The following is a 42,856-nucleotide window of genomic DNA, read 5'->3' on the forward strand; positions in this document are numbered from 1 at the left end:
AGAAATTATTGATAAATCCCCCTAAAAACAGGAAATTTTCACCATTTCAGGCTAAACCTATAAAAGAGCTAATTGATTGCAAAGGAAACCCTATGGATGCTATTACCAGCCGCCTGAGCTATAAAATGAATTTCGCCATATCAGTTGAAGATTTTATTCGGTTAATTCTTCAGTCACCGTTTAGAGAAACGGTTTCAACCGATAATCTAACTCAATTAGATGCAATGCTGAATAACGCGGATTTATTGATTAGTGCATGGGACGATGAGCAAGTGGTGGGGTTTGTCCGCGCAGTCACGGATTTTAGTTCTTGCTGTTATATCTGCGAACTTGCCATTGACGCACATTATCAAAAACACGGCATCGACCGTCAATTAATGCGCATTGCCGCCGAAGAACTTCCCCCCGACTGCCAAATTTTATTTTTCTCCACCGACAGCAATCTCACCGAATATCTGAAATTGGGCTTCACCCAATCACCAAGAGCTTGGCACACCACCGCGGAGACCTATTTAGCCAAATCCGCCGATAGGGATTGAGGCACTCACTCACAATAAATTCAAGAAAATACTTTTTAATTCAACAATGATGCCCTAACCAATTCACACATAATAAACTCAAAAAATTCTTTCAACTCCGTTGCGATGCTCTAAATAATTCGGATTGTGGGTAGAAGACTAGAAAAGATACTTCGAGAAAGGCACTCATGTTTAGAAATCAGCGAGGGAAACCATTTCAATCTTATTATTCCCCTGCTCCAGATGCTCTAAATAATTCGGATTGTGGGTAGAGGACTAGAAAAGATACTTCGAGAAAGGCACACATGTTTAGAAATCGGCGAGGGAAACCATTTCAATCTGATTATTCCCTCGATGCAAATGCTCTAAATAATTCGGATTGTGGGTAGAGGACTAGAAAAGATACTTCGAGAAAGGCACACATGTTTAGAAATCGGCGAGGGAAACCATTTCAATCTTATTATTCCCTCGATGCAAATGCTCTAAATAATTCGTGCTACAGCTAGGCGGCGAGTGAGTTTAGCCCTAGGAGCATACATAAGTATGTGACTAGGGTGAACTCATGAAGCCAACAACGCTGTGGTGCGAAGTATGACGAGCATCATCGCAACTTACCGCGCAAGCGCTTAATAGCCTGACTATGAAGCTGACTCACCCTCGACTCCCCCACCTCCAGCACCGCACCAATCTCCTTCAGGTTCAGCTCCTCTTGGTAGTACAACGTCAGCACCATTTTTTCACGCTCTGGTAGCTGGTCTATCGCCGCCATCACTTGCGACTTTAAGCTCGACTCCATCAGCAAGCTTAGCGGGTTACCACCGTCGCTCTCATCCATTTGCGGCTCACAGCTTTCCCCGTGAACTTCATGCCACTCATCGTAGGAAAATAGCTGGCTGTTATTGGTATCTAGCAGTGCTTGGCGATACTCTGCAAGGTCAATATCCAGCGCTTTAGCGATTTCTGGCTCCGTCGCGCTGCGCCCCAGTGATTGTTCCAGCGCGCCAATGGCCTTGGTCATTTCCCTTGCTTGGCGGCGCACGCTGCGCGGTACCCAGTCACGGCTGCGCAGTTCATCAAGCATTGAGCCACGAATACGCTGCACCGCATAGGTGGCGAACGATGCCCCTTGGGTAACATCGAAACGTTCCAATGCATGCAATAAACCAATGCCCCCCGCTTGAATTAGGTCGTCGATATCAACACTGGCGGGTAGTCTAACTTGCAGTTTCAGGGCTTCATGGCGTATTAGAGGGTAATAACGCTCCCATAGGCTATTTTTATTAATCACACCTTCGGCAGTATACAAATCACTCACAACCTGAATCACCCTTCAAGCTTTATAAAAGGTACCCATTATCTGTGTTGGTTTTGATTTCAATCCGTAGAGTAAGGCACTAAATGTGGCTTTATTTCCCTTATCCTAAATAGGCAAAATTTGAATATTCACGAGGTTAATGGTTGTTTTAACACAACTTTCAAGAGATTTGATGGGTAATACAAGTGGGAGTGGTTATTTTGTTAAAAGGTAGCTTTTTCATTAAATTGCAGGTTTTGGCTTTAGACTTTGCTATTAGCTGTAAGCTGGGTTAACCCCTTTAAAACAAATGAAGCTATTGGTAAACAACAAGCGCGCTTGGCGCTATGCATCATAACCAAGGTAAACATAGCATTTGCTATGGGAAGTAATGACAATGAAAATAATCGGACTAATAGATTATATAAAAAATATAATTCTTAAATCTATTTAATTAAACATTGAAATTATTCAGGCTAACAAGGTAAAAAATTACTATTTGACAGATTTAATTTACATAATGTATTTTTACATTCACCAATGCAACGGCAGATGAGTTTAATTAAAAAATCAAGTATGACCTTTATGAAATAATTAACTTTAAATTTTAACTTAAACTGTTAAGAATAAAAATGGCATACAAAATATATTTCTTTTATTTTTTCTTTCTTTTCCCAATGTGGATATCCAAAACATTGCAGCCCATCTATTGGGAACAGCAGGCGCAATTGAAGTTATTTTCAATTTCATACGTAATGATGGCGGTTGCGGGGCGTGCTCACTATTTTATGCCAAAGGGCTATCCCGATTTGGTACTAAGACTGGTTTAATTGTGGGCTTTTTCCTGTATGGGTGTGGCTTTGTTCTTAGAGCCTATCCCACAGGGATGGCTATCGCCGTGACTTCAGGTTTGATGGCAGGGATGGGTGCGAGTATTATCGCTATTGCGCTAAAATCACTAATTTTTAATATTGATAAACAGGAACAAAATAAAGTCCTGCTACACACCGATAATTTAAGCACAGTTGCACAAAGCCTTGGGGCTTTTATTGCAGGAGGGCTAGTGACGATTTTATCAATTATCGATCAAACTCCATATCGTTCCGCCTTATTGATTAGCGGGGTCATGGTATTAATCGCCATAGTAGCCATTCCTTCATTAAAAATACCAAAAACTGAGAAACCATTAGTGAAAAAAGGTTCCCCAAAAGGCATTTCATTTTTTCCTTTTCTCAGTAAAGCAGATTTAATTTTATTTATTGCATTTATTATCAGTGGCGCCAGTTGGGCACTGATCTTTCCCATTATTCCTGTGTATTTAAAAAACATGCATTTTTCAGATGCGAATGTTGGCCTTGTGATGTCATTAGGCGTTATTTCTGGGTTAGTACTCAAGAACCTTTTTATGTTTATTTTTTCTGACAAAGATAAACCTATCTCATTACTCGTTTTTTCTGGTTTATGCATGCTGATGCTCTATGGCATGTTTTGGTCGATAAAATTTAGCTCCCCGATTGTTTTCGCCATCTCGGTTATTGCCATGTATATGTTTAGAACCGTTTGCTCACTATTAATTAATTTGGTTGAGATGGAGATTGCCCGCAAAGGGAATGCCGAACATATTTTTGGTTTAATACAAACCGCATTTTTAACAGGGGATATATTTGGCGGAATCGCCCTACCCTATGTTTATGAGTCTGGTTTTCTGGTTAACACCCCTCTCGTTATTATTATTTTTATTCTGTTATCAAATATATTAATTTACGCCTGTGCCAAAATTAACACTAAAACGTATGCGGAGTTTAACTGAAATACTACAGCGAGCCCTAAATAACTCGTGTTGCGGCTAGGCGACGAAGGCGGTTATCCCGATGAGCGTACATAAGTACGTGATTCGGGTGACTGACTGACGGCAACACCCTTGTAGTGCAAAATATGACAGGCAAAGAAAAGGCCAGCAATGCTGGCCTTCAGTATCATTAACCAATTACGAATTAACGTAACAGGCTCAGAACACCTTGTGGAACTTGGTTAGCTTGCGCCAACACAGCAGTACCTGCTTGTTGCAGAATCTGGCCACGGCTCATGTTAGAAACTTCAGTTGCGAAGTCAGCATCTTGAATACGGCTACGTGCTGCGCTCAGGTTGTTAACAGAGTTGTTCAGGTTGTTGATGGTAGATTGGAAACGGTTTTGGATCGCACCCAATTTAGAACGGCTTTCATCAACTTTGTTGATAGCATCATCTAAAGTTTTCAGCGCATCGCCTTTAACGTCTAAAGTTTTTACATCTTTACCTGCATCAGCTGTAAATTCATTAGCAGTAACCGCTGCACTAGCTTTTAAATTAACTTGAGTTGCTGTTGTACCATCAGCTTCAAAATCAGAGCCAGAAACTAAATAGTCTTTACCACCTTCAGTAGCAACATATTTATCTGCAACAACTTTACCATCGACTTCATAAGCTTTTACAGTTAGTCCACCTTTATACGTTGTACCACCTGCGACACCTACTTTATCAGCAGTAACTGCAGCACCCGCAGCAGTAACACCTTTCTTAGCGGTAGTTTCAGTAAACAATTTATCGCTTGCAACACCTAACTCAGTAGTATCAACTTTATCTAAATTAAATTTGATAACTTCGTTATCATTAGTACCCACTTGGATACTCATTTCAGCTTTTTCACCGCTAAGAACTTTAACGCCGTTAAACTGGGTTTCTTTAGAAATACGGTCAATTTCAGCTAAACGCTCTGTAACTTCATTTTGGATTGAAGTTAAGTCAGAGTTAGAGTTAGTACCGTTTTTCGCTTGAACTGTTAATTCACGAATACGTTGTAAGTTATCATTGATTTCGTTCAATGCACCTTCAGTGGTTTGCGCAATAGAAATACCGTCATTCGCATTACGAGAAGCTTGGGTTAAACCTTTAACGTTTGCAGTAAAACGGTTAGCAATCGCTTGACCTGCCGCATCATCTTTTGCGCTGTTGATACGTGAACCAGAAGATAAACGTTCAATTGCAGAACCTAATACGCCTTGTGAACGGTTTAAATTGTTCTGAGTAGTCAGAGACAGAATGTTAGTGTTAATAACTTGTGCCATGGTAATGTCCTTGTTATTCAAATTAATAAGCTAAGCCTATGTGCTTAACTGAGTGATTTTCGTCAGCAATATGTTTATCGGCTGTAACCAAAACCCCTTTAGGCTTTTTGCATAAAAATTTCATCAATGACGGCAAAACCTGCACGGGAAGCCGCTTTTTACTTTATTATTTTGTTGGGAATTATTTTATTTTTATCAATTTTCGAGTTATTTACCCCTGATAAGGATAAATACCTAGATTTACCTCGTTACTTCCCGCCATCGTTGTTTTTCAGAATAGTCTAAAATTTTGCTCCGTTTTGCCGATAAGACTCTAAATAGACTCTATTTCAGAGTTAATAACACAGGCATAGACTCTAAATCATTCGGGTTGCAGGTAGGCGACAAGTGAAGAGAGGCCGATGAGCATACACAAGTATGTGATTCGGCTAGCTGAACGAAGTCAACCCCCTGCAACTTGAAGGATGACGAGAATAGCGTAGGAGAAAACATGGCAGGAATATCCACACTCGGTATCGGGGCAAACTTAGATTTAAACGTACAAATGGACCAAATAGAGGCGATGGAACGTCGTCGCCTTGACCCATTAACCACCCAAAAAGCCAGCTATGATGCGCAAATTAGCGCCTATGGCAAAATGCAGTCGTCTTTAGAGAAACTGAAAAAAGCCGCAGAAGATTTAAAAAAATACGGCGATATCAGCACCACCAAAGTCACTGGTGAATATAAAGCCTTTGATGTCAAAACTGACGGTAAAGCTGTTGCTGGTGTGCATGATGTATTAGTCACACAACTGGCAAAAGCGCAAACTATCGCCACTAAAGGCCATTCTGATAACAAGCAACTCTTAGGCAGTAATGCTAAAGAACGTACCATCACGATCACTCAGCCTTCACAAAAAGAAGAAAAAGATAAGATTGTGATTAAACTTGATGACCAAAGTACGTCTTTAATCGAGCTCGCTGATGCAATTAATAAAACAGATAAAGGTGTTACCGCATCTGTTATTAAAGACCGAGATAATCAATATCACCTTGTCGTAACCTCGAAAAAAGAAGGTACTGACAACCGCATTAGCATTAATGTGGAAGGTGACGATGAACTGGCTAAAATACTAAATGTGGAATCTGATGTTGATAAAGACGGCAAAATTATCATCAAAGATGAGAAAACTAGCGGTATGGAGCAAAAAGTTGCTCCTCAGAATGCACACTTAACCATTGATGGCTTCGAACTTGAGTCTCAGACCAATGAAGCCAAAGACTTATTTCCAGGTTTAACATTAACACTCAAAAAAGAAAGCGAGGAAGGTAAAGCAGACCATTTAATGGTTTCTGAAGATATCGAACCCGCTAAAGCGAAAATTAAAGCCTGGGTGGATGCCTATAATGAATTCCAAACCTTAGCCAAAGAACTTACCAAATACACCCCAAATGAGAGTGGAACAACCCCTAACAAAACCAACGGGCCGCTGATCGGTGACTCAACGTTGCGCATCATTCAAAGCACGATGCGCACACAAGTTCGTTCGCCACAAAATAGCGGTGAAATCGATACGCTGAATAAAATGGGGATCAAACAGAAAACGGATGGAACCTTAGAAATTGACAATAAGGTTCTGGATAAAGCGCTTAAAGAAAACCCATCAAGTGTAAAAGTGTTTTTTGCAGGTGACGGCAAAGAAACCGGTTTTGGGACTGAAAACTTTAACTTTTTAAAAGGTACTTTAGATACAAAAGATGGTTCATTACACAACGCCACCGATGGTATTCAGAAAAAAAAGAAAAGTTTAGATAAACGTATTGAGCAGACCAATAAACAAATCGAAAACACCATGGATATGCACCGTCGTCAATTCCAAAACCTCGATAAAATGATGAGCTCGCTCAATAGTACAACGAATTCTTTAGGCCGATTATTAGGCTAAAACTTTTAGGTTAAAAACATGTATCAACGACACGCACAGCAAGCCTATCAGCAGGTCGATTTGGAAAGTGAAATCACTAATGCGACCCCGTACCAGCTGATCCAAATCCTGTTTAAAGGGGCGCTAAGTGCCCTGAAACGCGGGGAGATTTTTATGCAGCAAGGGAAGGTGGCTGAAAAAGGTAAAGAAATCTCAAAAGCTATCGACATCATTGACACTGGGTTAAAGCAGTCGTTAAATTATGAAGCTGGCGGCGAACTTGCGGAAAATTTAGCAAGTTTGTATGAGTATATGACAATGCAGCTACTCCGTGCCAACCTCGAAAACAACGTGGCTTATGTCCAAGAAGTTTACCAGTTACTCTCCGATATCGCCTCTGCATGGCAACAAATCGGTGCAAATGTGGATGAAAGATAATCAGGTGGACAATAAAAATCCTATCGATTTACAAGAAATATACCGTAATGTCTTAGTATTAAGTGAAAATTTAGTTGCCTTAGCGCAATCTGGGGAATGGGAGACACTGGTCTCCCGCGAAACGGAGTACGTCCTGGCGGTGGAAAACCTCACCGCGTTAACGCAAGCGTTCGAAGAACAGCAGCCAATCACTGAGGAATTTATTCAGTTATTGCATAAAATTATTGAAAATGAACGTGTGACTAAAGAATATTTACAACAGCATTTAAACTTTTTAAGCAAAGAAATTAAGCAATTAGACCAAAAACGGGTGCTCAATAACAGCTATGGGCAATTCGATGAGACTGACGCCCCGTTGGTTATTCGCCCTAGGGAATAAAATTTGTGTGTCAGGCCAACAAACCTGACACGCCTCTTCCAATGACTATTGCTGCTGTTTTAAACGTTGCTGTTTTTTCAGCTTTTTGAGCAGCATATTGCGTTTTAACGTGGATAAGTGGTCGAGGAACACTTTACCGTGCAAGTGGTCGATTTCATGTTGCATCACGATGGCTAAAAACTCATCGCTGTCCACCTCAAATTCTTTACCGTGTCTATCAAACGCTTTCACTTTCACACGTAAGAAACGGTCGACATCCGCGTAGATTTCAGGCACTGACAAGCACCCTTCTTGGTAACTGGTTTCCCCTTCGCTTTCGACGATTTCAGGGTTGACAAACACCATCGGTTCATCACGGTTTTCCGAAATATCAATCACCATAATGGATTTGGTTTCAGCAATTTGCGTAGCAGCAAGGCCAATGCCATTATCAGTGCTGTACATGGTATCGATTAGATCATCGATTAACGTTTGTACCGCGGCGAAATCCGTCACAGGGCTGCATTTAATGCGCAGTCTTTCATCGGGAATTTCAATAATTTCTCTTACTGCCATAATTCAAATCCTATTAATTCAGTCTTTATTCTTAATAATTGAATCTATTGCTCAGCCAAATTATCTAAACGAACAAAGTTGCATAAGCAAGCACCCCAACACCGCGCGTTAAACACGTTAAGAGGAGATAGGCTTGCACGCCTTTTTCTAATGAATGGCCTAATAAATAAGTATGGAAAACATTATCAACTTTTTCATTTGCCAAAAATAGGCAAAAAATGACATTGTGGTTTAACCTTGCTCGCACCTTGATGCTTTTTTCGCTTCTTCGCTTGACCAAGCAATTTAAAATTTCGTGTAAAAACAAGGTACAATGCGGATTGGCAGAAAAATACCATGTTATTTAACAAACTTCACCTAAAATATGCAAAAAGTGTCATTTAAGCAATTAATCATTTTACAATTATCTATCGCTAACAATTTCTCATCACCTGTTTAAATAACACTGGAGTTAAACTATCCCACTGCCAATATCCCGAATAAACAGCTTTGTATAAGCGATTTATCATTTAAGCCAAAAGCCTATAGCATGCTGATGTCATTCAGATGATGACACATATTCAAACGATAACAAATAAAACAGAAAATAAATAAAACCACCAAACAAGCTAACTCTGGCATTGCCTCTGTCGCGACAATGAGTAATATCCCCTATTCCCTAAACAGCCGATTCAGTGCAGGGATTGGTATCGGCCGTAATCAAGACGGCAAAGTACTTGCCGCTGGGATGCAATACCCAGTTAGGCAAAATGTAAACCTACGTAGTTCTATTGCGTGAAATAACGCAAATAACCCAGTAATTAATGCGGTGTCGCTGTCGGCTGGTAAGCTGGGTAAATACAATACGTATTTTCTTCTACCAAAGTCTCAAAGTACGTTAAAGTGGTAAAGAAAATAGAGGATGCCGCCTACGCTGTGTAATAGGGTTACGCAGGCTTAGCCATCCTCTATTTAAAATATATTCAAGGGCATTAGCAATGCAAAGTAAATATACCATTTGCAAATACGCCTTAATGGGGACGCTTTCATACTTTTTCTTTGTGAAAACACAGGTAAACGATTGCAGTTGATCTAGGTTGTGAATTCAGAGAAATAACCGCAGATACAAATTGCAACCAGGGGATCAGCTGGATACAATGCTTGCCTTTGTTTGCTCTCATCTCTATTGATAACCCAAATAATCTTGATTTATTAATATGTTAACGCAAACCTTCATTAAAAACATGCGTGTTTCTGATTTAATCAGCTCAAAAGCTGAATCGAGACAACAAGATATTTGTTTTTATTAAGCATAACAATGCTGCACTGAGTAACCATAAGCAACCGCCTAAGGTTCTCTGAAATTGATTAACCCTAATTTGAAGTCGCTATTGTGAAATTACTTTTTTGTCTTTCGTTAACTACTGCAATTCTCTCGGGCCTTTGGGCATGGGTCGCTGATTTACTTGGCTTAATTGGCTGGGCAGGATTTCTGGGCTGTACGGCTTACTTTGCCTACCCGAAAGATGGCATCAAAGGCCTTGGTATTACCGCACTAACCGTTAGCAGCGGTGTTGTGTGGGGATTAGTTATCTTACATAGCGGTAGCTATTTGCAAAACTTGCCGAGCTTTATCGGCTATTTCGTCACAGGATTTGTGGCCTTTTTTATGTGCATTCAAGCAAAAAAACAGTGGTTGTCATACATCCCTGGAACCTTTGTCGGTACCTGCACCATTTTTGCTGCACAGGGGGCATGTCTGATCACCATTCAATCATTACTAATTGGTATAGTGTTTGGTTTTTCCATGAAGAAAAGTGGAATGTGGCTGGCTGAAAAGTGACAAAAAAAGCCGCTTTTAGGCGGCATAAAAGAATAAATAAAACCAAGGGAATTTCAAACAAGATTGATAGTACCTTAAATTCGTATAACAACAATATATAACATAATGATTTTATTAATAATTAATTAGAATAACGACTAAGTAAGCTTACATAGCTAAACGAAGAAAATGAAGTAAATATTGTTAACGAAATGATAAAAAATGAATATAAGATTCATTTTTTGATTAAGTAAGCTTATCTAACTACTCAATAAATAATTTCATATGAAACTATTCACATCATTATTAGTTAAATTCAGATTTATCTGTACGCCAATTAAGAGTTAAATAATGGAAAGATTAGATTGACTTAATATAAATAATAGTTTGGCTAAAAATAAAATCTTACTAGGGCTGGCGATTATTCGATATTTCTCGTTTATGAGCAAGAAAAAAACCATAAAAATAATATAGTTACCAATGGAATTCTTCTTTTTTAGAACCGACACTGCGTTTTCATTTTCAACCAAAAGTTTTGTTGGCAAATATTAAAAAACTCTTTTCTTTTTGGGAATATTTTCAGACCATTCTCTTCGACTAATTGCCAGATAATCCAGCGCTCAGGGCATTGACTATCACAGGTAAATTCCGCTATTTCAATTTCCTCTGTGCATAAAAGTACGACCCCATCCGCAAATTGCCATTGGCGAGTTTTAATAAACACTTCAGATAAACTATCTTGCCGTTGTTGGTTAACAATTAATGTGCAATTCTTAGCCACTAGGGCTTGAGATATATAATGAGAAAGCATGCTAGTTTTCTATCTATAAAGGAAGTTTAGAGATCTTACGATTTAATTTGCTGCGCACAACAGCTATTAGTGACAAATCGCCTTTTTTGTGACCATTTTTAATAAAAACCAGTTATAACCTTAAGAAATAGTATCATTTGACTTAAATTAAGGAAGAACACATGAATTACCAAATTGTGACCATCAACGAAAGCCCTGCTCTTATTTTTCAAAATCTACCAACGCAAATTAATGACTTACTTAATTTAGTGATGGATGCATCATTGACTGAAGGGATAAAAACAATTGCATTACCCGTTGATGAGCTAGCCCCTGCGTTTTTTACACTCTCCTCAGGCTATGCGGGGGAATTACTGCAAAAACTAACAAATTACGCCATTCATACGCTCATTATTGGGGATATTGAGCACGTTAAAAAACAAAGCAAACCCTTTAATGACTTTGTTTTGGAAGCAAATAAAGGCCATTCAATCAACTTTATTAACATGCTGTAAAGTTTGATAAACCATAAATTAGGTGGTCAGACGGTAGCTTTCATTCACCAAGGACATCAGCTCTGCAGCATTTACCTCCGCCCCTAGCTTCACGGTCACCCAATGTTCTTTATTCATATGGTAGGCGGGGTAAATCCCTTTTTGTAACCGCAATGAGCCCACTAACTCGGGCGGTACCTTGATATTCACAATATCAATTTTTTCCTCTCCTCCACCTTCGACTACTTTTTTTGCAGCAATATCCATAATTACCGCAAACCATTTTCCGTTATTGCCGTGTTTAAAGGTCGCAAATGTGGGGGCTCTTGCCCATGGGTACTCAGGGATAACACCATAATTATTTTGAATATACGCGATCAATTCATTTCGGTTCATCGTGGGCTCCACCCGCGCGTCTTAGTGAGCATGATTATAAAGGGAATTTTATCGTGAACCTAATCAGGCCCACGATAATTTTAGTGAAGTTCAATGCTTTACTTTAAAATATGGTCTGCCACCAAATAGCCCGAAATGGCATTAAGCCCAGCACCTGGCCACGTCGCAGCACCGATCATCCACAAGTTTTTAATCGGCGTTTTATATCGTGAATGCCCAGGGAAAGGCCTAAAAAGATAGTTTTGACTGAGTTGATGGCTGCCCGATACACTGTCACCATTCACCAAGTTACGGTTATGCCGCATGAGATCTGCTGGGGATAACACTGCATAATCAAGGATATTCTGTTTGATATTCGGCGCATAATCCGCAATTTTATCAATCACACGTTCGGCATATTGCTGCTTCATTGAGCCCCATTCCCCCATGGCAATTTCATTTCGGGAATCCGCCGTCGGTGCAAATGGCAGTGCTCTGACTTGTACCCACAAAGTTTCTTTTCCTTCTGGTGCACGCGTTCTGTCACTACGACTTTGTTGCCCCACCACCAGCATTGGGCTATCGGGCAAAATCCCCCTTTGGGCTTGGTCAAAGGTTGCGGAAATATCGTCTGTATACGGGCCAATATGTACATAACCAAAGTTAGAAAAATCTTCCCCTGCATTCCATTCAAGGGGTTTATCCAATGCAAAGTGCAACATCATCGTACCCGCACCATAACGATAACGCTTCGCTTTTTGAATATAATTGCTCGGTAAGTGCTGCTCTTTGATCAGCGAGTTAACGATTTGTGTTGGTGTAATATTACCAATAACCGCTTTTTTCGCACCAAAAGTTTGACCCGATGTGGTTTTCACCCCGATCGCTTTACCATTTTCGATAATAATTTCAGTGACCTCTTTTTGAGTCAGCACTTTCCCGCCATGATTTTCAATAATTCTGGCAATACTGTGCATTAAATTTCCCACGCCACCACGGCTAATGGAAAGTCCATTAAGATGGTCACTTAAGCTTTCTAAAAATGAAAATGTTGCTCCACCTGTTACATCAGGCCCATAATCAAGGTGAAAAGCCCAAGGAATAAATAATGCGCGAGTTTTTGGATGCGTAAAATAGTCTTCTGAAAATTGCCGTGTGGATTTAAGAATTAATTGCGCCAAATTAAGCGATTCCCCCATGCCTAAGTGTCTAACCATGGAAAACAACTGCTTAGCTGCTTTAAAAGATGGCAACTCCATTTGCATTAATGGTGCAAAATGCCCAACGGTTTTTTGAAAATAACTGAGTAACGCCCAAAAGCTGTCTGCATCTTGCGGAGAATATTTGCGAAACATCGCATCGGTTTTAGCTCGGTCTTGGTAAACACCTATCCCATCGCCATCTGGAAATACATTGGAGTAAGGGCGGTCACTGGTCACGATATCAAAACCATTTTTATGCAGTTCACTTTGATATTCTTGGTAAAACGGTGATCCTAAAAATAACCCGATATTGGTTGCATACAAATCATGGTGGAAACCAGGCTGCGTAATTTCAGCGGTACGAGCCGCCCCGCCTATTGTCTCTTCACTCTCTAATATAACAACTTTAAGCCCTTTGTGCGCAAGCTTTGCTCCAGCAACGAGGCCATTGTGACCACTGCCAATAATCACCACGTCATATTGCTCATCCATTCTATTCCCCTTAATTCTTATTGTTAGCTTGAGGCCAGACCCAAGTGTCAATTTGCATTTAAGCCTTTTAAGTTTAGATAATGAATTAGAAAAGCTAGATTATTTTTCGATTTATCTCATGCAATCTACCATTGAAACTATACTCTTATATTTCAAATAGATAAAATCTCAATAACAACATATCATTTAACTTGTCATACTCAAAATTGTTTGATTTTTTCAAAAAAAGAGACTCTGTTGGTTTTTGTCTATTATTAATTATTTCGCATACCCACTCTCACAACATGAGAATGGTAAAACATTAAATCCAAATAAATTGTATAAAGACAACTGTAATCTGTTTATTGTTTTAATAATACAGTTTCAATCATCATACAAAAATAAAGATGTAGTTATTCAAAAACAATTAAAAACCACATTAAAATAATAAAAACCATATTAGTTACTCAAAAAGCATTTGAATTACCTGATTTTAAAAGTAGTTAAAACGACGTTTTAGATAGATAATAACTTGTTCATAAAGGAAAAAACCTATAAAAATAGTATATTACATGGCTATCAATAGCATGTAAAAGTTTAATGTTCCACATTAAGTCCACAACGCTAACGCCAGATAAATTAATGGTATGTTATATCAATCAATTAACTATTAATGCGATACAACTACACATTAGAATAATATAGTGATATAACAACCCATGTTATTTTAATAGGTCTCAGATTAAAAATATCAAGTTACTAAATATCAGTACAACGAAATATTACATACATTGTATGGTGGAATAACCGATGAAAGATCTTATTTTAGGGGGAACTGTTTTTATACCAGGGATCATACTCGTATTTTTTCTAGGGTTCTTTTCATGGCTAATCTTTAGGACTATTTATATAAATTTAATGATCAAATATGAATATGCAGGGAACCTATTTGATATCTCTATGTTATTTTTATGTATTTTATGCATACACTTCATTATTAATTCGTAGTTGGTAAAAATGAATATCAGAAAATATTTAATCATCGTTCTCTCTTTGTTCATCATTATTTCCTCTATTTATTTACTATGGAACCATTATGCACTAAGCCCGTGGACTCGTGATGGCAGGATAAGAGCTGAGATCAACCAAGTGACCGCTGAGGTTTCAGGTAAAATTGATAATCTTTTAATCATTGATAACCAAGAAGTTAAAAAAGGTGATTTGTTATTAATTATAGACCCGACAGATTACGAAATTAAAGTTCGCCAATCTGAACTCGAACTCAACGAACTGGTTATTCAACATAACTTTGCAAAAAACCAACTCGCTAGGCGTACAAAACTAAACCAAGTCGCCATTTCAAAAGAAGAGCTTGAAGATGCTCAGTCTCGGCTAGCGAGTCTGACCCAAAAAATAGAATTGGCAAAAGTAAAGATAAACAAAGCAAAACTTGATCTTTCAAGAACGCAAATAACCTCCCCCGTAAATGGCTTTATCACGAACTTAAACCTTAGAACGGGTAATTATATTAATGCTGGTTCGCCTTTATTCGCAATTGTAGATAAAGACTCCTACTATGTTATCGCCTATTTGGAAGAAACTAAAATGACAAATGTGGTTATAGGAGACAATGCAAAAATACAGCTATATAGCAATAACAATGAATTAAGCGGAAAAGTACAAAGTATCGGCCGTGCAATTGATGATAATAACTCATCAACAGGTAACCAACTATTAGAAAATGTGCAGCCCAATTACCCTTGGGTTAGGCTAGCGCAACGTGTACCAGTCAAAATATCGCTGAAAAATAGTCAAAATATATCTTTGATCCCAGGAACAACTTGCACTGTATTTATTGAAGAGTAAGCAATGAAATTAAACTGGTTATTTGCAATCAAGTATACATTAGCTATTTTACTTGCTTGGTTTTTATCCTCTTATTTTGGCTTTGATAAGCCATATTGGTCGATGATGACCGTTGCTATTATTGGCTATCCAGACCCATCGCTAAGCTTAGCTAAAATGGCTGCAAGGCTATCGGGTAGTGTTATTGGTGTCATTGCTGTTACTCTCATTGCCAATATCAGTATTAACGATCATTGGATTTTTACTGCATTAATCATTATTTGGTTATCGATATGTCTTTTTATGACATTAATTTCGCGTTATATGATGCCATATCTGTTTTCGTTATCGGGTTACACCTCCGCAATCATTGCTTTCGGTACGTCAGTATTTCCATTACCAATGACAATTTTTAACTTATCTCAAGAACGGTTAATGGAAGTGATGATAGGGATTGTCGTGTACACTTTTATAACCTACTTACTGCCTAATCAGTCGAATATACCTCAAACAAAATTAATCGATAAAAAAATACAAACAGAAAAAAAACAGTTATTATCAAACCTGTTCAAACAAAGAAATGATAAAATTCATACAAGCTTAAAAAATGTATTAGAAAGTAGCATTAGTTATGATGAAACAAGTCAATATGAAAGCCATTTTTTATCGTTTAAAACAGCAAAGCATAAAGCGAAACAGTTACCTATGCTTATCGTTTTCTCTATCATGGGCATGGTTGATAAGCACTTTTTAAAATACACTAGCTACAAACAATTTTTAGGCTTTAAAAAGCAAGATAATGATTTATCTGATAGCAGTTTCTATTATTTTTTTGATTGGAAAGATGCTTTTTTAAATACACTTAGGTTAGTGATCAGTCTGGTTATTAGCGTATTATTTTGGCTAAACACAGGTTGGGAATATGGTTATATACTCCCTGTATTAGTAAGTATTTCATTTACATTTGGCGTGACTATCCCCAATGCAAATAAACTCGCCTTTATTATATTAGTCGTTGCCATTCTAGTGATTATTATCAGCTACATATTGAAGTTTTACTTTTTAATTCAAGCATCTAGTTATTTTCAAGCTGTAATGATCATGGCACCAATATTTTTAATTCTTGGTGTTTTAAAATCCGTAGGTAAACTCGCCTTTTTGCTCTCTCATGTCGTATGCATTTCCATGATATTTCTCATTAATTTTACCAATCCAATGGATTTTGATTTTTCTTACTTTGCTAACACCTCAATTGCACTTATTTTTTCCATTATCATTGTGATATTGATGCTATATATCATTCCACTGAGTAGTGCTCAGCAAATCGAGTCACGTAAAATGAATTTTATGTTGCAAAAAATTAGCAGCATGACATCTAAAGACCTTAATTCAGATAAATTAAAAAATACGATACTATTGAATATTAGTGCTATTTCTAACCCTAAGCACATTAATAAGCTTTATGTTTTATTGTCCTTAATTAGTCTCTACCAATTAGCTAAGTCACATGATGCCAAAAATAAAATTTTTCATCTTATTCATAGTGTATCTATAGGTAAAGATAAGAGTTCGATTCTTTTCTCAATAAATTTAGAGGACAAATCAAACGATGATATTAGCTTAAAATATAGTCATAAGATTCTTAATTTCTTGCTCTAATTACATAGGAAGTTGACATGTTTGAATTATTAACTGCAATTGGTATTGGGCTCGCCGTATTATTACCCTTGTCTAACCCATTAACAACTGTTGCATTATTTCTTGGCTTATCGGGTGGAATGACGATTGATGCTCGTAAGAAAACCATAAATACAACGCCGATTTATGTTTTTTTTATTATGCTTGTTTCATGGTATTCAGGCCAAGCGATTATGAATACGTTTGGTGTTAGTATTCCAGGGTTAAGGATCGCAGGCGGTTTTATTGTCGCTTATATTGGCTTTAGAATGCTATTTCCCGTTGTTGAAGCCAACAAAAATAATGATGAAGCAAAGATATTAGATAACACCTCTAGTATTGCTTTCGTTCCTTTAGCTATGCCAAGTACTGCGGGGCCAGGGACAATTGCAATGATCATCAGTATGGCCTCATCTGTCATCACAAATGAAAGTGAATACCCTCATTGGGTTGTTTTAGTTGCTCCACCATTAGTTTTTTTCTTATTCTCTATTATTCTTTGGGCCTGTTTGAAAAGCTCAAATATGATAATGAAATTTTTTGGAACAAGTGGCATCGATGCAATATCAAGAATAATGGGATTTTTATTAGTTTGTATGGGAGTGCAGTTTATTATCACAGGAATTGGTGAATTAACCCGATCTGGCTTCTTTTATTAACTATTTTCCTATAACCATAATTAAACTAAGACAAAATTAAACGGACTGAGCCCTGTCATATACAGAATTCAGTCCTTAAAGGCAGATTAAGTTATTGTCTAGTTTTATGGCGTCAGTTCACTTTTTAGGGAGCCTGCAAGCTGATTTACTTAAATCCCTAATGCCAATACATTAATGAAATAATTCCTAGTTCGATGACAATAATGCTTATAATAAATACATTTAGTCAGCCTTATATACAACAAAACCTCGCAGTGCGAGGTTTTAAATAATATTCTAATTGGCTATTAATAAGCCTAAGGTTTTATCGCACTTTTACAAAAGTGTAAATAATTAAACCTAAATAGATTTTTATTAATTTTTACAGTGCAATTACGTTTGCAGCTGCTGGGCCTTTTGCGCCATTTTCGATAGAAAATGAAACTTGTTGGCCTTCAGCTAAAGATTTAAAGTTATCACTCTGGATTGCAGAGAAGTGAACAAACACATCTTTGCTGCCATCTGCAGGAGTAATAAAACCAAAACCTTTATCATCGTTAAACCATTTTACTGAACCAGTCATTGTATTAGACATAGAATTTCCTTTAATTTTTTTAATTGCCATAAGGCATGTGTTCGTTTGGTTGTTTATTGGTACTTATGGAATTAATTAGAAGGAATTCGCAATGAAGGGGTATCTGAGATAACGCTTAATGGTGAACAACTTTAAACTGACTAGCATAAATAGGCCTGTACTTCCAAACCAGTGACGACATTAAGCCACACATAAAACATAATTGCAATTTTATTTTACACCCTGCCCGCAAACCCATGGGTAATTCCATTAAAAATTGCGCCTAATAGGACACAATTTCCATCCTTATTTTAGACATAAAAAACCCGCCATTTCTGGCGGGCTAAAATTAGTAACACTATGATTTTATATCTTTATTTTCAATCGCGATGACTTGCGTTTTTTCTTCCTCTGGAATTTCATATTCAATATCTAATGCTAATAACCCACCCGATAATTCAGCAGATTCAATTTTCACATTTTTACCTAAATTAAACTCAAGGGAGAACGTGTTTTGCGTAATTCCTTTATGGATCCATTTTTCTGAGTCATTGTTTAATTCAGTAGATTGCTCACCTTGTATGCACAATTTCCCACCTTTCATGGACACCGTTAAGTCATCTTCCTTATAACCTGGCACACTCACTGTTAATTGATAGTGCGTATCGTCTATTTGTTTTAAATTATAAGGATGCTCTGTAGTTAACGGCCGATTACCTGTTAATTGGCTAAACAATCTGTCTATTTGATCAAACCTATTTGAAAGCAAGTTATCTGATAATGTTGGAAATAATGAAAAAGATCGAATGTTAGACATAAACGCTCCTTCAATATTCTATATCGTAAACTAAACCTATATAACCTTGCACCATCAACCTAGTGTGGCGTCATGCTTTAGCTTGGTGCATTATTTATATAAGGCTCACAGCGAATATTTCAAGTTTTCAATGGCACTTTTTTTACACATTTTTATTGGCTATCTTGATATGAATAGGACAACAAATTAGACATATTTGGCGTTATTTGCAGGTTATCTTACAGCCTTTATTAGCGTATAAATAAGATGGGTATCGTCAAAGTGGAATTATGATATTTGATCGCTGGATAACTCAAAGTCACTCAAGCCCATTATTATTTTGAATAAAAATGCCTTATCGTTGCTACTAACACGCCACGATAAGACCATTAATTTATAATATTCAAATAGATAAATAACTCACACTGGCATTGACATAATCTCTTGATACGCCGCAACCAGTTTATTTCGCACTTGAATACCCATTTGCAGACTTAGACTGGCTTTTTGCATATCCACCATCACATCATTTAGGGAAATATCTTGCTTCCCAAGGGTAAAATCTTCAATTTGCTTCGCAGAATCATTGCGTGTTTTATTGATTTGGTTAACGGATGCAACAAGGTGATCCGCAAAGCCCACTGGCTCAATAGTAGGTTTTATTGGGTTAGTCGCTTGCGTCGCTACCACATTTAATTGTGAAATAACCCCTTCAATGGCTTGAACTGTCATGATGTTCTCTTCTCAATATAGTGAATATGTACCACTAATTCATTCGTCGAGCTTACCCTACCACACCCTTTTTAACTTGAAGCCGATAAATAACACCAAATTTATAGGCTGATTCCGTCATTAGATTGCCCCAAGACAAGAAATAATAGCAAAGTGAAAAAGTGACGTTACGAAGAGGGAAATAACATTGTTTCACCAAAAGTATTTTCATCCGTCTAGTAGTCTGCCAAGCAGGGAATATTTATGAGTGCCGCATCTAAAGACACAGGAGAGGCTAAAAAAGGGTTTGCCTCAATGGTTGACCACATTAAAGCCGATCCTAAAATACCGCTAATGATTGCAGCCGCTGCTGCCATCGCAATTATCGTTGCCCTCCTGCTCTGGTTACGTAGCCCCGACTACCGTGTCCTGCTTAGCAACTTAAGTGCTAAGGATGGTGGCGACATTGTTGGTCAGCTAACGCAGATGAACGTCCCTTATCAAATCGCCGATAATGGTAGCGCCATTTTAGTACCTGCCGATAAAGTGCATGAGTTACGATTAAAGCTGGCCCAGTCAGGCTTGCCCAAAGGGGGGAACACAGGTTTCGAACTGTTGGATAAAGAACAGTTTGGTATTAGCCAGTTTAGCGAACAAATTAACTACCAGCGTGCGCTGGAAGGTGAGTTATCGCGCACAATTGAGTCACTCAGCCCTGTCCAAAGTGCACGAGTGCATTTAGCTATCCCTAAACCTACTTTATTTGTGCGTGAGCAAAAATTGCCTACCGCCTCAGTCACCGTAGGTTTATTGCCTGGCCGAATGCTTGATGAAGGGCAAATTAGCGCTATCGTCCATATGGTGTCGAGCAGTGTCACTGGGCTAACAGCAACAAATGTCATTATTGTTGACCAAGCGGGTCGCTTACTCACCAATAACGATAACAGCCAGCAATCCGCTAACAGCGCGCAAATTAAAATGACCAAAGAGATGGAATCCCATCTTAAACAGCGCATTGAAGATATTCTTTCTCCATTAGTGGGCCGTGCAAATATTCATGCACAAGTCACCGCACAAATGGATTTCTCCAAGGTAGAACAAACCTCAGAAGAATATAAACCAAACCAAGCAGCAAATAGCGCCGCTATCCGTTCCCGCCAAAACAGCCAAAGTATGCAAAATAACAATGGCGGAACAGGTGGCGTACCAGGCGCGTTATCAAACCAACCCGTTAGTGCACCAACTGCACCAATTGAAACAAATAAAGACAATAAAGACGCACAGCAAACCACCAATAACCGTAATAACACGACTAACTCGCAAAGCGATGAAACGACCAATTACGAGGTGGATCGCAAAATTAGTCATACCCAACGGCAAATTGGCGTAGTCGATAGGCTCTCGGTCGCAGTTATCGTCAATTACCATTCACAAGAAGGTGAAAATGGCGCAGAAATGAAGCCATTGCCGCCTGAGATGATGCAGCAAATTGAAGCATTAACTCGTGAAGCAATGGGCTACTCCACTGCACGTGGCGACTCGTTAAATATCACCAACTCGTTATTTACGAATGACACGCCAGTTGAAGTTGAACCGTCGTTACTGGAAAGCCCGCAATTTATCGCCCAGTTACTGGATTACGGCAAAATTCTGCTTATTGCCCTAATTGCTTGGTTTATGTGGCGTTTTGGTATCAAACCGCAATGGGTTAAATACCGTAAAACGCAACAAGCTCAAACTGATGCAGAAATGTTTGTAGCAACGCAGATGAAAACACCACTTGTGGTAGACGAAGAAATTAACGAAGACATGGATGAGCAAACTCGCCGCCGTCTCACTCGCCAACGTGTTAGCGCTGAAATCCAAAGTCAACGCATTCGCGAAATGGCCGAAAAAGACCCACAAATCGTGGCAATGGTTATCCGTCAGTGGTTAGGAAAAGCGTAATGAGTTTAAGTGGAACAGAAAAAAGCGCCGTGATGTTAATGACACTCGGCGAAGATCAGGCTGCAGAAGTATTTAAACACCTGAATCCAAAAGAAGTTCAGCAGCTGAGTATGGCGGTGTCTAACATGCGCCAGATCTCCAATAACGAACTGGCGGAAGTCCTCACCGAGTTTGAAGAGTCGGCAATTCAATTTGCGGCGCTGAACATTAACACCAATGACTACCTACGCTCTGTCCTTATCAAGGCGCTAGGTGAAGAGCGTGCTGCGAGCCTGCTTGAAGATATCTTTGAAAAACAAGAAACCACCTCAGGTATCGAAAGCCTCAACTATATGGAGCCACAAACCGTTGCTGATATTATCCGTGATGAACATCCACAGATTATCGCCACGATTTTGGTTCACTTAAAACGCAACCTGGCTGCCGATGTTTTGGAGTTGTTCGAAGAACGCCAACGCAACGATATTATGCTGCGTATCGCGACTTTCGGTGGCGTACAACCTGCAGCACTTGCCGAGCTGACCGAAGTGTTAAACAATTTGCTGGATGGCCAAAACCTCAAACGCAGCAAAATGGGTGGCATAAGAACGGCTGCCGAAATTATCAACCTGATGAAGAGCCAGCAAGAAGAAAGCGTTATCGATGCAATGCGTGACTACGATGGCGAACTGGCACAACGTATCATTGATGAAATGTTCCTGTTCGAAAACCTTATCGAAGTGGACAACCGCAGCATTCAACGTATTTTGCAAGAAGTGTCTACCGACTCGCTGGTTATTGCCCTCAAAGGCAGCAACCAAGCTCTGCGCGACCACTTCCTCAACAATATGGCAGCGCGTGCAGCGGAAATTGTTCGCGACGATTTGGAATCCCGCTCACCGGTGCGTATGTCCCAAGTGGAAAACGAGCAAAAAGCTATCCTGCTTATTGTTCGCCGCTTAGTCGAGAAAGGCGAAATCGCCATCGGTGGTGGAGACGACGTGTATGTCTAAAACAAAACCGACTCATGACCAATGGCAGCCATGGAAATTACGTGAACTTAATCAATGGGAGCTGAACGCATCCGCTATCCCATCATTAAGTGATGTCCCTGAGCCTGACACACCCAAAGTGCCATGTCTTGAGCCCAAAGAAGTGTTAGAGCAGATTAACCTACTGGATAATATTAAAGAAGACGCCCAACGCACTGGGTTTCAACAAGGCTATGAAAAAGGCCAAAAAGAAGGCTACCAAGCAGGTTTTGAACAAGGTTTACGGGCTGGGGAAGAGCAAGGGCGTGAGCAAGCACTTGCTTTACAGCAACCTGTTATTGAAACCTGGCAGAAATTATTGTCGGAGTTTAATTACTCCCTCGATACCTTCGATACGGTGGTAACAACCAAATTATTGCAAATTGCCTTAACCGCAGCGAAACAAGTGCTGGGGCAATCCACCGTTTGCGATGGCACGGCCCTACTTGAAGAAATCAGCCATTTACTACAACAAAAACCAATCTTTGCAGGTCAACCTGAGCTGCACGTCAACCCGAATCACTTTGAGCTTATAGAGCAGCATCTTGGCTCATTATTAAACCTACACGGTTGGCGCTTAGTAGCTGACCCGAAATTGCACTTAGGTGGCTGTCGTGTTGTCGCCGAAGATGGTGAAATCGATATGACTGTCGCAACCCGTTGGCAAGAGTTATGCCGTTTATATGCACCGGAGAGCCTTTCATGACCGCACGTTTGGGACGCTGGATTGCCTCGCTTGACGATTTAGAATCGCGGATGAAAGGGATCCCGATGGTGCGCCGTTATGGCCGTTTAACCAAAATAACGGGGTTGGTGATGGAAGCCGAAGGTATAAAAATGCCACTTGGTGCCACCTGCTTTATTGAACGCGCCATCAATGGTGGCACGGATGAGGTAGTTTGCGAAGTGGTTGGTTTTAATGGCCCTCGCATGCTACTGATGCCACTCGCTGACCTTGAAGGAATAGCCCCTGGTGCCCGCGTATATGCACAATCAACGGGTGAGGATGGGCAAACCAGCCGCTTACTGCCGATTGGTAATGAACTGTTAGGCCGTGTATTGGATGCCCAAGGCACTCCCCTTGATGGTAAGGGGCCTTTAGAAGTGAAAACCCGTGCACCGCTCATCACGCCCCCCATCAACCCATTAGAACGCACGCCGATTAGCAGTGTGCTGGATGTGGGCGTTCGCGCAATCAATGCCTTACTCACCGTTGGGCGCGGGCAGCGTATGGGCTTGTTTGCTGGATCAGGGGTTGGTAAAAGTGTACTACTTGGCATGATGGCGCGGTTTACTCAAGCCGATATTATCGTCGTTGGTTTAATTGGTGAACGGGGACGTGAAGTTAAAGACTTTATCGAAAATATTTTAGGGGTTGAAGGCTTAAAACGTGCCGTTGTGGTTGCTGCACCTGCGGATGTTTCGCCGCTTTTGCGTATGCAAGGTGCCTCTTATGCCACGCGTATTGCCGAATATTTTCGCGACCAAGGCCTTAGCGTATTGCTGATTATGGACTCACTCACCCGCTACAGTATGGCACAACGTGAAATTGCCCTTGCCGTGGGCGAACCACCTGCGACAAAAGGCTATCCACCGTCTGTTTTCGCTAAACTGCCTGCGCTAGTTGAACGTGCGGGGAACGGTAAAAATGGCGGTTCAATCACCGCATTTTACACCGTCTTGACCGAAGGGGATGACCAACAAGACCCCATTGCAGACTCTGCCCGCGCGATCCTTGATGGTCACATCGTGCTTTCTCGCTCTTTAGCCGAATCTGGGCATTACCCTGCTATTGATATTGAAGCCTCTATTAGCCGTGCAATGACCGAATTAATTCCCAAAGAACATTATCGAAAAATTCAGCGGTTTAAACAGTTAACGTCTAGTTATCAACGTAACCGCGATTTAATCAATGTGGGGGCATATGCCATGGGGAGCGACCCCATGTTGGATACCGCTATTCAGTATTACCCACGGATGTCGGCATTTTTACAGCAAGATATTGATGAGCGTTGTGACTATCAAACCGCTTGCGAACAGCTGATGCAAGTTGTTCCCAACGAGTAATGAGAGGATAAATGGCCAAAAACAATGCGTTGACAACTTTACTCAGCTTAGCTGAGGAAGCCTCTGAAGAGGCCGCAAAAGTGTTAGCTCAAGTGCGCCAAACACACACGCAAATGGCGCAACAACTACATATGTTGGAAAACTACCAGTCTGAATACCGACAAAAGCTAAACCAAACGCTACACAGCGGGATGGCATCAGACAAATGGCAGAATTACCAACAGTTTTTGGTCACTTTAGAGCTGACCATCGAACAGCAACAGCAGCAGCTTAATGTATGGGAACAACGCGTTAACGATGCCAACCGCCATTGGCAAGAAAAACAACAACGCGTCAATGCATTCGATACCTTAATTCAACGCGCTGAACAAACTGAATACCAACGTCAAAATCGCTTAGAGCAAAAGCAAATGGATGAATTTGCTCAACGCGCGACTTTACGGAGACCACAATAGATGGACATCAACGCCAATAGCGTACCAACACTTGCGCCAGCTAAAAACAATAACGCGCAACAAAATGAATCACGCATTGATGAAAACCAAGCACCCGCCCTGCCTTTCCAAGCAGTGTTGGATAACCAACAACCTGCCCCTAAAGAAAGCACGGTTACCCCGCCTATCGACGAAAAATCTGTCAACAAAGAGATTGTCGATAATAAACTGACCAGTGCAAATGAAAAAAACGCTGAGCCAACGAGTGTCTTGCAAAAAAGTGCGGAAAACACGATAGAGCAACTGAACTTTAGCCGTAATTTGCGCCCAGATAGTGTACAAACTGCATTGAATGCTGATTTATTAACAGGTAAAGAAGCCAATGAGCAATCTTGGCTCAATAACTTAAAGCAATCGTTAAGCAATCAAGCGCAATTAACGGTGAAACCTTTAACGCCGCCAGAAACTCACTCCACGCTTGGGGCATTTACCCAACGCATGCAGCAGCTTAACCAAGGTACTCATGATGTGTTACCTGATGATGGCAAGCACCTTGAAGGGTCGCAATTGCAATTAGCGGGTGAAGACGAAGCCCCTGCTTTAGGCACCGTGATTAAGAATGAAAAAGAAGAGCGCCGCGATCAACCGCTTTTTGCACTTGATAACCCACGAGATGTCCGTGGGAAAAACCTAACTCAAGACTTTATGCCGTTAAACAAAAAAGTTAGCGACAAAGACCCCCTTGCTAACATGCAAACAGTAACGAACGAAACGTTAAGCCAAACAGCAAAAGGCGCGTTTACCTTGCAAACGGACACGGGAGCATTTACCTCCAGCGCCTCGCACCATACCAATACGCAGCCAATCAGTATGATGCCAACGACCTCAACGGTTCAAGCTGCGGCGATGAATGCGCCAACAGCAGCGCCAACCCTGCATTTAACCAGTCAACTAGGCAGTGAAGCATGGCAACAGCAGTTAAGCCAGCACATGCTGTTTTTCTCACGCCAAGGGGTTTCCCAAGCACAAATTCGTTTACACCCTGAAGAATTAGGTTCACTCAATGTGCATTTACGTATCGAAGATAACCAAGCGGTGATGCATTTTGTGTCGCCTCATAGCCATGTTCGCGCAGCGATGGAGTCGATGATGCCAGTGCTACGCAGTGCGCTACAAGAAAGTGGCATTCATCTGGCACAAGGTTCTGTTGGGCAGGAGAACTTAAACCACCAATCCGATGGTTCGCAACAAGGCTCACAACAGCATCGTGATGGGCAAATTCAAGCAACACATCCGTCGGTTGGCGTAGTTGGCATCAGTGAAGCCAATGCCACTGTTTCGGCTAAAACCACCCAAGTGCGCCAAGGTGGTATCAGTACCTTTGCATAATTAATAAACAAAATGCGGTGATTTCACAACTAAAGCGCCGAGTTACCGCCTTTTTGTTTCGTTTTTCACTCCTTTAACTCTCAGCAAGCAAGCCATAATGCTAGAGATCATAAAGAAAAAACCCATTTGGGTTTAGCATCCAAGAAACAGGAATTCAGCTAACATGTCGTCACGCAAAGAATCTAAACGTTCGAATAAAGGGTTACTCATTCTGTTCGCCCTTGTTGCCCTCGCGGGTGCTGGTTTTGGTGGGTACACCTGGTGGACGACACAGCAAGACACTCAAACGGCAAGTGAGGACGAAAAGCGCCCGAATATGCCGCAGCCAATTTTTATGGAATTAGAGCCCTTTACGGTGAACTTAGCGGGTGTTGATGGCCCTGACCGCGTGCTTTATATCCACGTAACATTGCGCCTTGCGAATGAAAAATCTCGCAAGCAACTTCATGAATACCTTCCTGAAGTTCGCAGTCGCTTACTGCTACTTTTGTCTGAGCAAAAAGCCAAAAACATTGAAAATCATGATGGTAAGTTGCAGCTAATGAAAGAAATTAAGCAAACGCTCACCCCAACCCTGATCCCTGGCGATACCGATCAGGATATTTCAGATGTGTTATTTACGACTTTTATTCTGCGGTAATATTCATGAGCGATAATATTTTATCTCAGGCTGAAATTGATGCGCTTCTTAATGATGATGCGCCATCAAGCAACACGCCTGCACCTGAAATGCAAGGGAAAGACCACGTTCGTCCTTATGACCCGAATACCCAACGTCGGGTTATTCGTGAGCGAATGCAATCCCTTGAAATCATTAATGAGCGTTTCGCCCGTCAGTTCCGCATGGGGCTGTTTAACATGTTACGCCGTAGCCCAGACATCACCGTTGGTGGCATTAAAATCGAGCCTTATCATGAATTTGCTCGCAACTTACCCGTGCCAACGAACTTAAATCTCATTCATATGCCACCTTTGCGAGGCACGGCCCTATTTACCTTCGAACCCGCGTTAGTGTATATCGCTGTGGATAACCTATTTGGTGGCGATGGTCGTTTCCCTGTTCGCCAAGAAGGTAAAGAGTTTACCAATACGGAACAACGTATTATTAACCGCATGTTGAAATTAGCACTGGGCGCATATCGTGATGCATGGAAGCCCATTGCTGATATCGAAGTGGAATATGTACGTTCTGAGGTGCAAGTTAAATTTACCAATATCACCACTTCACCAAACGACATTGTCGTGACTACACCGTTTTTAGTTGAGATTGGCAACACGGTGGGTGAATTCAGCATTTGTATCCCTATTGCCATGATTGAGCCATTGCGTGAGCGTTTAATCAACCCACCCGTGGAGCAAGGGCATCAGGAAAATGAAGCATGGGTCTCTAACCTTGTGACCCAAGTTAAACGTTCTGAACTTGAGTTGGTTGCCAACTTTGTTGACATTCCAATGCGAATTTCTCGCTTACTGCAACTGCAAAAAGGGGATGTTATCCCCATTGAGAAGCCAGACCGCCTAATGGTGAATGTCGATGGCGTACCTGTGTTGACCAGTCAATACGGCACTCAAAATGGCCAATATGCGTTGCGTGTAGAACATTTGATTAACCCTGTTTTAAACACTCTAGATGAGGAAAGTACCAATGAGTGAGGCGAAGAACTCTCCTGATGCATCAACCAATCACGACAGTGAAGACCTGTGGGCTGAAGCGTTAGAACAGCAAAAAAAAGCGGAATCCGCCTCTGCTGGTGCACAGGCTTTTGATAACTTTGATGGGCAAAACCCATTAAATCAGCTCTCCGATATCGACATGATTATGGACATTCCCGTTCGCCTGTCGGTTGAGCTAGGTCGCACCAAAATGACCATTAAAAAACTGCTGAGTTTATCCCAAGGCTCTGTGGTGTCTTTAGATGGTTTAGCGGGCGAACCTCTGGATATTTTAATCAACGGCTATTTAATTGCGCAGGGTGAAGTTGTCGTAGTTTCAGATAATTACGGTATCCGTATTACTGACATCATTACGCCTTCAGAACGTATGCGCCGCTTGAGTCGTTAAAATACAAGGGCAATTGCCAATGACAATGTTTTCGCAAATCGAACCCATAACGCAGCCGCAAACAGCGCCATTTTTATCCAATACGATTTCGCTCAGTGAGCCGAATGCACCAGCCATTAACCAAAATGATAGCTTGGTACAAATTTCAGGTTCACTCGGTGGCATTATTTTGCTGATCCTCGCAGGTGCTTGGTTGGTTAAAAAGCTGGGATTCGCCCCGAAAAAATTTGGCAAAGACTCGCTGATAAAAGTCAAAAGCAGTTGCTCATTAGGTAATAAAGAACGGGTTGTCGTGGTCGAAGTGAATAATGAATGTTTAGTTCTTGGGGTGACGGCGCAAAATATCAATGTGCTACATCAATACCCTGTACAAACTGAGCATTTACCCGTTTCAATAAATGAACCACTGACGTTTCAATCTGTTTTCAAGAAAAAACAAGATGCTGCGAACCATGCAGCGTCAGTGACTCCTTTGTATAAGTAATCGGAAGCTCGCATGTCACTTGTAAAAAACGCGTTGTTTGTTGCTGCGCTTCTGTTTGCTTTACCCCATTCCGCTTTTGCAGCGTTACCTGCGGTCATCAGCCACAGTTTAGCTGATGGCGGACAAACTTGGTCGTTACCCGTCCAAACCTTGCTGTTTTTAACGTTATTAGGCTTTATCCCCGCACTACTGTTAATGATGACCAGTTTTACACGCATCATTATCGTGCTGGGCTTGCTACGAAATGCGTTAGGGACACCATCTGCCCCACCTAACCAAGTGCTGCTTGGCTTAGCGCTGTTTCTGACTTTTTTCGTGATGTCCCCTGTTGCAGACCAAGTCTATCGTGAAGCTTATCAGCCTTTTAGCGAAGATAAAATCAGCCTTGAGACAGCTCTGGAAAAAGGCACGGCACCGTTACGTACATTTATGCTAGGGCAAACGCGCGAATCTGACCTTGCGTTATTTGCACGTATCGCCAAGGTGGGAGATATCCAAGAAGCCAAAGATGTACCGCTGCGTATTTTAGTCCCTGCGTTTATTACCAGTGAACTAAAAACCGCCTTTCAAATAGGCTTTACGATTTTCATTCCGTTTTTGATCATCGACTTAGTGGTCGCCAGCGTCTTGATGGCATTGGGGATGATGATGGTTCCCCCAGCAACAGTTTCATTGCCATTTAAGCTGATGTTATTTGTTCTCGTCGATGGCTGGCAATTATTGCTTGGCTCATTATCGCAAAGCTTTTTTAATTAGGAGCAATTATGACACCTGAATCCGTAATGGCGATGGGAACAGAAGCGATGAAAATCGCACTAATGCTAGCAGCGCCGTTATTACTTGCCGCCCTCGCAGCAGGTTTGATTATCAGCCTGTTACAAGCTGCCACCCAAGTTAATGAGATGACGTTATCTTTTATTCCCAAAATTTTATCCGTGATTTCGGTGATCATTATTGCTGGCCCGTGGATGCTCAATCTACTGATTGACTACATGCGCACTTTGCTTAGTAATTTACCCTTCATCATTGGCTAACGATGCTAACCATTACCAGCGAAACCCTGACCCTCTGGCTTAGCCAAGGTTTTTACCCATTTATACGCCTCTTAGCGCTGCTGGGTACAGCGCCTTTTTTCAATGAAAAACAAGCCATTACCAAGGTTCGTGTCGCCCTTGCCTTTTTTGTTGTCTTGATTGTTTCGCCGCAACTTCCCGTCGTAAATATTCCGTTATTTTCGGCAATGGGCTTGTGGGTGATAGTGCAACAAATGGTGATTGGCATCGCAATGGGCTTAACCATGCAGATGGCATTTGCGGCAGTTCGTCATGCAGGGGAAGTGATTGGTTTGCAAATGGGGTTGTCGTTCGCCACCTTTTTTGACCCAACTGGCGGCCCAAACATGCCAATTTTAGGGCGTATTTTCAATGTAATTACCATTTTATTGTTTCTCGCTTTCGATGGGCACTTGTGGCTTATTTATATTGTGGTCAATTCATTTGAGCTTATCCCAATTCAAACCGCACCATTAAATCGTGATGGTTTTTGGGTATTCGTTCAATTCGCCAATACCATATTTATTAATGGGTTAATGTTAGCCTTACCGTTTATTACCTTATTTTTAATTCTTAACCTTGCGCTGGGTATTTTAAACCGTATGACTCCACAACTGTCGGTATTTGTGGTCGGCTTCCCACTGACACTGACCATTGGCATCAGTATGTTAGGGTTGATTATTTCAATTCTCCCCCGCTACACCGAACGGCTTATCCACCAAGCATTTGAGCAGCTCTCGCTGATGTTTAATTTGTTTGTTTGAGTGTCGATACTCGGTCAATCAGCATTAGTTCATTATCAGTACCACTTTGTGAATCTGATAATTAATGTAACCCAAGAAAAATTGATGATAATTTCCATATAATTCCCCTCATTAAAGTAGTTAAAACCCGTCTCTTTTTTCAGGTTTACTACTATGTTCGAAACTGCCTACATGGCAGTGATAAATACCCGTATCTTGTTTCATTTCTAAGCTATCGAGTGATAGTAGCAAGATATATCTCGCGTTAAACGCATCATTAACCTAATAAAGAAGTTCGCTTAAATAAATATCAATTATTAATAGGTGGAGTTAATAATTGATCAGTGAATAGGATGAGGTGAATAGATTTTATTGTAAGCAACGGCCTTCTAAGCCGTAGCACTAGGCTGCCTGTATGGCAGTGAACTTTCTACATGACTGAGGCCTCAGCCTGGCTGTTTTTCTAAGCTGCCTATGCGGCAGTGAACACGTTGATTTGACAGGTGATGTGGTGATGGGTTTTCTAAGCTGCCTATGCGGCAGTGAACGTGTTGATGTAATTGTTCCTGATTTTTACAGATTTCTAAGCTGCCTATGCGGCAGTGAACTTATAAATCGAGCGGCATTCTTTGCGCAATACTTTCTAAGCTGCCTATACGGCAGTGAACTATAAAATATGATAAGTAAAGTGAATCACAACAACCTGTTACCGATAAAAACAAGAAAATACCTTCTTTTTACACTCAGTTTATAACATATTGTTTTAAGATACTTTTTTAAAGAACGAAAAACAAAGGGTAAATTTAAGATAGCACAACTTCGTTGAAGCATTCTTCATTGGATCCCAAAAATCACCAAAAACAAAAAAACCGCGCTCCAATAACGGCAAAGCGCGGTTGAGTAGAACTCAAGTATTAGATGATTAACGACTACCAAATAAAGACATGCTGTTTAAATCTTTGAAAATACTTTGTGAGGCTTCAAACATCGCTTTTTCTTTATAGTAATCCGTGGTGGTGCCTGTCCAGTTAGTCTCAAGCAACTCACTTTTACGAGCAGCATTTTGAATTGAACGCGTATCTGCTAAAAAATCCAACTTATCAATTTCTTGTAGTTGTAAGCCTTGTTTTGCTTCAATATTGGAAATTTGGTCTAGTGCCGCTTTAATGCCACGGTTGGCTTCATCCATCCCTTCTTGCGCACGGTCTAAATCCGCTTGAGGTGCATCTTGCTGTGGAATTTTTAACGCGTCAATACCTACATTTAATGCTTTGAAAACATTCACAACATTACTACTGTCTGTATCAAATACCTGAGCACCTGTGAAATAAGTGGTCATTTCACGGTCGCTGGAGACATTCTGCATTACCGCTTTATCACCACCGTGATAGAGCACATCCCCATCGGCGTTAATTTCAAAAGGCGGTTTATCCGATTTAAAACCTGCAAAAATATAGCGCCCATTGCCGTCTGTGGAATTCCCCAATGCCACCAGTTGTTCTTTCAAACCTGTTAACTGCTCCGCTAATGTATTGCGGTCTTTATCACTCAAAGCACCTTGGTTAGAAGCTTGAATAATCGTGGTATCAATCTGTGTGGTGACATCCGTCATCTGAGTCAAAATGCTCATTTGTAATGTCATACCCGTTTTCGCAAATCCACGGCTGGTCACGTATTGCTGATTGCGAGTTTCAGATTGGTTAATTCGTACCGCTTGAGATGATGCTTGTGGATCATCCGACGGTTTGCTAACTCGCTTACCTGATGCTAATTGGCTACCTGCTTCCATCCAACGCGCTTGGGAATTATTCATATCTTGTAGGCGTTGGTGATAAATCATATTTGTGCTTAAACGCATCGCTAAATCCTTATTATATCGCTAAAACTTAGAATGCACGCATCAGCGCATTAAACAAATCATCCACGGTTTTCAACACTTGCGCATTGGCATTGAAAAATTGTTGGATCTTTTGCATTTGAATACTTTCTTCGTTCATATTCACGCCAGAGATAGCTTGCTCTTGTTCATAGAAACTCTCTGTCATTTTATTTTGCGTTTCAGAGTCAATTTGCGCTTGTTTGGTTTTGCTTCCGACATCATTGACTAACGTCGCGTAGAAATCAGAAAACGTTGAGCCGCCATCAATCAGTTTTTGGTCTTGTAACTTCACCAATTCTTTGATGTTTTCGTTATCACCAGGGCCGCTGTCTTTGCTGCCCGCGGCGGCAAATTTTGTTGCATCGCTGATCAACGTTTGCATGCCATTAATCACGCCACTGACAGGCTTCGCGAGGAATGAATCCCCTTTTTGCGCGCTGCTGTTGCTGATATTAATTTCAATACCCTCAAATTTCAGTGTCGTCGCGGTTGAATCATCATCTAAAGCAACTTTGGTGCCTTCAGGCAAGCGCGTAACACTCCACCCATCATCACCAAAGCGAATGTCATAGTTGCTACCAGTAACTTTGGAAACATCACTGTATTTTAAGTCGAAATCAGCCTTGCCTGTGTTGTGAGTATTGCTCACCACATTGCCTTTACCGATTTCAAAGAAGTTCTCACCCGTTTTACCACTGGCATCATAGCCTTTACTGTGGACTTCGTTGAATTTGGTAGCAAAAACTAGCGCAAGCTTATTGAGTTTTTGATACGCGGGGTCGATAACATCTTGACGTGAACGCAAGATACCGCTGAGCTCTCCACCACGGAAAGATTCATCAGGAATTTCACGGGCTTGGCCATTTGCGCCAACAAAACCAATGCTAAAGCGGCTATCATCTTTTGATGATGGCACAGCTTCTAAACGGTTTGCTTTTTCCCCCGTAACTAATGGCAAGCCATTCGCAAACGTGACGTTATAGTTGCCATTTTGCTCAATCACTTTGACGCCAATTAACGAATTTACTTCGTTAACTAAACGATCTCGCACATCAAGCAAGTCATTAGGTTCCGAGCCACTGACAGAACGCACACGGGAAATTTGCTGGTTTAAACCTGCAATTTTCTCAGCGTAGATGTTAATGTCTTTCACCTTGTTTTCGATTTGGCGATTAACATCACGCTCCATTTCTTGTAAGCGTCTGTCTGCTTCTTTAAATTGGCTCACCAACGCATTAGAGTTACCAAGAAAAACATCAATTAATGTTTTATCACTGGCATCACTAGTTGCCGCATCTAATGACGTGAAGAAGCTGCCAATATTGCTGGAGATATCTTCGATATCATTGGTTAGCAAATCATCGACTTTATTACAGTTTTTAACGTACGCTTCGTAGTCACCACTGCGCGCACGCGCTTGGCTGTACTGTGCATTGATAAATTCATCAAACTCACGGCGAACATGGCTGAAATACGTGCCGTTACCAAAATAGCCACTCGGTGTCATCGTACCGGGATTCTCCCCGAAAACAGCACTTTGGCGGTGATAATATCCCACACCAGCGTTGGCTAAGTTGTTAGAAATCACACTTAGCCCGCCTTGTGCAGCATTCACACCACTGAGCGCATTATTCATTACATTGTTCAGCATAAGCTTTCCTGTTCTGGGTGCGTATCGCGTTCATTGGCTGACACAATGTCGGCGATAGCAACTCAAATTATTTAGAGCATATTTAGTTATCGGAAAATCGACGTAATTATTTAGCCCTAACACGTATAAATTCTGTATTTTAGAAAATATCATTTAAGTCGATGGTATAAGCCTGTACAGCACGTGATGCTGAAGTATTTGCCGCAGGCTGGTTGCCTCGTATTTGATTAATTAAGGTGATTAATTTATCGGAATAACCTGGGTCTGTGGCGTAACCTGCTTGATGTAAACGACGTGCCGCAATTTCAGGCGTTGGTGCTTTTTTGACGTCTTTATAGCGTGGGTTATCCGTCAATAAACTGATGTAATCCGCAATGGCCTCTTCATATGAACCATAAACACGAAAATCATCGCGCATTTTGATCGTTTGGCCGTTAATCACTTCCGTCGTCATGATATTAGTGACAGGGCCCTGCCAACTTTTCCCTGCTTTAATACCAAATAAGTTATGGCTGGTTTTCCCATCCATTTTTAATATTTCCCTTTGCCCCCAACCGCTTTCCAGCGCTGCTTGTGCTAATACCAGCAAATGGGAAATACCAGTGTCTTTACTGGCGGCTTTCGCAGGTTCAATCAAACGGCTAATAAAGTTGCTACTGTTAAGGGATAACGCTTTGATTTTTTTCAAAGGTGCAGAAAGCGCATCCCCCATCGGGGCAAAATGGCGCATCATCTGTTCCATATTAAATGGCGGTAAGGATTGCACCGTTTTTTCATCAAATGGCAATAAACTGTTGGAATTTGGGACGCTTGACGTGTGTTGATCACGCGTCAGTTGCTGGTACATCATCTCCCCAAAACCTAACCCTTTTTGGGAGAGGTCTTGGGCAATTTGTTGGTCATACATACTGGTCAACATACGGGTTTGGTCATTGGAAAATAGGCCATCCTGTGGGAGTGCGTCACGCATGCTTTTTAGCATCATTTGGACAAATGTTGCTTCCAATTGCTGCGTGACTTGGCGCAGCCCTTGCTCCGTGTTTTTATTCAATTCGCCCTTTAACTGACTTAGCGACTGTAAATCGAACGCCGCACCTTGCAATAGCTGCATATCGCCCATTAGATAATCTCCAGTTTCGCACGTAAACAGCCTGCACTTTCCATCGCTTGCAAAATCGACATTAAGTCGTTTGGTGTTGCCCCTAATGTATTCAGTGCTTGAATCACTTGGTTGAGCTGCACGCTGGCATTGACTTTTTGCAACGCGCCACCGCGGTCTTGTACGCCGACACTGGTGTTACGTGTTACCACAGTTTGTCCGCCCGCAAACGGTGTATCTGGCTGGCTAACTTGAGTTTGTCTTTCCACGGTGACAGCCAAACTGCCGTGAGCTACCGCGCAACTTTCCAGTGTTACACTGCGATTGATCACTACTGAGCCCGTCCGTGAATTTAAGATCACTTTGGCCTCTGCCATTGGCGTGCGAACATTCAGCTCTTGTACCCGAGCGAGGAACTGCACTTGGTCTCGGTTGTTTGCAGGCACTAATAATTGCACTGTACGAGAATCCAATGCGCTAGCCGTTCCCATCCCGCCCATACGATTGACCGCGTCTGCGATATCTTGCGCTAATGTGAAGCTGTCTTCGTTTAATTGCAGGTTAATAGCACCACTTTGCCCAAAACTGCTTGGCAGCTCGCGTTCAATAGTCGCCCCGCCAGTAATGCGCCCACCGTTAAGTTGGTTAACTTTGATGCTACTACCGCCACCACTTGCCCCTGCGCCACCCACGAGGATATTACCCTGTGCCATGGCATAAATTTGTCCATCCACGCCTTTTAATGGCGTCATTAAGAGTGTGCCACCACGTAAACTTTTCGCGTTCCCCATAGAAGACACCACGATATCCACCGATTGCCCTGTACGTGCAAAAGGCGGCAGTTTCGCCGTGACCATCACCGCTGCCACATTTTTAAGCTGCATATTCGTGCCAGGTGGCACCGTGATCCCCATCTGAGATAACATGTTATTTAAGCTTTGCGTGGTAAACGGCGTTTGCATGGTTTGGTCACCCGTGCCATCCAAACCCACCACTAAACCGTAGCCAATCAACGCGTTATCGCGCACCCCCTGAACGGTGGTTAAATCTTTAATACGCTCACTGTGCGCCGAAAAGGTAAAAAAGCAAAACAGTGATAGCAAAATTAATACGTTGTTTTTCATTGAATTCTCTCGGCCGTTACTCGCTAATGTTTAATTAATAAGGCGAAACATTTAAGAAAAAGCGTTGTAGCCAGCCCATATTTTGCGATTCGTTGATATAACCATCGCCAACATATTCGATGCGAGCGTCCGCCACTTGTGTGGAGCTCACATGGTTATCTGAGCCAATAGTTCGTGGGTTAACCACTCCCGAAAAACGAATAGATTCAGTGCCTTGGTTAATTGCGATGCGTTTTTCACCCACTACATGTAAATTGCCATTCGCCAGTAACTGGTCGACGGTCACCGTAATGGTTCCCTTAAAGGTGTTATTCGCATTTGCACCACCTTTACCGCTAAAGTCACTGTTTCCTTTGATATCCAGTTCGGTGTTGTTGCCACCGATCCACCCTTGCATAAAGCCAGGTAATATCGCGGCAAGGAACCCCGTTTTACCGCTGCGATTCGCATTGGCAGAGGAATTTTTGCTGGCGCTGACATTTTCTTGCAAATTAATGGTTAGAATATCGCCAACATTACGCGGTCGCCTATCTTCAAAAAGCGGCTGATAACCGTAATAAGCAGGCTGGGCACTTTGAAATATCGAACCGTTTGGGGAAGGTGCTGTAGGGGCAGAAGGAATAGCCGTCGTTTGTGTATCCACTAACGGACGAGATGGAATGTGAGCACAACCGCTGGTGGCTAAAACCAAAACGGCAAGTAACCATACCTGTTTAGGTGCAGTCAAACGCATCTGCAACGCTGTTTTTTGCTGTTGGGAAATAAGGCCGCTTTCAATCATTATGCTACTCTTTTGCTGCTGTGTACGTTGTTCATCCCAAAGAGATGTCTTTCATAGGGCTCACAGGAACCCCATGAGCGCCTATACAAAACCAATTACAGTTGCGTTAAACGCTGAAGCATTTGGTCTGATGCAGAAACCGCCTTACTGTTAATCTCGTAAGCACGCTGAGTTTGGATCATATTGACCAACTCTTCGGCGACATTCACGTTAGAGGTTTCTAGCATGTTTTGATAAAGCAGACCGGCTCCGTTGGTTCCTGGCGCGCTTTCATTCGGCGCACCTGAGCTCGCTGTTTCCATATAGAGGTTTTCCCCCATACTTTCCAACCCTGCATCGTTAATGAAGGTTGTCAGCGTAATTTGGCCGATTTGCTGAGGTTGACTATCGCCATAAACGGTGACAGATACCGTACCATCACGCCCAATCGTTAAACTGTTGGCATTATCTGGGATGGTGATCGCAGGAACGATTTGATAGCCGCTGGAGGTGACTAACTGGCCATCTTGGTTAGGCTGTAATGCCCCATCACGAGTATAAGCGTCTGTGCCGTCAGGCATTTGTACATGTAAAAAACCTTGGCCTTTAATGGCAATATCCGTTGTGGTGCCCGTTTTATTCAATGCACCTTGACCATGAATACGCATAGTCGCAACGGGGCGTGCCCCTGTCCCCAGTTGTAGCCCTGATGGCAAAGAGGTTTGTTCAGAGCTCATCGCCCCTGGCTGGCGAATATTTTGGTACATTAAATCTTCAAAAACCGCGCGTTGGCGTTTAAAACCATTGGTGCTAACGTTCGCCAAGTTATTGGAAATCACGTCTAAGTTAGTTTGTTGAGCATCAAGCCCAGTTTTTGCAATCCATAATGAACGGATCATAATTATTCCTTACTGAATTTAGCTGACGGCAAGCAATTGGTTGGCGCGTTGGGCATTTTCATCCGCACTGCGAACCACCTTCATTTGCATTTCAAAATGCCTTGCATTGGCTATCATCGACACCATCGCTTCGGCTGCATTGACGTTACTTCCCTCAATCACACCAGACGTCACAACCGCACGGTCACTCAGTGGCAATACATTGCCATTCGCGGCTTGCCCCTGAGGGGATAAATGGAATAGCCCATCTTCCCCGCGAATTAAGTCTTGCGGCTGCGCTTCAACCACTTTCAAACGGCCGATTTGCCCCAACATAGTTGGCGGATCCGTCGCCAGCAATGCGGTGATGGTGCCATCCATGCCAATAGTGATTTCTGCATTTTGCGGGACGTTAATTGGCCCGCCATCGCCTTGCAGACGGCGTTCACCAATCACTAACTCACCTTCGCCCGAAATTTGGATATTCCCATTTCGGGTATACGCTTCTGTGCCATCGGCTAATTCAACCGCCAAAAAATGCTTATCGTTTAACGCAACATCTGTTGGCTTACCTGTGTAGTTCAGCGGCCCTTGGCTCATATCCGCGCCAGGGGTTGAAGAAACCACCAAGGTTCTGGTTTGCGCGCTATCCCCATTCACGGGCACTGCGCGCATGGCAGAGAGCTGCGCTTTAAACCCTGCGGTAGACACATTAGCAATGTTGTTGGAAACCACCGCTTGGTTCTCAAGCGCATGACGCGCTCCCCCCATTGCGGTATAAATGACGTGATCCATGGCCACCCTCTAGGCTTATCGTAAGTTAACCAAAGTTTGTAACATTTGGTCTTGCGTCTTGATGGTTTGCGCGTTTGATTGGTAATTGCGCTGCATCACAATCATGCTGATAAGCTCTTGGCTCATATCCACGTTGGAAGATTCCAATGCACCGCTGGTTAATTTACCGAACTGCCCTACACCAGGTACGCCATCCATCGGGTTGCCCGATGCGTTTGAAGATGCCCATACGTTGCCACCTTGGGAAACGAGACCATTCGGGTTCGCAAACGCAGAAAGCGCCACTTGCCCAACCACGCGTTTTTGTTGGTTTGAGTAGTTCGCAACGATTAAGCCGTTATCTTCAATTTTGAAGCTGGTGTATTCACCCGCGGGGAAACCATCAACATCAATGGCACTGACGGAGGACTCGCTCACTTTTTGTTGGCGGGTTTTCGATAAATCAACGTTTAAAACGCCGTCATCCGCACCGTTTAAGCCGTTATAGTTGAAAGGAAATGTCGCTTTATCCGCATCTTTTAGCTTGCCGTTACCATCAAACTCTAATTTGCCAAGTTCTTTTGCAGACTTATCACTTGCATCTTTTGCGTAAGCTGTCCATTCGTTGTCCGCATTTTTAACAAAGTACACGGAGATTTCATGGGTATTACCTTGGCTGTCATACGCCGTCATTGTGGTGCTGAAGTTATAGGTTGATGAATCATCAGGCTTATCAACATCAAAGGCTTTATCTTTGATTTTGTCTTCTGAGTTCAAGTTAATGGTTAACTTGGCAAGTTCAGATTTTTTCGCATCCATCATGTCCGTTGGGATGTTTAATCCTTCAGGCACGCCACCGCTTTGAATGGTGACATTGCCTTTTTCATCGACACTGGCTGGGTAACCTGTCACCACCATGCCTTGGTTATTGACTAAATTACCGCTTTTATCACGCAAAAATTGGCCATCACGGCTGTAGTAAGTATCACCATTTTTATCTTGAACGCGAAAAAAGCCACTACCTGAAATCGCCACGTCAGTTGGTCTATCTGTACGTGTAATTGGGCCGTCTTTAAAGTTTTGCGTAACCGCAGCAACGTTAACACCAAGGCCAACACCCGAACCTGCGAACATATCCGCAAATGATGTCGTTGCACCTTTAAAGCCGTTAGTTGCGGAGTTGGCAATATTATTACCAATTGAATCGAGCCCCGCTGACGCTGCATTTAAGCCACTGACTGCTTGTGAAAAAGACATATTTTCTCCATGAGTATTGGGGGTAAAAATTAAGAAGAAGGGTAAACTTTGAAAATGCTACTAAGAGGCACACTTTGCCCGATGCCAACATCTAATAATGGCGCGTCAGATCCTGGTGTGACACCATTGACGCGGGTATAGCCCAGTTTCGTGACCTCAACTTCAGCCCCGTTTCTGATAGCTCTCACATCAAAGTAATATTTCCCTTTCGTATCGGTGACTAAATTGCCGTTGTTGTCCAAACCATCCCATGCCATGTCATAAATGTCGGGCTTAACTTCAGAGTCATAGGTGATGGTTCGCACAACCATTTTGTTTTTGTCGCGAATAGTGATTTCAACGCTATCGGCCAATTTCGGTAAAAAGAAACCAAATGGCGATGAAATAAATTCAGATTTTGGCTCTTCGCCGTCCTCTTCAGAGGTGTTTTGATTGCTCAACGCTGCGGTAGATGGGCTGTTTGGACTAATTCCTTCATCGGGTAACGGGTTCGATGGTTTCGTCACCGTGCTATTTTCGCCTGAACTCTCTTTTTTAAGCGGAGCTAAAACAATTTCATTACGCGGAATAAGTACGCCTTTGCCCACCAGAGCGGTAGCTTGTAGTGATTGCCCTGAGCCGATTTGTTGGGAAATACCACTCACGTTATCGCTGAGTTTATTCATACTTTCCAGCGTGGCAATTTGTGCCAATTGGCTGGTTAAATCGGTATTTTCCATCGGGTTCGTTGGGTCTTGGTTTTGCATTTGCGTCACAATCATTTTCAAAAAAGTGTCACGCATATCATCACTTTGACTTTTCTTAGGCACATTACTTGCCGCAGGTTCTGGCCCTGCGGTAGTGTTGTCCAAAGAATCGTACATCGTGGCTGCAATCCCCATGTCATACCTCCGTTACTGGCCAATAGTCAGTGTTTTTTGCAGCAAGGTTTTTGCTGTATTCATCACTTCTAAGTTGGCTTGGTAGCTACGAGAGGCCGAAATGGTGTTGATCATTTCCCCCACCATATCTACGTTAGGCATTTGCACATACCCTTTCTCATCCGCTAAAGGGTGACCAGGTTTGTATTCCATACGTGGTGGTGCTGGGTCTTCAATCAGTTCACTGACTTTTACGCCACCCACTTCGTGGCGGCCTTGTGGTGCCATCTGGAAAACCACTTGTTTAGCGCGATACGGCTGCCCATCAGGCCCCGCAATACTTTCTGCGTTAGCCATGTTGCTTGCACTGACGTTTAAGCGCTGAGACTGGGCAGTTAATGCAGAAGCTGAAATGTCAAAAATACTCAGTAAGGCCATAATGATTACCCTTGCTGTAAAACAGCCAACATGCTTTTAACGCGGCTATTAATAAATGTAAGATCAGCCTGATATTTCAGGGTGTTATCGGCGAATTGACTGCGTTCAATATCCATATCGACGGTATTACCATCCATTGAGGTTTGGTAAGGGACGCGGTATTTCAAATCCATATTTGGTGCCTTAATACCTCGGCCTTCAATATGACCTTTGGCTGTCACCGCCAGTGCCACCCCCTTGCCATTCACAGCGCCTTTATCCATCGCTTGTTGGAGTTGACGATTAAAATCAATATCCCGCGCCTGATAACCCGGTGTGTCCGCATTAGCAATATTGGAAGCCAAAACAGTTTGCCTAGCTTCACGTATTGACAACGCCTGCTGCTGGAAGGCAAACGTGGCATTTAACTTATCAATCATGATGATCCTTAATGGATGTATAGCGATGTTGACTACGAACGCTCGTTATATTCGCTCCCTCAATTAGGCAAAACCCATCAAGAGAGTACGAAAGTTAAAATTCGACGTGCATATCTTAGCGGTCTACGAAAAAATCTAATGGCGGGATAAAGGCAAAATAATTGACCTATTTGGCTCATTCATTATGAAAGAGGTGGGTAAACTGCAAGCGTGAAAAAGTGTGTTGATAAAGGAGCGAGTAACCCGATGGCTAATCTTAAGAAATTGACCTATTGCATAATAATCAGTGGATTAAGCTTAACTCCAACGCTATCTCAAGCCTCTCTTCCACAAGATATCAATCACTATTTTCGTCAAGTGCATGGCAAAAACAACCACGTTTCCATTGAGATAAAAACACCGATTGAAAAATGGCCAAACTGTGATAAACCGCAGATCAGCCCGCCTATTGGTGGACGCAACATGGGAAATGTGTCGATACCTGTGCAATGTGGGAAGAAAAAACAGTTTTTGCAGCTCACAGTTAATGTGACGGGACAATATTATGTTGCAACTCGTAATTTAAGCCGCGGTGAAACGATTGAATTTGTTGATATCGGAACCAAAAAAGGCCTGCTACACAAATTACCAACTGGAGCCAGTACGGACAAAATGGCGCTGCGGGGCGCAATTGTGCTACGCACAATTACTGCAGGACAAACATTCACCAAATCAATGGTTAGGCAACCTTGGGCGATTAAAGCTGGGCAAACCGTATTTGTATTTGCCAATGGGGATAATTTTTCGGTGAAATATGAGGGACGCGCGATTAATAATGCCACCGCTGGGCAAAATATTCGTGTAAGATTGCTCAATGGTCAAGTGGTCAATGGGTTAGCACAAGAGAATGGCAGTGTTAATATTGCGTTAAAATAAATGCCATCCAGACTGAAGTCCTTTGAAATATGACGAATCTATCTTT

45 protein-coding genes are annotated in these 42,856 nt (G+C 41.9%); 25 read left to right on the forward strand and 20 right to left on the reverse strand.

Translation table 11 applies throughout. From position 1 onward, the window contains the following. Window positions 1-92: 92 nt before the first annotated feature. Entirely contained in the window at window positions 93-539 is a 447-nt protein-coding gene (locus AABS66_RS03120) for a GNAT family N-acetyltransferase (RefSeq protein ID WP_206083889.1), read from the forward strand. A gap of 580 nt (window positions 540-1,119) precedes the next feature. Here the strand turns inward: AABS66_RS03120 and AABS66_RS03125 are convergent. Further along, on the reverse strand, window positions 1,120-1,833 hold the full coding sequence (locus AABS66_RS03125) for an RNA polymerase sigma factor FliA (RefSeq protein WP_206083888.1): 714 nt from the start codon (window positions 1,831-1,833) through the stop codon (window positions 1,120-1,122). 658 nt (window positions 1,834-2,491) lie between these two features. Here AABS66_RS03125 and AABS66_RS03130 point away from each other — a divergent pair. After that, window positions 2,492-3,622, forward strand: coding sequence for an MFS transporter (locus tag AABS66_RS03130; protein WP_430224557.1), 1,131 nt, complete (start codon window positions 2,492-2,494; stop codon window positions 3,620-3,622). Between the two features lie 184 nt (window positions 3,623-3,806). Here the strand turns inward: AABS66_RS03130 and AABS66_RS03135 are convergent, their stop codons facing one another. Continuing rightward, window positions 3,807-4,916, reverse strand: a complete 1,110-nt coding sequence (locus tag AABS66_RS03135; protein ID WP_353168289.1) for a FliC/FljB family flagellin — start codon at window positions 4,914-4,916, stop codon at window positions 3,807-3,809. Window positions 4,917-5,406: 490 nt separating this feature from the next. Between AABS66_RS03135 and fliD the strand changes: the two genes are divergently transcribed. From fliD to fliT, 3 genes are read left to right on the forward strand one after another with little or no spacing between them, the layout of a single operon-like run. Further along, complete coding sequence (gene fliD / locus AABS66_RS03140) at window positions 5,407-6,843, forward strand: flagellar filament capping protein FliD (protein WP_272680793.1); 1,437 nt, start codon at window positions 5,407-5,409, stop codon at window positions 6,841-6,843. 18 nt (window positions 6,844-6,861) lie between these two features. Beyond that, window positions 6,862-7,260, forward strand: a complete 399-nt coding sequence (fliS, locus tag AABS66_RS03145) for a flagellar export chaperone FliS (RefSeq protein WP_004909969.1) — start codon at window positions 6,862-6,864, stop codon at window positions 7,258-7,260. Beyond that, complete coding sequence (fliT, locus tag AABS66_RS03150; protein WP_206083885.1) at window positions 7,250-7,639, forward strand: flagellar protein FliT; 390 nt, start codon at window positions 7,250-7,252, stop codon at window positions 7,637-7,639. Before fliS ends, fliT begins: the two co-directional genes overlap by 11 nt. A gap of 45 nt (window positions 7,640-7,684) precedes the next feature. On the opposite strand, the gene def is transcribed toward fliT, so the two are convergent. Then, window positions 7,685-8,194, reverse strand: a complete 510-nt coding sequence (gene def / locus AABS66_RS03155; protein WP_206083884.1) for a peptide deformylase — start codon at window positions 8,192-8,194, stop codon at window positions 7,685-7,687. A gap of 637 nt (window positions 8,195-8,831) precedes the next feature. Between def and AABS66_RS03160 the strand changes: the two genes are divergently transcribed. Next, window positions 8,832-8,972: a hypothetical protein gene (locus tag AABS66_RS03160; RefSeq protein ID WP_272573698.1), complete on the forward strand. Its 141-nt coding sequence runs from the start codon at window positions 8,832-8,834 to the stop codon at window positions 8,970-8,972. A 594-nt stretch (window positions 8,973-9,566) separates the two neighbouring features. Next, window positions 9,567-10,016: a DUF1097 domain-containing protein gene (locus tag AABS66_RS03165; RefSeq protein WP_430224558.1), complete on the forward strand. Its 450-nt coding sequence runs from the start codon at window positions 9,567-9,569 to the stop codon at window positions 10,014-10,016. A gap of 475 nt (window positions 10,017-10,491) precedes the next feature. Here the strand turns inward: AABS66_RS03165 and AABS66_RS03170 are convergent, their stop codons facing one another. Next, window positions 10,492-10,806, reverse strand: a complete 315-nt coding sequence (locus tag AABS66_RS03170; protein WP_430224559.1) for a hypothetical protein — start codon at window positions 10,804-10,806, stop codon at window positions 10,492-10,494. Window positions 10,807-10,967: 161 nt separating this feature from the next. Between AABS66_RS03170 and AABS66_RS03175 the strand changes: the two genes are divergently transcribed. Continuing rightward, window positions 10,968-11,300 (forward strand): DUF4180 domain-containing protein, encoded by a 333-nt coding sequence (locus tag AABS66_RS03175; protein WP_206083881.1) that lies wholly within the window; start codon window positions 10,968-10,970, stop codon window positions 11,298-11,300. An 18-nt stretch (window positions 11,301-11,318) separates the two neighbouring features. Here the strand turns inward: AABS66_RS03175 and AABS66_RS03180 are convergent, their stop codons facing one another. Both AABS66_RS03180 and AABS66_RS03185 read right to left on the reverse strand, forming a co-directional pair. Next, window positions 11,319-11,675: an MmcQ/YjbR family DNA-binding protein gene (locus AABS66_RS03180; protein WP_206083880.1), complete on the reverse strand. Its 357-nt coding sequence runs from the start codon at window positions 11,673-11,675 to the stop codon at window positions 11,319-11,321. Between the two features lie 98 nt (window positions 11,676-11,773). Continuing rightward, window positions 11,774-13,348: a phytoene desaturase family protein gene (locus tag AABS66_RS03185; RefSeq protein WP_272573700.1), complete on the reverse strand. Its 1,575-nt coding sequence runs from the start codon at window positions 13,346-13,348 to the stop codon at window positions 11,774-11,776. A gap of 996 nt (window positions 13,349-14,344) precedes the next feature. Here AABS66_RS03185 and AABS66_RS03190 point away from each other — a divergent pair. Genes AABS66_RS03190 through AABS66_RS03200 form a run of 3 tightly spaced genes read left to right on the forward strand, consistent with a single transcriptional unit; the run spans window position 14,345 to window position 17,508 of the window. After that, a complete protein-coding gene (locus AABS66_RS03190) occupies window positions 14,345-15,193 on the forward strand; it encodes an efflux RND transporter periplasmic adaptor subunit (protein ID WP_206083878.1) in 849 nt (282 codons plus the stop codon). A 3-nt stretch (window positions 15,194-15,196) separates the two neighbouring features. Further along, window positions 15,197-16,831 carry an FUSC family protein gene (locus tag AABS66_RS03195; RefSeq protein ID WP_430224560.1) on the forward strand — a complete coding sequence of 545 codons (1,635 nt, stop codon included), beginning with the start codon at window positions 15,197-15,199 and terminating at the stop codon, window positions 16,829-16,831. 17 nt (window positions 16,832-16,848) lie between these two features. Then, entirely contained in the window at window positions 16,849-17,508 is a 660-nt protein-coding gene (locus AABS66_RS03200; RefSeq protein WP_206083876.1) for a MarC family NAAT transporter, read from the forward strand. Window positions 17,509-17,869: 361 nt separating this feature from the next. Here the strand turns inward: AABS66_RS03200 and cspE are convergent, their stop codons facing one another. The 3 genes from cspE to fliE form a co-directional block, all read right to left on the reverse strand. After that, complete coding sequence (cspE, locus tag AABS66_RS03205; protein ID WP_206083875.1) at window positions 17,870-18,082, reverse strand: transcription antiterminator/RNA stability regulator CspE; 213 nt, start codon at window positions 18,080-18,082, stop codon at window positions 17,870-17,872. 337 nt (window positions 18,083-18,419) lie between these two features. Continuing rightward, window positions 18,420-18,878 (reverse strand): Hsp20 family protein, encoded by a 459-nt coding sequence (locus tag AABS66_RS03210; RefSeq protein WP_206083874.1) that lies wholly within the window; start codon window positions 18,876-18,878, stop codon window positions 18,420-18,422. A 399-nt stretch (window positions 18,879-19,277) separates the two neighbouring features. Next, on the reverse strand, window positions 19,278-19,589 hold the full coding sequence (fliE, locus tag AABS66_RS03215; RefSeq protein WP_206083873.1) for a flagellar hook-basal body complex protein FliE: 312 nt from the start codon (window positions 19,587-19,589) through the stop codon (window positions 19,278-19,280). 243 nt (window positions 19,590-19,832) lie between these two features. Between fliE and fliF the strand changes: the two genes are divergently transcribed. The 13 genes from fliF to fliR all read left to right on the forward strand — a co-directional run bounded on the left by fliF (window position 19,833) and on the right by fliR (window position 30,777). Then, complete coding sequence (gene fliF, locus AABS66_RS03220; protein WP_430224561.1) at window positions 19,833-21,515, forward strand: flagellar basal-body MS-ring/collar protein FliF; 1,683 nt, start codon at window positions 19,833-19,835, stop codon at window positions 21,513-21,515. After that, on the forward strand, window positions 21,515-22,507 hold the full coding sequence (gene fliG / locus AABS66_RS03225) for a flagellar motor switch protein FliG (RefSeq protein ID WP_206083871.1): 993 nt from the start codon (window positions 21,515-21,517) through the stop codon (window positions 22,505-22,507). The genes fliF and fliG overlap by 1 nt, the downstream gene beginning before the upstream one ends. Further along, the gene (gene fliH, locus AABS66_RS03230; protein ID WP_206083870.1) at window positions 22,500-23,231 is read left to right on the forward strand and encodes a flagellar assembly protein FliH; all 732 of its coding nucleotides are present in this window, start codon (window positions 22,500-22,502) and stop codon (window positions 23,229-23,231) included. The genes fliG and fliH overlap by 8 nt, the downstream gene beginning before the upstream one ends. Further along, window positions 23,228-24,592, forward strand: a complete 1,365-nt coding sequence (gene fliI, locus AABS66_RS03235) for a flagellar protein export ATPase FliI (protein ID WP_206083869.1) — start codon at window positions 23,228-23,230, stop codon at window positions 24,590-24,592. Before fliH ends, fliI begins: the two co-directional genes overlap by 4 nt. Before the next feature lie 11 nt (window positions 24,593-24,603). After that, the gene (fliJ, locus tag AABS66_RS03240; protein WP_047756920.1) at window positions 24,604-25,047 is read left to right on the forward strand and encodes a flagellar export protein FliJ; all 444 of its coding nucleotides are present in this window, start codon (window positions 24,604-24,606) and stop codon (window positions 25,045-25,047) included. Continuing rightward, entirely contained in the window at window positions 25,048-26,415 is a 1,368-nt protein-coding gene (locus AABS66_RS03245) for a flagellar hook-length control protein FliK (protein ID WP_430224562.1), read from the forward strand. Between the two features lie 163 nt (window positions 26,416-26,578). Further along, window positions 26,579-27,055 carry a flagellar basal body-associated protein FliL gene (fliL, locus tag AABS66_RS03250; RefSeq protein WP_206083867.1) on the forward strand — a complete coding sequence of 159 codons (477 nt, stop codon included), beginning with the start codon at window positions 26,579-26,581 and terminating at the stop codon, window positions 27,053-27,055. A gap of 5 nt (window positions 27,056-27,060) precedes the next feature. Next, window positions 27,061-28,068, forward strand: coding sequence for a flagellar motor switch protein FliM (fliM, locus tag AABS66_RS03255; protein WP_206083866.1), 1,008 nt, complete (start codon window positions 27,061-27,063; stop codon window positions 28,066-28,068). Beyond that, the gene (gene fliN / locus AABS66_RS03260; RefSeq protein WP_004255621.1) at window positions 28,061-28,477 is read left to right on the forward strand and encodes a flagellar motor switch protein FliN; all 417 of its coding nucleotides are present in this window, start codon (window positions 28,061-28,063) and stop codon (window positions 28,475-28,477) included. The genes fliM and fliN overlap by 8 nt, the downstream gene beginning before the upstream one ends. Before the next feature lie 19 nt (window positions 28,478-28,496). Further along, window positions 28,497-28,961, forward strand: coding sequence for a flagellar biosynthetic protein FliO (gene fliO / locus AABS66_RS03265; RefSeq protein WP_272538679.1), 465 nt, complete (start codon window positions 28,497-28,499; stop codon window positions 28,959-28,961). 12 nt (window positions 28,962-28,973) lie between these two features. After that, window positions 28,974-29,717, forward strand: coding sequence for a flagellar type III secretion system pore protein FliP (gene fliP, locus AABS66_RS03270; protein WP_206083864.1), 744 nt, complete (start codon window positions 28,974-28,976; stop codon window positions 29,715-29,717). Between the two features lie 8 nt (window positions 29,718-29,725). Further along, window positions 29,726-29,995, forward strand: coding sequence for a flagellar biosynthesis protein FliQ (gene fliQ, locus AABS66_RS03275; protein ID WP_206083863.1), 270 nt, complete (start codon window positions 29,726-29,728; stop codon window positions 29,993-29,995). A 2-nt stretch (window positions 29,996-29,997) separates the two neighbouring features. Then, the gene (fliR, locus tag AABS66_RS03280) at window positions 29,998-30,777 is read left to right on the forward strand and encodes a flagellar biosynthetic protein FliR (protein ID WP_117162049.1); all 780 of its coding nucleotides are present in this window, start codon (window positions 29,998-30,000) and stop codon (window positions 30,775-30,777) included. A gap of 901 nt (window positions 30,778-31,678) precedes the next feature. On the opposite strand, the gene flgL is transcribed toward fliR, so the two are convergent. The 11 genes from flgL to flgB form a co-directional block, all read right to left on the reverse strand. Then, window positions 31,679-32,614 carry a flagellar hook-associated protein FlgL gene (flgL, locus tag AABS66_RS03285; protein ID WP_430224563.1) on the reverse strand — a complete coding sequence of 312 codons (936 nt, stop codon included), beginning with the start codon at window positions 32,612-32,614 and terminating at the stop codon, window positions 31,679-31,681. 28 nt (window positions 32,615-32,642) lie between these two features. Continuing rightward, a complete protein-coding gene (gene flgK / locus AABS66_RS03290) occupies window positions 32,643-34,286 on the reverse strand; it encodes a flagellar hook-associated protein FlgK (RefSeq protein ID WP_272573703.1) in 1,644 nt (547 codons plus the stop codon). A 139-nt stretch (window positions 34,287-34,425) separates the two neighbouring features. Further along, window positions 34,426-35,406, reverse strand: a complete 981-nt coding sequence (gene flgJ, locus AABS66_RS03295; protein WP_430224564.1) for a flagellar assembly peptidoglycan hydrolase FlgJ — start codon at window positions 35,404-35,406, stop codon at window positions 34,426-34,428. Next, the gene (locus AABS66_RS03300) at window positions 35,406-36,509 is read right to left on the reverse strand and encodes a flagellar basal body P-ring protein FlgI (protein WP_206083852.1); all 1,104 of its coding nucleotides are present in this window, start codon (window positions 36,507-36,509) and stop codon (window positions 35,406-35,408) included. The genes flgJ and AABS66_RS03300 overlap by 1 nt, the downstream gene beginning before the upstream one ends. Before the next feature lie 34 nt (window positions 36,510-36,543). Continuing rightward, window positions 36,544-37,242 carry a flagellar basal body L-ring protein FlgH gene (locus AABS66_RS03305; protein ID WP_241016843.1) on the reverse strand — a complete coding sequence of 233 codons (699 nt, stop codon included), beginning with the start codon at window positions 37,240-37,242 and terminating at the stop codon, window positions 36,544-36,546. Window positions 37,243-37,385: 143 nt separating this feature from the next. Next, window positions 37,386-38,168 carry a flagellar basal-body rod protein FlgG gene (gene flgG / locus AABS66_RS03310; protein WP_206083850.1) on the reverse strand — a complete coding sequence of 261 codons (783 nt, stop codon included), beginning with the start codon at window positions 38,166-38,168 and terminating at the stop codon, window positions 37,386-37,388. 18 nt (window positions 38,169-38,186) lie between these two features. Beyond that, window positions 38,187-38,942, reverse strand: coding sequence for a flagellar basal body rod protein FlgF (locus AABS66_RS03315; protein ID WP_206083849.1), 756 nt, complete (start codon window positions 38,940-38,942; stop codon window positions 38,187-38,189). A gap of 15 nt (window positions 38,943-38,957) precedes the next feature. Continuing rightward, window positions 38,958-40,178 (reverse strand): flagellar hook protein FlgE, encoded by a 1,221-nt coding sequence (gene flgE, locus AABS66_RS03320; RefSeq protein WP_206083848.1) that lies wholly within the window; start codon window positions 40,176-40,178, stop codon window positions 38,958-38,960. A gap of 29 nt (window positions 40,179-40,207) precedes the next feature. Beyond that, a complete protein-coding gene (locus tag AABS66_RS03325) occupies window positions 40,208-41,059 on the reverse strand; it encodes a flagellar hook assembly protein FlgD (RefSeq protein WP_206083847.1) in 852 nt (283 codons plus the stop codon). A gap of 12 nt (window positions 41,060-41,071) precedes the next feature. Then, complete coding sequence (gene flgC / locus AABS66_RS03330; RefSeq protein ID WP_047755990.1) at window positions 41,072-41,476, reverse strand: flagellar basal body rod protein FlgC; 405 nt, start codon at window positions 41,474-41,476, stop codon at window positions 41,072-41,074. 5 nt (window positions 41,477-41,481) lie between these two features. Then, window positions 41,482-41,895: a flagellar basal body rod protein FlgB gene (gene flgB / locus AABS66_RS03335; RefSeq protein WP_206083846.1), complete on the reverse strand. Its 414-nt coding sequence runs from the start codon at window positions 41,893-41,895 to the stop codon at window positions 41,482-41,484. Between the two features lie 246 nt (window positions 41,896-42,141). Between flgB and flgA the strand changes: the two genes are divergently transcribed. Then, the gene (flgA, locus tag AABS66_RS03340; protein WP_206083845.1) at window positions 42,142-42,810 is read left to right on the forward strand and encodes a flagellar basal body P-ring formation chaperone FlgA; all 669 of its coding nucleotides are present in this window, start codon (window positions 42,142-42,144) and stop codon (window positions 42,808-42,810) included. The last annotated feature ends 46 nt before the right edge of the window (window positions 42,811-42,856 follow it).

The sequence above is a fragment of the Providencia sp. SP181 genome, assembly GCF_050446505.1.
In the GTDB taxonomy this organism is placed as follows: domain Bacteria; phylum Pseudomonadota; class Gammaproteobacteria; order Enterobacterales; family Enterobacteriaceae; genus Providencia; species Providencia vermicola.

What these genes read in the sequence shown, in the direction of transcription:
- AABS66_RS03120 (WP_206083889.1), top strand. Translation starts at nt 93, where the DNA reads ATGGATGCTATTACCAGCCGCCTGAGCTATAAAATGAATTTCGCCATA.
- AABS66_RS03135 (WP_353168289.1), bottom strand. Translation starts at nt 4,916, where the DNA reads ATGGCACAAGTTATTAACACTAACATTCTGTCTCTGACTACTCAGAAC.
- fliD (WP_272680793.1), top strand. Translation starts at nt 5,407, where the DNA reads ATGGCAGGAATATCCACACTCGGTATCGGGGCAAACTTAGATTTAAAC.
- fliS (WP_004909969.1), top strand. Translation starts at nt 6,862, where the DNA reads ATGTATCAACGACACGCACAGCAAGCCTATCAGCAGGTCGATTTGGAA.
- fliT (WP_206083885.1), top strand. Translation starts at nt 7,250, where the DNA reads ATGAAAGATAATCAGGTGGACAATAAAAATCCTATCGATTTACAAGAA.
- def (WP_206083884.1), bottom strand. Translation starts at nt 8,194, where the DNA reads ATGGCAGTAAGAGAAATTATTGAAATTCCCGATGAAAGACTGCGCATT.
- AABS66_RS03160 (WP_272573698.1), top strand. Translation starts at nt 8,832, where the DNA reads ATGAGTAATATCCCCTATTCCCTAAACAGCCGATTCAGTGCAGGGATT.
- AABS66_RS03170 (WP_430224559.1), bottom strand. Translation starts at nt 10,806, where the DNA reads ATGCTTTCTCATTATATATCTCAAGCCCTAGTGGCTAAGAATTGCACA.
- AABS66_RS03175 (WP_206083881.1), top strand. Translation starts at nt 10,968, where the DNA reads ATGAATTACCAAATTGTGACCATCAACGAAAGCCCTGCTCTTATTTTT.
- AABS66_RS03180 (WP_206083880.1), bottom strand. Translation starts at nt 11,675, where the DNA reads ATGAACCGAAATGAATTGATCGCGTATATTCAAAATAATTATGGTGTT.
- AABS66_RS03185 (WP_272573700.1), bottom strand. Translation starts at nt 13,348, where the DNA reads ATGGATGAGCAATATGACGTGGTGATTATTGGCAGTGGTCACAATGGC.
- AABS66_RS03190 (WP_206083878.1), top strand. Translation starts at nt 14,345, where the DNA reads ATGAATATCAGAAAATATTTAATCATCGTTCTCTCTTTGTTCATCATT.
- AABS66_RS03195 (WP_430224560.1), top strand. Translation starts at nt 15,197, where the DNA reads ATGAAATTAAACTGGTTATTTGCAATCAAGTATACATTAGCTATTTTA.
- AABS66_RS03200 (WP_206083876.1), top strand. Translation starts at nt 16,849, where the DNA reads ATGTTTGAATTATTAACTGCAATTGGTATTGGGCTCGCCGTATTATTA.
- cspE (WP_206083875.1), bottom strand. Translation starts at nt 18,082, where the DNA reads ATGTCTAATACAATGACTGGTTCAGTAAAATGGTTTAACGATGATAAA.
- AABS66_RS03210 (WP_206083874.1), bottom strand. Translation starts at nt 18,878, where the DNA reads ATGTCTAACATTCGATCTTTTTCATTATTTCCAACATTATCAGATAAC.
- fliE (WP_206083873.1), bottom strand. Translation starts at nt 19,589, where the DNA reads ATGACAGTTCAAGCCATTGAAGGGGTTATTTCACAATTAAATGTGGTA.
- fliF (WP_430224561.1), top strand. Translation starts at nt 19,833, where the DNA reads ATGAGTGCCGCATCTAAAGACACAGGAGAGGCTAAAAAAGGGTTTGCC.
- fliG (WP_206083871.1), top strand. Translation starts at nt 21,515, where the DNA reads ATGAGTTTAAGTGGAACAGAAAAAAGCGCCGTGATGTTAATGACACTC.
- fliH (WP_206083870.1), top strand. Translation starts at nt 22,500, where the DNA reads ATGTCTAAAACAAAACCGACTCATGACCAATGGCAGCCATGGAAATTA.
- fliI (WP_206083869.1), top strand. Translation starts at nt 23,228, where the DNA reads ATGACCGCACGTTTGGGACGCTGGATTGCCTCGCTTGACGATTTAGAA.
- fliJ (WP_047756920.1), top strand. Translation starts at nt 24,604, where the DNA reads ATGGCCAAAAACAATGCGTTGACAACTTTACTCAGCTTAGCTGAGGAA.
- AABS66_RS03245 (WP_430224562.1), top strand. Translation starts at nt 25,048, where the DNA reads ATGGACATCAACGCCAATAGCGTACCAACACTTGCGCCAGCTAAAAAC.
- fliL (WP_206083867.1), top strand. Translation starts at nt 26,579, where the DNA reads ATGTCGTCACGCAAAGAATCTAAACGTTCGAATAAAGGGTTACTCATT.
- fliM (WP_206083866.1), top strand. Translation starts at nt 27,061, where the DNA reads ATGAGCGATAATATTTTATCTCAGGCTGAAATTGATGCGCTTCTTAAT.
- fliN (WP_004255621.1), top strand. Translation starts at nt 28,061, where the DNA reads ATGAGTGAGGCGAAGAACTCTCCTGATGCATCAACCAATCACGACAGT.
- fliO (WP_272538679.1), top strand. Translation starts at nt 28,497, where the DNA reads ATGACAATGTTTTCGCAAATCGAACCCATAACGCAGCCGCAAACAGCG.
- fliP (WP_206083864.1), top strand. Translation starts at nt 28,974, where the DNA reads ATGTCACTTGTAAAAAACGCGTTGTTTGTTGCTGCGCTTCTGTTTGCT.
- fliQ (WP_206083863.1), top strand. Translation starts at nt 29,726, where the DNA reads ATGACACCTGAATCCGTAATGGCGATGGGAACAGAAGCGATGAAAATC.
- fliR (WP_117162049.1), top strand. Translation starts at nt 29,998, where the DNA reads ATGCTAACCATTACCAGCGAAACCCTGACCCTCTGGCTTAGCCAAGGT.
- flgL (WP_430224563.1), bottom strand. Translation starts at nt 32,614, where the DNA reads ATGCGTTTAAGCACAAATATGATTTATCACCAACGCCTACAAGATATG.
- flgK (WP_272573703.1), bottom strand. Translation starts at nt 34,286, where the DNA reads ATGCTGAACAATGTAATGAATAATGCGCTCAGTGGTGTGAATGCTGCA.
- flgJ (WP_430224564.1), bottom strand. Translation starts at nt 35,406, where the DNA reads ATGGGCGATATGCAGCTATTGCAAGGTGCGGCGTTCGATTTACAGTCG.
- AABS66_RS03300 (WP_206083852.1), bottom strand. Translation starts at nt 36,509, where the DNA reads ATGAAAAACAACGTATTAATTTTGCTATCACTGTTTTGCTTTTTTACC.
- AABS66_RS03305 (WP_241016843.1), bottom strand. Translation starts at nt 37,242, where the DNA reads ATGCGTTTGACTGCACCTAAACAGGTATGGTTACTTGCCGTTTTGGTT.
- flgG (WP_206083850.1), bottom strand. Translation starts at nt 38,168, where the DNA reads ATGATCCGTTCATTATGGATTGCAAAAACTGGGCTTGATGCTCAACAA.
- AABS66_RS03315 (WP_206083849.1), bottom strand. Translation starts at nt 38,942, where the DNA reads ATGGATCACGTCATTTATACCGCAATGGGGGGAGCGCGTCATGCGCTT.
- flgE (WP_206083848.1), bottom strand. Translation starts at nt 40,178, where the DNA reads ATGTCTTTTTCACAAGCAGTCAGTGGCTTAAATGCAGCGTCAGCGGGG.
- AABS66_RS03325 (WP_206083847.1), bottom strand. Translation starts at nt 41,059, where the DNA reads ATGGGGATTGCAGCCACGATGTACGATTCTTTGGACAACACTACCGCA.
- flgC (WP_047755990.1), bottom strand. Translation starts at nt 41,476, where the DNA reads ATGGCCTTACTGAGTATTTTTGACATTTCAGCTTCTGCATTAACTGCC.
- flgB (WP_206083846.1), bottom strand. Translation starts at nt 41,895, where the DNA reads ATGATTGATAAGTTAAATGCCACGTTTGCCTTCCAGCAGCAGGCGTTG.
- flgA (WP_206083845.1), top strand. Translation starts at nt 42,142, where the DNA reads ATGGCTAATCTTAAGAAATTGACCTATTGCATAATAATCAGTGGATTA.